This window comes from Corallococcus sp. CA049B, assembly GCF_003611685.1.
Taxonomy (GTDB): domain Bacteria; phylum Myxococcota; class Myxococcia; order Myxococcales; family Myxococcaceae; genus Corallococcus; species Corallococcus coralloides.
Window position 1 is genome coordinate 1 of record NZ_RAWC01000063.1, and the last position, 41,121, is coordinate 41,121.

The following is a 41,121-nucleotide window of genomic DNA, read 5'->3' on the forward strand; positions in this document are numbered from 1 at the left end:
GCGCATGGCGCTCGGGGGCAGGGCGTGGCGGGGCTTCTTCCCCGTGGGCGGGGAGCTCACGTCGGGCCGGCCGGACCGCAAGGAGGGGCTGTACTTCGGCACGGAGCTGCCGCCGGACGATCCCCGTGTGCGCGCCGGCACTCCGCTGCATGGACCGAACCTGTTCCCCCTGAAGCCGGAGGGGCTGGGCGGCGCGGTGCTGGCGTACATGGCGGCGCTGACGTCGCTGGGCCACGCGTTGATGTCCGGCATCGCGCTCAGCCTGGACCTGGAGGCGGACTTCTTCGCCACCCGGTACATGGCGGATCCGACGGTGCTGTTCCGCATCTTCAACTACCCGCCGGGCCCGGAGGTGGACGCGCAGGGCTTGCCGGTGTGGGGCGTGGGCGAGCACACCGACTACGGCGTGCTCACCATCCTCAAGCAGGACGACGCGGGCGGGCTCCAGGTGAAGACCCGCCAGGATGGGCAGACGCGCTGGGTGGACGCTCCTCCGGTGGAGGATGCGTTCGTGTGCAACATCGGCGACATGCTCGACCGGATGACGCGCGGCGTGTACCGCTCCACGCCGCACCGGGTGCTCAACCGCGCGGGCCGCGACCGGCTGTCGCTGCCGTTCTTCTTCGATCCGGACTGGACGGCGGAGGTGCGCGCCATCGACTCGCCCGCCCTGAAGGACGCGGGCTCGGACGACCATGCGGAGCGGTGGGACGGCCAGAGCGTGCACCGCTTCCAGGGCACCTATGCGGACTACCTGCTCGGCAAGGTGGGGAAGGTGTTCCCCGACCTGCGCGCGGAAGTGCTGTAGCGCCTCAGGCCCAGAGCGACTGCTCCAGCGAGTCGAGCAGCGCCGCCGCGACTTCGGGCGATGGCAGCCCCGCGTCTGCGATGAGCTCGGGGGCGAGCGGCACGGCCACCTCCGCGCGCAGCACCGCGATGGCCTGCCGCCGGGCCTCGTGGAGGGCGGCCCGCGCCCCGGTGGACAGGCCGGGCGTGGCCCACGCGTCGATGTCCCAGGACAGACCCGCGTGCCGGGTCTCGTCGTCGGCGATGCGCGCCATGGCCTCGCGGATCTCCGGGTCGCGCGCGTGCAATGCCTGATGGTGCGCCACCAGCGCGCCATAGGTTTCGCGCACGCAGCCCTCCACGGTGTTGTCGAGCAGCACTTCGCTCAACGGCCGCAGCGGCAGGGCGGTGACGCCGGGCGGTACTGGCGTGGCGCCGAAGCGGTGGGCCAGTTGCAGGGTGACTTCGGTGTGGCGGACCTCGTCCTCCGCGCTGGCGAGCGCCGCGTTCTGCAGCTCACTGCTTGCGCCATGCCGTGCCAGTTCCTCGCGCAGGCGCAGGAAGGCGTGGATGGCGGCGGCCTCCAGGTGGGCGGCGTTCGCGAACCAGGCGCCCCTGGCGTCTTCGCAGTCCCCGGCCTGGCCGCGCTGGAGTCCCACGGGCCTGCGGCCGACGACACAGTCGGGCGTGCCCTCCTTGAGGGGGAATTTGCCTTCCTCCGTCACGACACCGGACGGCGTGACCTTCAGGTCGTGCCGGGTCTCGTACACGTTCGTTTCACAGTCGTAGTCCTGGATGCTGACGACGCTGAAGGTCCCGTCGGGAAGGGCCCGCACCTTCCCGCGCTCATAGGCCGGATGGCCGCACAGGGCGTAGCCCGAGGCGTAGGCCAGGAGCGCGGCCTCCTGCGGAGTGTCAATGCGGCCCAGCAATGCCCTGACGGCGTCCGCGGTCGTGTACGCCGTCACCTCGTCGCCGCGGGTCGTGACGAAGAAGCCCTCGACGCACTCCATGCTGTAGCCACAGAGGCGAGGGAAGCCGCGAGTCACCTCCAGCGCTTCGATGCGCTCCAGGCACGCCTGGGGATCCGACGCCGTCGCGCAAGGCTCGCCCTCCGACGTCACGAGCTGGACGTCATGGGGGAGGGTCCGGTGGTTGACGACGCGGAGCTGGAGCGCATCCGGAGCCGGCTCGATGGCCAGCCCGGTGAGGGCAGGGAGATAATTCTCGCACGCGACGTCCGAGTGCTGGCTCAGGTCGATGGGCTCCGGCTTCGTGGGCACTGGCTTCGTGGGCTCTGGCTTCGTGGGCTCTGGCTTCGGCGGAGGCTCCACGGTGGGTTCCCCGTGGCATCCCGTGAGCAGCAGGGGCGTGGCCAGGGAGACCCGCAGGGCACGGGAGAAGAGAAACCGCAGCCGATCCACGTTCATGGTCCCCTCAAGGGCAAGACGCGGGCACCGGGCCCGCTCCCCTTGGACACGCGACCCCGGCGGATTGGGACATGGCCCGGCTCAGGCCCACAGTTCCTGCTCCAGCGAGTCCAACAGCGTCAGGGCCACTGCCGGTGAAGGCAGCCCGGCCTCCGTGGAGAGGCGCGCGTCCAGCGGCACGGCCATCTCCGCGCGCAGCACGGCCAGCGCCTGACGCCGGGCCTCCCGAAGGGCGGAGCGTTCCTCCTCGGACAGCCTGGGCGCGGCCCACGCGTCGATGTCCCAGGACAGGCCCGCGTGGCGCGTCTCGTCCTCCGCGATGCGCGCCATGGCCTCGCGGATCTCCGCATCCTCCGCGTGCAGCGCCTGATGGTGGGCCAGCAGCGCGCTGTAGGTCTCCCGCACGCACCCCTCCACGGCGTTGTCGAGCAGCACCTCGCGCAAGGACCTCAACGGCACGCTGGCCACGGAGGGCAGGGGAGGCTCGGCCCCGAAGCGACGCGCGAGCCGGGTGGTGACCTCCGCGTGCCGGACCTCGTCCTCAGCGCTGGCGAGCGCCGCGTCCTGCAACGCCTGACCCGCACCGTGCAGGGCCAGCTCCTCGCGCAGGCGCAGGAAGGCGTGGATGGACGCAGCCTCCAGGCGGGCGGCATTGGCGAACCAGGCGCCCCGGGCGTCCCCGTGGCCCTCGGCCCGTGCCTCCTGGAGTCCCACGGGCCTTCTGCCGGGATAGCAGCCGCTATCACCGTACTTGACGATGATGGGTTCGTACTCGACGACCTCCCCCGAGGACGAGACGCGCACCGGCTTCCGGGCCGACCATGTCCCTGGACCACAGTCGTGGCCATGCTGGACCAGGATGGTGAAGCCCTCGTCGGGGTTGACGCCGACCGCTGGAGGGAACTCGGTGGGAGAGCAGACGTTGTTGCCCGCCGCGAATGCCAGCAGGGCGGCCTCCTCCGCCCGGTCGATGGTGCCCAGCGCCTGCCTGAGGGAGTCCATCGTGTTGTAGACCCTCACCTCGTCGCCCCGGGTCGTCACGAGGTAATAGGCAATGCACTCGGACTTGGGAAACCCACGGCAATCCGCTGCAAAGCCTTTCATGCCTCCGTCCTGTGCCTGGAGCACCTCCCAACAGGCCTCCTTGTCGACGGCGGTCTCGCACACGTTTCCCGTGGAGAAGACAGGCTTGAATCCCGTGCTCCGAGACGTGTTGGAAGAGGTGCGCAAGCGTCCATTGAGTGGCCGGCGTTGCGCCATGTTGACGACGAACTCCCAGGTGTACGAGTACCTCCTCAATTCAACGAAGTCTGGCGCGGGCACGATCCAGGCCCGGTCGACGCTGGGGACCGGGTCGGGGAAGGAGTAGCCCTCTCTCAACGGAGCGTCCACGCACCCTCGGATCCGGCGGTAGTTCGTCGCCAGGAGGCCCGTGGGCACGTCCGGCTTCACGTGCCGTTCGCCGTGGCATCCGGCAATCACAAGCGGCGTGGCCAGCGATGCCTTCAATGCCCTGGCGAACAGCCGCCGCAATCGCTCCGCATTCAATGACGACCCCCGTGTCGGCAGCCCGGCCCCTGCGCTGTCCCCAAACCCTATCAAACCGGTCCGGGACCGTGCCCATGAAAAGCAGACGGGCGATGCACGCCGGGAAGCGCGCATCGCCCATAGGTGCTTCACATGAGGCGCCGAGGCCTTACGCGCCCGCGTACTTGCGGCGGAACTCGTGGATCTCCGCCAGCCGGAACGTGCCCGGCTCCGGGGCAATCGCCTCCGGCGCGTCGTAGGGCAGGTTCATCAGCCGCTCGTACTCCTCCACCGACACGCGCTCGCGCTTCGCCAGCACCGTGTCCAGGTCCGCGCGGGCCATGCGCTCCGCCGCCTTCTCACCCACGACCCCGGAGTAGAACTCCGCGCAGGAGCCGCTGCCGTAGGACAAGAGGCCAATGCGCTGCCCCGCCAGCGCCGCGCCCTCCGCGTGCAGCTGGCCCGCGAGCGCCAGGTACAGCGACGCCGTGTAGACGTTGCCCACGCGCGCGTTCAGCCCCAGCGACTTCGCCACCTGCGCGTCGTAGCTGGCCTGAGACTTCGCCGCCTCGTCGCGCGCCTCGGGCGTGGCCGGCCCGCTGCCCGAGTCCTCCAGGTCGCACAGCCGCACCTGCGCGTGCGCCTTGCGCGCCATCTTGCAGAAGGGTACGTGGTAGAGGATGCGAGAGAGTTGCTCGCTGGGCAGCTTCGAGTCCCACCGCACCAGCCCCTGCTCCATGGCGCGCTCGCGCCAGCCCCGGTACGCGCCCGCCATGGCGTCCAGGTAGCAGGTGATGGAGTAGTGCCCGTCCACCAGCGCCTCGCGCCGGCCCACCGGGCGCCAGAAGTCGTACACGTCCGCGGTGCTCACGCCGTTGAGCCCCACGTCCACCGCCAAGAGGTCCGGCGTCTCCGACACCAGCAGCGCCACCGCGCCGCCGCCCTGCGTGGGCTCGCCCGCCGTCTTCAGGCCGTAGCGCGCGATATCCGTGCACACCACCAGCGCGGAGCGGCCCGCCCCCGCGCCGGACGCAATCCACTCCACCGCCGCCATCAGGCCCGCCGTGCCGCCGTAGCACGCGTGCTGCGAGTCGAACGTGCGCATGCCGCGAGGCAGCTTCAGCAAGCCGTGCACGTGTGACGCGATGGGCTTGGAGTGGTCCACGCCCGTCTCCGTGCCCACCACCAGCATGCCCAGCTTGGACGTGTCCACGCCCTGCTGCTGGATGAGGCGCGCGGCCGCCGTGGCCGCCAGCGACACGGAGTCCTCGCCCGGGTCGTTGACCGCCATCTCCTTCGCGCCCAGGCCCGCGGTGAACTTCGCCGGGTCCACGCCGCGCGCCCGCGCCAGGTCCTCGATGTCCACGTACCGCCGGGGGACCGCCACCGCCAGCGCTTCGATTCCAACCCGCTTCTTCATGGGGAGCTCCTCAAAGTCAAAAGGTCACGAATCCAGACGGCCTCACGCCGCCGGGGGCACCAGCACCAGCCGGCCCGCCACTTCCCGGTTCTCCAGGCGGAAGTGCGCGCGGCCCGCATCCGCCAGCGGCACCTCTTCCGACACGAAGGGGCGGATGAGGCCCTTGGCCGTCAGCCGCAGCGACTCGTCCAGCTCCTCGCGCGTCGTCGCGTACGCGCCCAGGATCTCCAGCTCCTTCACGATGACCAGCCCCGGGTTGAGGTTCACCACCCCCGACTCCAGGTTGCCCACCACCACCACGCGCCCACCGGGCGCCATGGCCTTGAGCGTCTGATCGAAGGTGGCGCTGCCCACGATCTCCACCGCCACGTCCACACCCTGGCCCTGCGTGCGCTTGCGCGCCTCTGAACCGAAGTCCAGGCCGCGCGAGACAATCACCTCGTCCGCGCCGGCCTCCTTGAGGGCCGCGACCTTCGCCTCGCCGGACGTGATGGCGATGACGCGCGCCCCGTCCACCTTCGCCAGCTGCACGGCGGCCAGACCCACGCCGCCGCTGGCGCCCGTAATGAGCACCGTCTCACCGGCCTTCACCTTCGCCCGCGTGCGCAGCGTGTGCACGGCGGTGCCCAGCGTGCAGCACACCGTGGCGGCCACCGCCCAGGGCAGGTCGGACGGCACGCGGCCCAGGCCTCGCACCGGGGCCACCATGAACTGCGCGTAGCCGCCCTGGAGCTCCTCGCCGAAGAAGCGGTTGTCCGTCTTGCACAGGCTGTTGCGGCCGGAGAGGCACAGCGCGCACTCGCCGCAGGACATGCGCTGCAGCGTCGCCGCGCGGTCGCCCACCTTCCAGCCCACCGTGTCCGGGCCCACCTCCACCACCTCGCCCGCGGCCTCGTGCCCCAGGATGGCGGGCACGTGCGTGCGGGGCAGGTTGCCGCGGCGGTTGATGACATCGTGGTAGCAGACGCCGCACGCGTGGACCTTCAGCAGCACCTCGCCCTTGCCCGGCCGGGGCAACGGCACGGTCTCCAGACGCAGGTTCTCTGCACTCCCGAACTGGCGAAGAACGACGGCTTCCATGCGGTGCCTCTCTTCCGTGCTGCTGCTTGAAGGATGGGGAGATGTGTTTCAGCCGCCGACGAGCGCGTCGCGCAGGTTGCGGGGGTCCAGCGCGCGGATGGCCGACACCGTGCGCGCGTCCGGGAGGGAGGTGACGGGCAGGGCGTCCGGCACCGCGAACTCGAAGCCGGTCCGCTCGGAGATGCCGTCCACCGTGGCCCAGGGGTGACGCGCCAAGAGCCGCGCCCCTCGGGGCCCGCCCAGCTCATACGTGCCCAGGTCGGAGATGAGCCGCACCGGACGGCTGGGGTCGCGCGTCGTGGCCACCTGGACCTGGGGGACGAGGTTGCGCCGGGACTGCCGGGGCACCAGCAGCACCGGGTTCTTCACCCACTGGCGCAGCGTGGCCGCGCCCGCGACGCCGGGGAACTTGGTGCGCGGCTTGTCCAGGCTGCCGGACGCCGTCATGTTGGTGCGGCCCGCCGGATCCACCTCCGCCGCGCCAAAGAAGACGGTGTCCACCCGGCCCCGCCGGGCGTGGTCGAACAGGTCCGCGATGCTCACCTCCGCGGACCGGCCGTCCAGGTACCGCAGGTCTTCCGACGAGGGGAACAGCTCCGGCAGCGCCGGATCCAACGAACCGACACACGCCAGGTACGTCAGCCCCGGCGCATGCGTGGCCCGGGCCACCGCGATGGCCAGGATGACCAGCGGCGACGCCACGCCCGTGGCCACCACCGAGCCGTCTTCAATCTCCCGCGCCAGCAGCGACACCACCGTCTCCGCGGGCGTCGCGTCCACCGTCGTCGTCGTCATGCCGCGCTCCGCGTCGCGCGCAGCGACATGAGGAAGCCCTTCGCGTCGCCCGCATCCGCCGCGGCCAGGTAGGCCGCGAGCATCGCGTCGTCATGCGGGTACTGGCCCAGGCAGCCCGTGGGCAGCGCGCCGCCGGGGGCGAGCACCACGCGCTCCACCTGGAAGGCGGGGATGGTGACGCGCGACAGCCTGGGCACGCGCTCCTCCACCGTGGCGATGAGCCGCTTCGCCGCGCCCGCGACGAGCAGGTCCGTGGTGGGGTCTTCGATCAGCAGGTTGCCCTTGTCGTCCGCCGCCCGGGCGTGGATGAGCGCCACGTCCGGGTAGTACGCGGGCTCCACCGGCACGCGGCGGCCCGTGAACGGGTCCTCCACCGTGCGCGGCGCGTCCACCTCCGCCAGCTCCGACACGTCCGCGTCCGGCGCGGGGATGAACGGCAGCCCCATGGACGCCGCGCGCAGCCGCTGCACCACGCGGTAGCCGTCGTGCTCGCGCCACTCAATGTCGCCCGCCTCGATGGCCCGCTTGAGGCAGGGCAGGGGCCGCACGCGGTTCTCCAGCACCAGCGCGCCGAAGGGCAGCTCCACGCGCTTGAGACACCCGCCCGCCACCAGGAACTCCGCCGGCAGCGGGTTGGGCAGGGAGATGAGCTGCAGGCCTCGCTTCTGCTGCGCCACCAGCTCCAGCACCAGCGCCATGGGCGCGCGGCCCAGCATGAACCCGCCGGCCGCGAGCGACGCGCCGTCCGGGATGGAGGCCACCGCCTCCGACAGGGAACTCCAACGGGCGCGGTTCACTGGGGCTCTCCTCCAGGACCGGAGCTGGACCCGGAAGCGGCGCGCGGCACCATGCGCAGCGCGGGCGCGTCTTCCGCCGAAGGGGCCGGGGCGCCCGCGGCCGACGCGGCGGAGGGAAAGAGCAGCTCCACCATGCCGTCGGCGATCTGCTCCTCGGTGAGACGCCCGTCCGGCTTGAACCACTTGTAGACCCAGAGGATCATCCCCAGGAACGAGAAGGCCGCGACGGTGGGGTCCACCACGCCGCGCAGGCGGCCCAGGCGGTTGGCCTCCGCGAACGAGTCCTCCAGGAACTTCACGTACCGCTTCTTGCGCCGGTCGATGTACTCGCGCGCTTCACCGGTGAGCGTGGCGTGCTCGTGGAGGATGATGATGACCTCCTTGCTGCGGCCGCTCGTCACCAGGTGGATGTTCTGCCGCATGCACTGGCGCAGCCGCTCCACCGGATCCGCCACGTCCTGCACGGGCGCGAGGACCTGCTCCTCGAACACGTCCATCCCGTAGTTCATGATGGCGAAGAGCAGCTGCTCCTTGTTCTGGATGTGGTGGTAGAGCCCCGCCTTGGTCATCCGGCACGCGGCGGCGATCTCCTGCATCGACGTGCCCTCGTAGCCGCGCTCGCAGATGAGCCGCGCCGCCGTCTCCAGGATGGCCCTGTACCGCTCGCCCTCGTCCGGTTTGCGCCCCGTGGGTGTCATGCGTGCCTTCCCTCGCCGGCCTGCCTGCTCCTGCCGGGCTGAAACCACCTACCGACCGGTAGGTCACTTCACCTACCGACCGGTAGGTAGCACTCGGCGACGCGGTCCGTCAACGGGCAAGTACCGGAGGGCAGGTGGGACAAAAGCTTTTGGAAACAAGGACTTGGGACCACCCAGCGGGTTAGGTTGCGGGTCGTCCATGCGGTCCACGCTCCTGCCCATCCTCCTCTTGTGCGCCGCGCTGGCGAGCGTGGGGGTGGGGGTCTGGACGCTCGTGAAGCGCAGCCGGACGACCCTGGTGGAGCAGTTCGCGGGGGACCGGCAGAAGCAGCTGGACGAGGCGGTGGGCGGCGTCACGGACTCGCTGGAGGAGGTGGGCAAGAACCTGCGCTTCGCCGGCGAGCTGATGTCCCAGCCGGGGAGCCTGGCGGAGCACCGGCGGGAGCTGCGCGCGCTCCTGGAGGCGGTGGGCCAGTACAAGGCCATCGCGGCGTACGACGGCGACGGCGCGGAGCAACTCTTGCTGTTGGACCGCAAGCCGGACCCGCAGGTGTCGCGTGAGGGGCTGGTGGCGGAGATGGCCGGCACGGCGCGCCGCGCGCTCCTGCGTCCGCCGGGGGACCTCACCACGTCGCCCGTCCTGGACGCGGCCAACGGCGGCTGGCTGCGCATCCTGGCCACGGCGCTGCCCGCGACGGACGGCAAGCCCGAGGGCGCGGTGGCGGTGCTGGTGGACACGGAGACGTTCTTCGCGCCGCTGCGCATCGTCACCTCGGACCTGGAGGCGCGGATGCTGCTCGTGGGCACGCACGGCCAGCCCACGCCCGCGAGCGATCCGGTCCTGGCGGAGTGGTTCGGCCGCGCGAGCCAGAAGGACTCGGGGGTGCCGGGCTTCGCGTTCCTGGTGTCCCGGCTGAAGGCCGGTGCGCGCGGCATGCTGCCCCTGTCCGAACAGGAGGCGGAGCGGTTGGGGCTGGGGCGCTCGGAGGTGGTGGCTGTCTACACGCCCATCCGCATGCGCGGCGGCAGCCACTGGGCGGTGGCGACGCTGGTGTCCACCGCGGCGCTGCGTTCGCACGAGCAGTCGCTGGTGGTGCGGCTCTTGGGCGCGGGCGCGCTGGTGGCGTTCTTCCTGGTGGCCTTCGCGGTGTACGTGGTGCTGGCGCGGCGGCGCGCGGTGGCGCTGACGGAGAGCCGCCGGCACGCGGCCCAGCTCGCCGCGCTCCATGACCGGACGCGGAAGATATTGGACCACCTGCCCACGGGCGTCCTCGCGCTGACGGAGGACGGGCGGATCAGCGCCGTCAACCAGGCCCTGCGCTCGCGCGTGCCCGGCAACGTGACGGGTGCGCCGCTGGCGTCCGCGTTCCCCGGGGCACCGGCGCCGGTGATGGAGCGGCTGTCCGCGCTGGTGGCGTCCGCGCGGCAGGAGGACCGGCCGCTGAGCCTCCTGGGCGAACCGCTGGCGCTCTTTGGTGAAGAGGGCACGTACAACCTGCACGCGGTGCCGCTGACCGCGGAGGACCCGAAGGAGGAGACGCGCGCGCTGCTGGTGGTGGAGGACCTGAGCGACGTGCGCGCGCTGGAGACGCAGCTGCTGCGCGCGGAGAAGCTGGCCACGGTGGGCGTGCTGGCGGCGGGCATCGCGCATGAAATCGGCACGCCGCTGGGCGTGGTGCGCGGCCGGGCGGAGTACGTGCAGAGCAAGCTGGGGCCCTCGCACCCTCAAGGGCCGGGGCTGGGCGTCATCGTCGAGCAGATCGACCGGGTGAGCCGCACGCTGCGCCAGCTGCTGGACTTCTCCCGCCTGCAACCGGCGATGGTGCGGCCAGTGGTGCTGGGGCCGCTCGTCCGGAGCGTGCATGAGCTGTTGCAGGTGGAGGCGGAGCGGCGGCGGGTGAGCTTGAGCGTGGACGTGCCGGAGTCCGTGCCCGCGCTGGCGGCGGACGCGGATCAGCTCCAGCAGGTGCTGCTCAACCTCACGCTCAACGCGTGCGATGCGTGCAGCGAGGGCGGCAGGGTGGAGGTCACCGCCTCCGCGCTGGCGGGCCCGGAGGAGGGCACGTGGGGCCTGGTGGCGCTCACCGTGCGCGACGACGGGTGCGGGATTCCCAAGGAGCGCCTCAACCAGGTGTTTGATCCGTTCTTCACGACGAAGAAGCGCGGGCAGGGCACGGGGTTGGGGCTGACGATGGTGGCCCACGTCGTGCGCAACCACGGCGGACGGGTGGAGCTGGAGAGCACGCCGGGGCAGGGCACCCGCGTCACCGTGCTGTGGCCGGTGGCCCGCGCCGTCCCAGAGGAACGAAATGCCGAGCGACTTGCCGTCTGACGCGCGCATCCTCGTGGTGGACGACCACGTGGAGATGGGGCGCATGCTCCAGGAGCCGCTGGCCGACGCGGGCTGGACGGTGGACCTGGCCACGGGCGGGCAGGAGGCGCTGACGCTCATCCGCTCGCGCGTGTACGACGCGGTGCTGACCGACCTGCGCATGGAGAAGGTGGACGGGCTGGACGTGCTGGACGCCGCCCGCGCGGTGGACCCGGAGCTGCCCGTGCTCTTGATGACGGCCTTCGGCGGCGTGGAGAGCGCCGTGGAGGCGATGCGCCGGGGCGCGTACCACTACTTCACCAAGCCCTTCCGTTTGGACGAGGTGCGGCTGTACCTGGGCCGCGCGCTGGAGGACCGTCGGCTGCGCGCGGAGCACCGGGCGCTGAAGCAGGCGTCGCAGGAGAGAGCCGGCCTGGGCGCGCTGGTGGGCAGGAGCGCGCCCATGCGCGGGCTGTACGAGCTCATCGACCGGGTGGCGCACGCGGCGGCCCCGGTGCTGCTCCGGGGCGAGAGCGGCAGCGGCAAGGAGCTGGTGGCCCGCGCGCTCCACGTCGAGGGACCGCGCGCGTCCAACCCCTTCGTGGCCGTCAACTGCACCGCGCTGCCGGGGCCGCTCTTGGAGAGCGAGCTGTTCGGCCACGTGAAGGGCGCCTTCACCGGGGCCACGTCCGTGCGGCGCGGCCTGTTCGTGGAGGCGCACGGCGGCACGCTGTTCCTGGACGAGATTGGCGACATGCCCACGGAGCTCCAGGCGCGGCTGCTGCGCATCCTGGAGGACGGCGAGGTGCGCGCGGTGGGCTCGGATGCCAGCCGCACCGTGGATGTGCGCGTGGTGGCAGCCACGCACCAGGACCTGGAGGCGCGCGTGCGGGAGGGGCGCTTCCGCGCGGACCTCTTCTACCGGCTCAACGTCGTCACGCTGCGGGTGCCTTCGCTGAAGGAGCGCCGGGAGGACATCCCGCAGCTGGTGGAGCACTTCACCGCCCGCTCTCGCACACGCAATCCGCGCTCCCGCGTGGCGTCGCTGTCACCGGAGGTGGTGGCCGCGCTGGGCGCCATGCCCTGGCCGGGCAACGTGCGCGAGCTGGAGAACCTGGTGGAGCGGCTGGTGGTGCTCGTGCCCCAGGAGACGGTGACGCTGGAGGACCTGCGGCCCCACGCGCCGGTGCCGGAGCCGGCGGCGCCGCTCGCCCAGGCGCAAGAGGGCGTGTGGACCCTGCGCAAGCTGGAGGGGGAGTACATCCACTGGATGGTCCAGCACTGCGGGGGGAACAAGACCCGCGCCGCGGAGCTGCTGGGCATCGATGTGTCCACCATCCATCGCCGCGAGCGGGAGCGGTGAGCGGGCTTGCGCCTCGTGCAGGCTGGCATCCGGGCGGCCGCACGAACGTCTGCGGGAAAGCCTCCGCTGGGTTGCCGTGGGGGCAGCGGGAGCCCATGGAATGGGCATGCCCACGCCTCGCCCCGCCGGGACCGAAGTGTTGTGGAAGCTGCTCTTCCTCGCCTTCGCCGCCGTCGTGGGCAGCTTCTTCGCGACCAGCCTGATCGTCCAGCGATCGTCCGCGGTCATCAGCGATCTCTCCAAGGAGATCATCTACAACTCGGCGCCGAGCATCGAGCACCTCGCGCTCGTCCGCAGGGCCGTGCTGGAGGCCGAGCTGGTCCTCGCCCGGTTCATCAACGAGCCGACGCACCGGGGGGAGCTGGACCGGGAGCTGGAGACGGCCTTGTCGGAGGCGAGGGCGGGCATTGGCGAGTACCTGGGCCTGACGGCCCTCCCGGGCGAGCAGGCGGTGAGGCAGGACGTGCAGGAGTCGTGGTCGCGCTTCGAAGCCGCGGTCACGCAGGCCCGCGCGGACGCGGTAGCCATGCGGGAGGGGGCGGAGGGGGCCCTGTTCGAACAGGACGTCGAACCCCCGGGCCGGACCCTCCTCGAGAACATCACGCGCTCCATCGAATGGAACGCGGTCAGGGGACGGGAGCTGGCGGAGCGCATCCGTGAAGCGCGCCGCGAGGCCGTGTGGCTGAGCGCGAGCCTCCACGCGGTGTGCGGCATCCTGGCCGGGGTCGTGGCGTGGTTGCTCTATCGCGAGCTGCAAGGACGCCGCGCGCTCGCGGACGCGCACACGAAGTTCGTCGAGGCGCGAGCGGAGGAGCTGGAGCAGTTCGCGGGCCGCGTCGCGCACGACATCCGGAACCCGCTGTCCTCGGCCCGGATGGCCGCGGAGCTCGGCTTGCGCAAGGCCCCGGAGGAGTCCTCGCGCGCGCCCTTCAAACGCGTCATCCGGAGCCTCTCGCGGGCGGATGTCATCACCGGAGCGCTCCTGGATTTCGCCCGCTCCGGAGCCCGGCCGGATCCCGGAGCCCGGGCCGAACCCCGGGCGATCATCGCCGACCTGCTGGGCGGCTTCGCGGCGGAGACGGAGCAGGCCGGCATCGAGCTGCGTCACGAGCCCGTCCCGCCGGTCCTGGTGGCTTGCAGCACCGGCGTCTACCTGAGCCTGCTCGGCAACCTGATCCGCAACGCCATCAAGTACATGGGCGATGCGACGACCCGGCGGGTCACCCTCCGCGTGGAGGACGCCGAGGGCTTCATCCGCACCAGCGTCAGCGACACGGGGCCGGGCGTCACGCCGGAGCTCCTGCCCTCCCTGTTCGAGCCCTACTTCCGCGTCAAGGGGAGCAGCGCCATCGCCGAAGGGCTCGGGCTGGGGCTCGCGACCGTCAAGAAGCTGGTGGAGGGGCACGGGGGCCGGGTGGGTGTCACGTCCACGCGCGGGAAGGGAAGCACGTTCTGGTTCGAGCTGCCGCGGGCGGGCTCTTCCTCCTGGGACGCCCCCCCGCCGCCATACGACATTCCAGGCACGAGCCCCCTGAACTAGGCCGGCGTGGCAATGCGCCACGGGGGGCTGGCGGATTGCCACGGTCCTCGGGTGATCACTCGGCGGCCCCTGGGGACGGTGGTTCCGGCATGTAGCTTGCTGTGACGTGGGGCCGTGGCGTCCCTGCGCACAACCCGGGCCTTGCTGCTCGGTGCGGATGAGTCCCTGGCGTCGCTGCTGGCGGACGTGCTGGGCGACCTGGGCATCGCCCTGTTCCTGGACGCGGGGGACGCGGCCCGGCCGGACCTGGTGCTGGCGCACGTGGAGCGCGGGGAGGCCATCCTCCCGGTGCTGACGCACGCGCGGGACTGCGCCGCCACCGCGCCCGTCGTCGTCCTGCTGCCCTTCGCGGACGAGCGCCTGGTGTCCCGCGCCCTGTGTCAGGGGGCCCGGGCATGTTTCGCGCTGGGCCGCCCGCTCGATGAGCTTCGCGCCCTCCTGCGCTCGCACTTCCCTCTGTTGGAGACCCCCCATGGGTGAACCGATGGCCGTCGTCACCGTGCTGCGTCCCGTTGTCCCCCTGCGTGAGGCGGAGCGCCGCCCGCTGGCTCCGGTGCCGGACGCGGGGGAGACCTCCCTCTTCCAGGCCGGCCAGGTCCGCGTCACCGGCGATCGGCTCGTCGTGGGCGGCCAGAGCTGGGCGCTGCGCGACGTGCTCCAGGTGGAGACCGCGCGCCGCACCCCGAAGGTGTGGCCCTACCTGCTCGCGGTGGGCCTGGCCGCGGCGCTGGGGCTGCCGCTGTTGTCCTGGCTGTCCGTCAGCGTGTCGGCGCTGAAGGGGGCGTACGAGGCGGGCCTGGGCCTCACCGCGCTGGGCCTCTTCGCGTCCATGGCCGCGCTGCTCGTGGTGGAGGACACCCACTACCTGGTGCTGGGGCTGCCGGGCGGCTCGCGCCGCGTCTTCGGCAGCCACGACGCCCAGCTCATCGCGCGGCTTGCGGGGACGGTGCGGGCCGCGTGTCAGCGGCCGTGAGCTGCTCGCGCACCTGCGCGACGATCTCGAAGGAGCGCAGCCGCGCCGCGTGGTCGAAGATCTGCGCGGTCACCATCAGCTCGTCGGCCCCGGTCTGCTCCAGCAGGGACTGGAGGCCTTCGCGCACGCTGTCCGGCGAGCCCACCACGGTGCACGCCAGCATGTGTTCGATCTCCGCCAGCTCCATCTCGTTGAGCTGACCGTCCATGCTGTCCACCGGCGGCAGCAGCGGGCCCGGCCGGCCCCGGCGCAGGTTGATGAAGGCCTGGAGCAGCGACGTGAAGAGGCGCTGGCCTTCCGCGTCCGTGTCCGCGGCGAAGACGTTGACGCCAATCATCGCGTACGGCTTCTGGAGCACGTCCGACGGGCGGAACTGCGTGCGGTACAGGTGCAGCGCGCTCATCATCTGCGCGGGCGCGAAGTGCGACGCGAACGCGAAGGGCAGCCCCAGGGCCGCGGCCAGCTGCGCGCTGAAGGTGCTGGAGCCCAACAGCCACAGCGGCACGTGCAGGCCCGCGCCCGGCACCGCGCGCACGGCCTGCCCCGGCGTGGCCTCCTTGAAGTAGTTCTGCAGCTCCACCACGTCCTGCGGGAAGCTGTCCGCGCCGCCCAGCCCCCGGCGCAGGGCGGCGGAGGTGCGTTGATCCGTCCCCGGCGCGCGGCCCAGGCCCAGGTCGATGCGGCCGGGGTAGAGCGTCTCCAGGGTGCCAAACTGCTCCGCGATGATCAGCGGCGCGTGGTTGGGCAGCATGACGCCGCCCGCGCCCACGCGAATCGTCTTCGTCCCCCCCGCCACGTACCCGATGACCACCGACGTGGCCGCGCTGGCGATGCCCGTCATGTTGTGGTGCTCGGCCAGCCAGAAGCGCTTGTAGCCCAGGCTCTCCGCGTGGCGGGCCAGGTCCAGGCTGTTGTGGAGGGCGAGGCCGGCGTCGCCCCCGGAGATGACGGGGGACAGGTCGAGGACGGAGAAGGGGATCATCGGGGGGACCCTCGCGCCACGGGGGGCGGAAAAGCCCTTCGATAGCCAGGGCCCCCGGGGTTTTCACGGCATTGACGCGCCGCTCGGGCGCTCGGGCCCTCCGGCCTTCCAGGCGGAGGCCATCCCACCCATCAGCCTGGCTTGTCGCCAGGCGCGCCCGGGGGGGCCGATGCCTTCGAACCTGTCCGACTGTCGGACAGGTTTACGGGCGGTCGCGCCCGGGAGGCTGCTCTTCAGTCGCGCGGGGGGGGGCCTTGCGCTCCGCCTTGGCCCGAACCAGCGCGGCGTGCGCGCGGTCCAGGGTGCCGTGCGGATCCTCCTCGCCCTGCACCGTCACGGCGATGGACACGCACGCGGGCTGGCCGGGCACGTCGTGGAGTTGCTGACGCGCGGCCTCCGCGGCCACGGCGTCCGCTCCGGGCAGCGCGAGCAGGAGGGTGTCCCCCGTCCAGCGCACCACGAAGCCTGGGGGAGGACAGAGGCCCTCCGCGTGCCGGGCCAGCTCGCGCAGCGCCGCGTCGCCCGCGTCATGGCCGCGCGCGCGGTTGACGGCGCCCAGCTCCACCAGGTCCACCAGGAGCAGGCTGGTGGGCAGGCCCTCCCGGCGGCAACGGCCAATCTCCTTGGCCAGCCGCTCCTCGCCCACGCGCCGGGTGTCCAGCCCCGTGAGCGCGTCCTGGCGCAAGAGCTGCTCCCGCTTGCCCCTCAGGTCCGCGCCGATGCCCAGGTCCATCAGCGACAGGAGCTGCGCGACGCCCCCGGGCACCAGGAAGGGCCGCGCCACCCAGCGCACCACGCGCTGACGGGGCCGCTCCAGCGACAGCGTCAGGTGCAGCCCGCGCGAGCTCTCCGCCGCCAGGTCCAGCTGCCGCAGCGTGCCGCCGGGGTCCGCGGTCAGGCTCGCGATGTGCTGGCACAGCGAATCGAAGGCCATGCCCGACAGCCGATCCTCCGGCAGCCCCAGGAACTCCGCCAGCGCCGCGTTGGCGGCGAAGGGCTTGCGGCCCGGCGCCACCACCAGCACCGGCACTTCGAGGGCGCTCACCGCCTCGCGCACCAGCGCCAGCGCCGCCGCCTCCGTGAGCACCGGCTCTGGAGCGCCCTGGGGCCTCGGCGTGATGGGGCGCGGCAGGCCCCGCGCGGAGGTGTGCTCCAGGTTCTCCGCCACGCGGCCCGCCAGCTCCCGCAGCGCGGCCAGGTCCTCGGGGCCCAGCATCAGCGGGCGCGTGTCGATGACGCACAGCGAGCCCAGCACGTCCCCGGTGGAGGTGATGAGCGGCGCGCCCGCGTAGCTGCCGACGATGCCGTCGCGCACCAGCGGGTTGTCCCGGAACACCGGGTGGCGCGTGGCGTCCGGCACCACCAGGGCCTCGCGGCCCTGCACCACGTGGTGGCAGAAGGCCCAGTCGCGCGGCGTGCCCCGGTCCTTCGCGAGCGCCGCGGGCAGCCCCACGTGCGCCTTGAACCACTGCTTGTCCCCCAGCACCAACGTCAGCAGCGCGACGGGCACCCCGAAGGCCTGCGCCACCTCCGCCACCAGGTCCTGAAGCTCCTGCTCGGGCAGGCTCGGGTCCACCAGCTTCAGATCGTCGATGCGCGCGAGCCGCCGCTTCTCCTCGTCCGCGTTGAGCTCCAGCTGGCCGTGGCCGGCGAGCTGACCCGCGAGCGCGCGCCTCACACCGTCGCGCATCGCCTCCGGCCCCGCGCGCCGGCTGAGCAGCGCGTGGATGCCCAGCGCGTCCTTGAGCTGCCATGCGCGCACGCGCAGCTCGTCGAACGCCGTCACCACCATCACCGCCGTGTGGCGCGCATCCGAGCGGCCCCGCAGCCACGCCAGCAGCGCGAACCCGTCCACCCGGGGCAGGGCCAGATCCGTCACCAGCAGCGTGGGAGCACCCCGCAGACGCACCAGTTCCTGGGCCTCCGCGCCGTCGCGCGCCACCACGCCCTCCAGCCCCTCTTGTTGTGCGAGCGCGAGCAGGCCCGCGGCGCGGTGGCGATCCGGTTCAGCGATGAGGGCGTAGCGGGACATGTGGGTCCACCCATGCTGCCACGCGTGTCGCCGTTGCGTACCCTGGCCCTTTGTCCAGATGAGGGCCGCTCGTCCATGGGCCGACGGTGCGAGTCATGCTCGGGGGTTTCCACGAGCGTCGGCGCCCGCGTCAGGACCGGGGCTTACCCGGCAGCGAGCGTGAGGCCCCGGGGTCCGCCGTGCCCGGAGCCGCGCCGGCATTGACGGCTTCGGAAGGCGCGGAGGCCGTCTCGCGGGGGAACCGGCCGAACAGGCGCTTGAGGGCGCCGCTCTGCCGCTGGAGATCCCCGGTGCGCGCCACGGCCTCCGCCAGCGTCACCAGCGCTACACCCACGACGGCGGGCAGGAGCGGCACGACCCAGCCCGGGTCCGCCAGGAGCCAGCCCACGAACACCGTGTGCCCGACGATGAGCAGCGAGGCCTGGGCCACCACCGCGCCCAGGCTCCTCGCGCGGCCCCTGCGCCACAGGAGCAGGGCCAGCACCAGCGCCGTCTCCACCTGCCCCAGGATCGCCGCGGGCCAGGTGGCTCGCAGCACCCGGCCGGTGCGCAGGTTGTCCATCGCGAAGGCGTGGATCTCCACGCCCGGCACCGCGAGCTGGCCGGGCAGGGTGCTCTGGCCATGCAGCCCCGTGGCGGTGACGCCCACGAACACCGTCTTCTGCCGGAGCGTCAGGTCCAGCCCCACCGAGGACGGCCCCGCGGCCAGCACGTCCGCCAGGCTCACGCGCGGCAGCCAGTCCGGCGCGGGCAGCCGCATCAGGGGCGCGCCGTCGTCGGTGGCCGCCACACGCAGGAGCGCCTCCGAGCGCTCCGGCCACAGGCGCAGCGCCGTCGCCAGCGCGAGCGAGGGCCACGCCTTGCCCGCCACCCGCACCGCGTAGGGATAGCGCCGGATGACGCCGTCCTCGTCCGGCAGCACGTTCAACATCCCGCTGCCCCAGGCCGCCAGCCGCAGCGGGGCCAGGTTCGTGGACAGGCCCTTCGCGCCCAGCCTCAGCCGGTCCGCGTCCAGGGGCACCGGCGTCAGCGGATCTCCCGCCACGGGCACGCCGCCGGTGTCCTCGTCCAGCGCCATGCTGCCCAGGATGACGGTGCCCATCCCGGAGAAGGCCTCCGTTAGCCGCGCGTCGCCGTCCTGCGCGTACAGCCGCGCCTCCAGGTCGCGGGCCAGCGACGCGCCCGCGGGCGTGTCCACGAGCCCTGTCGCGCGCAGCTGCTCCAGCACGTCCTCGCCCAGGTCCAGCGCGTCGCGGGACTCCGGCGCGTCGAAGAGGACGTCCACCACCACCGCGTTGGGACGGTAGGCCGCCAGCGCCTGGAAGGCCTTCGCCCAGGTGGCGCGCGACAGCGGCCAGCGCTCGCCCAGCGCCGCGAGCGCGCGGTCGTCCACCTCCACCAGCACCAGGTCCGCGGTGGGGGGCAGCGGCGGCAGGAGCCGGCTCACCGCGAAGTCGTACAGGGCCCGCTCGCCCGGGCCCGGCGCCCCGCCCGTCACCGCCGTGCCCACCGCGAGCAGCAGGCCCACGCCCACGCCCAGCCACCGAGGCAGGGCGGGGGAGGACAGCCACGGGGACCTGGGACCGCGAGCAGGCAGCGTCATCTCATCCGGCGACGTCGAAGCTGAAGATCTTCGACGGGTAGCCTACGAAGCCATCGGCATCCACCGCCAGCACCCGCCAGAACCACTTGCCCGCGCCCGGCGCCACCGCCGCGTCCACCGTGGGGTTGGCCGACTCCTGGACCTTCACGCCGCCCGCGAAGTCCGCCGTCGCCCCCAGCTCCACCCGGTACACCTTCGCGCCCGGCACGGCCTTCCAGACGAGCGAGGGCGCCTTCGGGTACGTGCCGCCCCGGGGCCGCTCCAGCACCGGCGCCGCGAGGAGCGCACGGGGCGCCTCCGGCGCCTGGCCCGGCCGGGCCCGTGAACCGAAGCCCGCGTCCACGTCCACGGAGCCTGCTTCCGCGCCCAGGGCCACCTTGCCCTCCAGCGTCTCCACGCGGCTGGTGCCGTCCTCCTGCTGGGACACGCGGAAGCGCGTGCCTCGCACGCCCGCCACCGCGCCGCGCGTGCGCACCTCGAAGGTGGAGCCCGTGCCGCCCGGCGCCGCCTGCGTCTCCACCGTGCCCTTCACCAGGTCCAGCAGCACCTTGCGCTGGCGCTCGGCGGTGAGCTCCAGCGTGCCCAGGCGCACGGCGCTCCGGGGGGACACGAACAGGAGGCTGCCGTCCGCCAGCGACAGCTCCGCCCGGCCGGTGTCATCCGTCGCTACGAGCTCGCCCGCGTACAGCGCGTCCCCCGCGAGGCGCGGCGTGGGCTGTCCCTCGCCGGTGCTCGCCGTCACCTGTCCGCTGGCCGTGCGCAGCCGGGCCACCGCGACCTGCGTGGGGCGCTCCACGTACGCGAGCTGCAGGTGGCCCGGGGTGTTGGCGTCGGCCGGGGGCGCCACGAAGGACACTCGCGTGCGGGGGACGCCGGCGTTCACCAGCACCTCCGCCGCGGCCTTCGCCACCGCCAGGCCCTGGCCATTCAGCCGCTCCGCGTCCGGCAGCTTCGCGGCCACGGTGAGGCCGCGGATGGCGGGGCGCGCCTTCACGGCCTCCGCCACCTCGCGCAGGCAGGCCTCTGTGCGGGGGCCCTTCGCCTCCAGGGGCTGGCCCGTCGTGAGCCGCCCGTTGTTGAACGTCAGCCCGCCGCAGGCGCTGTCCGCCTCCGCCGCGAGCCCCGCGACAGGCGAGGCCGACAGCAGCAGCGACAGCAGCAGGGGGGCGCCCGCCTTCTTCACGGCGACACTCCTTCCGCCTGGCCGGCGGTCTTCAGGACGTTGAACTCCACGCGGCGATTGTTCTCCCGGCCCTTCGCCGTGTCATTGGTGTCCACGGGCTTCGTCTCACCCTGGCCCACCGCCTCCAGGCGCTCCGCCGCGATGCCGGCCTTCTGGAGCCAGCTGACCACGGTGTCCGCGCGCCGCTGCGACAGGTCCAGGTTCTTCGCGTCGTCGCCCTGGCTGTCGGTGTGGCCCTCCACGCGAACCCGCTCCAGCTCCGGGTGGGTGCGCAGGAGGGACGCCACCTGCGACAGCAGCGGGAACGACCTGTCCAGGATGACGTCCTTGCCGGTGGCGAAATACACCTTGTCCAGGATGACGATGCGCGTTCCCTCCAGCCGCACCTTCGACGCGCCCTTGTCCGGGCACCCATCCTCGTCCTTCACGCCGTTGATGACCTCCGCCTCCAGCGGGCACTGGTCCTCCGTGTCCGGGATGCCGTCCTTGTCGTTGTCCGGATCCGGGCAGCCGTCCTCGTCCTCGAAGCCGTCCTTGTCCTCGGCGGCCGTGGGGCAGCGGTCCTCCGCGTCCGGGATGCCGTCGCCGTCCGTGTCGATGGACGCGGACGGCAGGGCGAGCGCGGCCGGAGGCGGGGCGCCTTCCGAGGCCTGCTTCGACTCCGGCTTCGACTCCGGCACCGTGTCCGGGCAGCCGTCGTCGTCGCGGTAGCCGTTCATGGTCTCTGGCTCGGTGGGGCAGGTGTCGCTCACATCCGGGATGCCGTCGTTGTCGTCATCCGGATCCAGGCAGCCGTCGTCATCTTGGAAGCCGTCGAAGTCCTCGGGGCCCAGCGCGCAGGTGGGGGCCCGCGCGGCAACCACAGGAGCCGGGGTGCTGCCGCCCGGCGTGTAGGCCAGCCCCGCGAGCACGCGGAAGGCGGGCGTGCCGTAGCCGCGCGTGAGGCCCGGCCCGGCGCCCACGTGCGCGGCGAAGCCCTGGGCGAAGCGGTACTTCACCGCGCCCAGCAGCTCCAGGGGGAACTCCTCCTTGTCGGATTCCGACAGGCCCAGCGCGCCCGCGAGCGTGGCCTGCGCGGACAGCGCCTGGGTGATGGGCACCTCCGCGCCCACGCCGAACGCGAGCTCGCTGCCCACGCGCAGGTTGCGCAGGTCCTGCGCCTTGCGGAGGTTCACGCCCACGTTGGCGAGCAACCGCAGCGACGGCGTGGCCCACTCGCCGGCCACGCGAGGCTGGAAGGTGAGCCCCTCCGCGCCCAGGAAGTGGTCCCCGCCGCCGGTGGGCAGGGTGAAGGGCGCGACCACCGCCAGGTTCAGCGCGCCCTCGTTCAAGAGCGCCAGCTTGGGCACCACGCGCAGATCCCCCAGGCCCGCCGTGCCCACGCCGTCCGCGAACTGCTCCGACACGACGCCCGCGGGCTGCGACCCGGTGACCGTCAGCGGCAGCACCAGGCCCACCTCCAACCGGTCGAAGAGGGACACCGCGCCCATCAGGTCCAGCGACACCTGCCGCTCCACGATGCGGTAGACGAACGTCTCCTCGCGCGGGTCGTAGAAGTTGAGCGGATGGTGCGCGTAGTTGAGGGACGCGCCCACGTTCCACGTCAGGTGCGGCGCGACGCGGGCGCTGTTCAGCCCGAGCACGTCGTACGCGCCCGGCCCCGGCTTGTACTGCTGCACGTCGATGGCCTGCGACACCGACGCCTGGGCCTGTGCACGCGACGCGACGCCCAGCGACAGGCCCGCCGCCACCGTCACCGCCAGCCCCCGGCCCGCGCCGGACCGGCGGCGACGCCCGAGGAACGGCACGGACAGCAGCCCCAGCGCCAGCGGGAGCAGGCCCCCGGCACCGCCCGTCGAGCAGCCGCGGCCCAGCACCTGGAAGTCATCGTCGGGGTCGAGCGGGTCTGTGCCGCCCTTCACCTCGACGCCGTCGGACACGCCGCCGCCGTCGGTGTCCGCGTTGTTGGGGTCTGACTCGCTGGCGTCGCGGATGCCGTTGGCGTTGGTGTCCTCCTCGCCGTCCGACAGTCCGTCACCGTCCGTGTCGCTGGCCAGCGGGTCGGTGGGGTTCTGCCCGCGCACCTCGATGCCATCGCCCAGACCGTCGCCGTCCGTGTCGGCCTTGCGGCGGTCGGTCTCCGTGGCCTGGGTGATGCCGTCGTGGTTCACGTCCTCCTCGCCATCCGTCAGGCCGTCATTGTCGCTGTCGGTGTCGAGCGCGTCGATGAGGCCGTCGCCATCGGTGTCGACCAGACCGTCGATGCCGTCCGGCAGGCCGTCGCCGTCGCTGTCCGGGTTGAAGGGGTCCAGGCCCAGCTCCAGCTCGGTGGCGTTGTCCACGCCGTCGCCGTCCGCGTCCACGTCGTCGGCGGCGTCGAGCGGGTTCGTCTCACCCGGGTCCACCTTGCCGTTGTGGTTCTTGTCCTCGAAGCCATCCCAGACGCCGCCGTTGTCGGTGTCGGCCTTGAGCGGGTCGGTGGTGGTGGAGGGGTCCGCGTCCGCGACGAAGAGGGCCGGGTCGGTGCCGGAGCCCTGGGGCGCGGTGAGGCCCAGCTCCAGACCGTCGGAGAGGCCGTCGGAGTCGGAGTCCGCGAGGGTGGGGTCGGTCTCCGAGTCCTGGGTGATGCCGTCGTGGTTGGCGTCTTCGTTGCCGTCGAGCACGCCGTCATCGTCGGAGTCGTCATCCAGCGGGTCGGTGCGGCCGGAGTGGACCTCCACGCCGTCGGAGAGGCCGTCACCATCCGTGTCGGCGTTGCGCGGGTCGGTGCCGTGCTGGGCCTCTTCCGCGTCGGTGAGGCCGTCGTTGTCGGCGTCGTCGGTCGCGGACCAGGACCAGGTGGCAGGGGATTCATCCACGTTGCCCGCGGCGTCCGTGGCGCGCACGGCGAGCGTGTGGGGGCCGGACGTCACGGTGAAGACGGCCGGATCCGCGCAGGACGTGAACGGACCGTCATCCAGGCTGCACGCGTAGGTGACGCCCGTCTCGTCGGAGTCCAGGTCGAACGTGGCCGGATTCGGCGCGTCGTTGGCGGCCGGACCGGAGCGGATGAAGGTGTCCGGCGCGGTGGTGTCCACGGTCCACGTGAAGGTGGCGGGCGTGGGGTCCACGTTGCCGGCCGCGTCCACCGCGCGCACCTGCACGGTGTACGTGCCGTCCGCGAGGTCGGTGCGCGTCTGGGGGCTGGTGCAGGGCGCGAAGGTCCCCGCGTCGAAGCGGCACTCGAAGGTCACGGTGGACTCGTTCGAGGTGAACTCGAAGGAGGCGTCGCGGTTCGAGGTGACAGCGAGGACGGACGCGGTGAGGACCGTGTCCGGCGCCACGAGGTCCACGCTGAAGGTGACGCTCGTGGACGGGCTGACGTTGCCGGCCGCGTCCACCGCGACGACGCTGACGGTGTGCGCGCCGGTGTCCAGCACGGGGCCCGGGGTGAAGGTCCAGGTGCCCGTGTCGGAAGCCATGGCCGTGCCCACGAAGACGCCATCCACCGTCACGCGCACGGTGGCGCCGGCCTCCGCGGTGCCGGCGTAGGACACCGCGCCCGTGTTGAAGATGTCGCCGTTCGCGGGCGAGGTGAGGGCCGGGGCCTCCGGGAGGCTCAGGTCCACCGTCCACGTGTACTCGGCCGGCGTCGGGTCGGCGTTCCCCGCCGCGTCCACGGCGCGCACGGCGAGGGTGTGCTCACCCTCGGAGAGGGTGTCGAGCGTGAAGGGGCTGTCGCAGGAGTTGAACTCCCCGTCGTCCACGCTGCACTCGTAGCCGATGCCACCGCCCGTGGAGCTGAACTCGAACGTGGCGCTGGGGCTGTTCGACGGCTGGGCGGGGCCGGACTCGATGGTGGTGTCCGGCGCGTCGGTGTCGATGGTGAAGGTGAGCGACACGGGCGGGCTGGTGTTGCCCGCGGCGTCCGTGGCGGTGGCGCTCAGCGTGTGCGCGCCGTCCGCGAGCGTGGCCTGCACGGGGTAGCTCCATTCGCCCTGCGCGTTGACGAGCACGGGGCCCAGCGGCGCGCCGTTGTCGAGCACCAGGTACACGGTGCTGCCCGGCTCGGCGGTGCCGGTGATGACGGGCGAGGCGGAGGTGAGCACCTCGCCGCTCGTGGGCTGGAGGACGACGGGCGCGTCGGGAGGCGTGAGGTCCACGGTCCAGGTGTAGCTGGCGGGCGTGGGGTCCACGTTTCCGGCCGAGTCGATGGCGGCGACGGTGAACGTGTGCGAGCCCTCGTCCAGGCCGGTCGCGGTGTACGGGGAGGCACACGCCACGCTGGTCGCGTCCAGGGTGCAGACGAAGCCGGCGACGTCCGCGTCCGTGCCCTGGAAGGTGAACGTGGCGGACGGGCTGTTGCTCGCGAGCGGGGGCTGCGAGGTGATGACGGTGTCGGACGACTCCGAGTCCACGGTGAAGGTCAGTTGGGACGCGTCGCTGACATTGCCCGCCGCGTCCGTCGCGGTGGCGGTGACCGTGACAGGACCCTGGGGCAGGTCGGTGGCGGGCGTGAAGCTCCAGTGGCCGGAGCCATCCACGGTGAGCGGACCGTAGGAGGTCCCGCCGATGACCAGCGTCACCCGCGAGCCGAGGTCGGCGGTGCCGGTGATGGCGGGCCGCGCGGTGGTGACCGTCGTGTTCGGAGCCGGCGCGGTGAAGACCGGCGCGTCGGGCGCGGCGGTGTCCACGCTGAAGGTGGAGGTGGCGACGGGGCTGTTGTTGCCAGCGGCGTCCTGGGCAACGGCCGTGACGGTGTGGTCACCGTCCGCGAGCGCGGGGCCCGGCGTGATGCTCCATTCACCGGAGCCGTTGGTGGTAACGGTGCCCAGCGGGGTGCCGTCCACCGTCACCGTGACGCGGCTGCCGGGCTCGGCCGTGCCGCTGTAGGTGACGGGAGCGGCATCCAGCACCGCGCCGTTCGCGGGCGAGGCGATGACCGGCGCATCGGGCACGCTGGCGTCGACGGTGAAGGACACGGTGCGAGCAGGGCTGGTATTGCCCACCGCGTCGCGCGCCGTGACGGACACGGTGTGCGGACCGTCCGTGAGCGTGGAGGACGTGCAGGACCACGCGCCGCTGGAGTCAGCCGTCGTGGTGCACAGCACGGTGGTGCCTTCGCGCACGGTGACGGTGCTGTTGGCCTCGGCCGTGCCCGTGATGGCTGGGGTCGACGTGGCGACCTGCTGGCCGGGCGTAGGCGCCGTGACGACCGGAAGCGCCGGGGCGGTGGTGTCCACCGTGAAGGGCACGGACGTGCTCGCCGGGCTCGTGTTGCCCGCCGCGTCCCGAGCGGTCGCGGTGATGATGTGCGGGCCGTCGGAGAGCGTGGAGGACGTGCAGGACCAGGCGCCGGAGGCGTTGGCCGTGGCGGTGCAGAGGATCGTCGTGCCCTCGCGCACGGTGACGGTGCTGTTGGCCTCCGCCGTACCGGAGAGGTCCGGCGTCTGCGAGCCCACCGACTGGTTGGCCGTGGGCGAGGTGATGACCGGAGCCGCGGGCGCGACCGTGTCCACGGAGAAGGGGACGGCGGTGCTGGCCGGACCCGTGTTACCTGCCGCATCCCGAGCGGTCGCGGTGACGGTGTGCGCGCCTTCCGAGAGCGTGGAGGACGTGCAGGACCAGGCGCCAGACGCATTGGCCGTCGCGGTGCACAGGATGGTGGTGCCTTCACGAACGGTGACGGTGCTGTTCGCCTCCGCGGTGCCGCTGAGGATCGGCGTCTGCGTGGCCAGCGTCTGGTTGGCCGTGGGCGCCGTGACGACCGGAGCGACCGGAGCCACGGAGTCCACCGAGAAGGGCACGGCCGTGCTCGCAGGGCCGGTGTTGCCCGCCGCATCGCGCGCCGTGGCGGTGATGGTGTGCGTCCCTTCCGCGAGCGTGGGGGACGTGCAGGACCAGGCGCCGGAGGCGTTGGCCGTCGTGGCGCAGAGGATCGTCGTGCCCTCACGCACGGTCACGGTGCTGTTGGCCTCCGCCGTGCCGCTGAGCACCGGCGTCTTCGTCGTCACGGCCTGGTTGGCCGTGGGCGCCGTCACGACCGGAGCGGCCGGAGCCACGGTGTCCACGCTGAAGGAGGTCGTGCTGGCCGGACCGGTGTTGCCCGCCGCGTCGGTGGCGGTGGCGGTCGCCGTCTGGGCGCCCTGCGGCAGCGTCGTGGCCGACACGCAGGACCACGCCCCGGAGGCATTGGCCGTCGCGGTGCAGACGGTGACGCCGCCCACCACCACGGTGACGGTGCTCCCGGCCTCCGCGAAGCCGCTGAACGTGGGCGTCGTGCTGCCCACCGCCGCGCCACTCGCGGGCGAGACGATGACCGGCGCTGGCGGAGCCGTCACGTCCACCACGAACGTGCGTCCGGCGGACGCGGGGCCGGTGTTGCCCACCGCGTCCCGCGCCGTCGCCGTCACGGTGTGCGGGCCGGACCCCAGCGTCACGCCGGACGCGCAGCTCCAGGCGCCCGTCACGGCGTTGGCCGTCGTGGTGCAGAGGACCGTCGTGCCCTCGCGCACCGTGACGGTGCTGCCTGCCTCCGCGGTGCCCGTGAACGTCGGCGTCGCCGTGTTGAGCTGCGCGTTCTGCGCGGGCGTGGAGATGACCGGGGCCACCGGCGCCGTCGTGTCCACGGTGAACCCCACGGACGTCGTGGGGCTGAGGTTGCCGCTGGAGTCCGCCGCCTGCGCGGTCACCGTGCGCGCGCCATCCGGGAGCGGCACGGAGGGGGTGCAGCTCCAGTTGCCGGACGCGTTCACCGTCGCCGTGCACAGCACCGTGGTGCCCTCGCGAACGGTGACGGTGTTGCCCGCCTCCGCGGTGCCGCTGAAGGTGGGCGTGCCCGTCGCCAGCGTGGACCCCGCCGTGGGCGCCACCACCGTGGGCGCGGGAGGCGCTCCCACCGGCGTCGTCGTGGGGCCGCTCCCCACCGGCGGCGAGGACGGGAACGTCGTCTCCGGCGCTCCCTGCTGCCCGGTGCTGCGCACGAGGGCCTGATTGTCGATGCTCCCCGCGGCCCCCACGTTGATGGTCACCCGGAACATGACGGTCGTGCTCGCGCCGATGTTGATGACGCCGCCCTGGGTGGCGTTGGCGCCCGTGCCCAGGCGCACCGTGAGCCGGCGGTTCGCCGCGTCGTAGTCGCCCTGGTCGTCACCCGTCGCGTCCGTCTTCGCGCCCGCGTTGGCGCCTGTCGTCACCCGCAGCGTGCCCGGCACGTAGGTGACATTCGAGGGCAGGTTGTCCGTGAGCACCGTGAGGATGCCGGAGTCATCCCCCGTGTTCGTCGTCTGCACCGTGTACTCCAGCACGTCGCCGCCGCGCAGGCTGCCGTCCGGCCGCGGCGACACCGGCGCCACGCTCTTTACCGTCTGGATGAAGTCCGGCTTCTGCGTGGAGATGGACGTGATGAACGCGCCCAGCAGGTACTGATCCGCCGTGGAGGTGGCGGACACCGTGGCGGACGTCTGGCCCGCGGAGACGCGCGAGGTGATGTCCACCACGTCCAGGTCCAGGCCCTCGGTGGTGCCGGGCGTGCCGGCGAAGCGCGGCAGGTCCCCTTCGTTGCTCTGCGCCACGCCCAGCCGGCTGCGCGTGCCGTTGAAGAAGTTGTTCACCGGGTTCTGCGCGTCGGACAGGGCCACGCCGTTGAAGTTCAGCGCGTCGCCCGAGAACGAGTTCTCACCCTCGTAGGCGATGACGCCCAGCTTCGCCGTGTAGCCGGAGGCCGGCACCAGGAAGCCGGACAGGGTGGCCGTCGCGCTCACGCCGCTGCTCACCGCATCCAGCCCGTCAAAGAGGGTGAGGTTGCGCAGGGGCTCGCTGGCCAGCCGGTAGAAGACGACCATCGCCCAACCGGAGTAGGGGAGGGTGTCGTCGACGTTGCGGAAGTCCAGCGTGTCCGCGCCAGCGAGCAGGTACGCGCCCGTGCCGCGCTGCTGCACCAGCGCCGTCACGTCCGCCGTGGACTGATAGGTGTAGTTGCCGCTGGACGAGATGCTCCTGCTGGAGTCCGCGGTGACGGCCGTGGTGAACGCGCCCGCGCCCACCCGCGACAGCGTCACGGACGTGCCCGGCTGCGTGGGACCCGTGCGGCTCGGCACCGAGCGCACGGCGCCCCAGTACAGCCGCGCGTACGTCACCACCGCGCCCGCGGGCAGCACCAGCACCGCCTGGCTCTTGGTGTCCGCCGGATCCACCGACGTGTCCGCGAACGCCGTGAGGCCGTCGGTGGTCCAGTGCACGTCGGACGCCTGGTCGGTGATGTTGCTGCCGCACGCCCCCACCGTCCCGACCAACGGCGCCGGGGTGCCGGAGCGGCACTCCTGCGACAGCGTGTTGCCGAACAGGACGAAGTCGCCCCGTTGATCCACCTGGTAGCGCAGCGCCGGAGCGGCGGAGGCCACCTGGGGAAGCAGTGCCAGGAGCACCAGGCACGACACCATCCAGGCACGCGCGAAGGGAGAGGTGACCCGGCCGGAAGCGAGGGTGACGTCAGTAGGAGTGGGGTCCATGGAGCTCCGTCGGTCCGGTGGGGGTGTGCTGGAACCCGCTCCCGCCGTGTGTCCTGGCGCATGCGCGGGCAGGTTCAGGTGCTGGGGGAGCACCGAACCGGGAGGCCTCAGGCGCGGCGTCGCGTCATCGGCGATGGGCGGGGGGGGCGGCACGAAGCACTGGAAAAGCAAGGCCAGGGCCAGTCTCCCGCCGGACGAGCGCGGCTGAATTCTTTCGAGTGTTTGGAATAGGTGACGCGCTCGCACGGAGCGCGTTGTCCAACTTGCGGATCCATTTTCCGGAATCCGGATCCGCTCCCACGCGAGTCCCGGTGCGTCACCCCGGGCCTCGCGAACGGACGCGTCGCGCTCGCGCGGCGACGTCGCCACGAGGGCACCCGGACGTGGAGTGGATCCGCCAACCGCGCGGCTTCAGCGCGGAGCTTCCAGCAATTGCGACACGTGCACGGCCAGGTCCGGCAGCGGCTGGGGCTTGCTCAGCACCAGGTCCACGCCCAGCGCCTGCGCGCGCGTCCCCAGGTCCGGCGTCGCGAACGCCGTCAGCAGCACCATGCGCGTGGCGGGGGAGGACTTGCGCAGCCGCTCCGCGATGATGAGCCCTTCCTCGGACTGCGTTCCGCTCAGGCGCAGGTCGCTGATGACCAGGTCGTACCGGCCGCGCTTCACGCGCTCCAGGGCCTCGTCCAGGTCCGTGGCCGAGTCGACCTCGTACCCGGCGCTGGAGAAGAAGCGGCCCAGGACCCAGCACAGGACCGTTTCATCATCGACGATCAGCAGGTTCCGGGGCACACGGGGAAGCATGAGCAAGGGAGGGGCCAGGGCCCAGGGAATAAAACAAAGAAGTCGTTACAGCCACTTGGCCCGGCGGAAACCTGTCCGCCGCGCGCGTTTGTCCAGGTTGCGGATCCATTTTCCGGAATCCGGACTGAAACAGACAAGGACGGCAGCCCGGCTTTTCAGCGCATGGGGATGGGCTGGGGCTGGTCCTCGTTGGCCGCGGCGGGGATGAGCGCGGACAGGTGGAGGATGAGCACCGGCATCAGCTGCGGCTTGGGCAGCAGCTTGGTGATGCCGCTGCTCCACGCCGAGTGCCGGACCTCGTCCAGGGGCAGCGCCGTCATCAGCAGGATGGGGACGTGCGAGTCCAGCAGGCGCAGGTCGCGAGCGAACCGCAGACCTTCCTCCATGCCGGGCCGGCCGAAGGGATGGTCGATGAGGACCGCGTCGAACAGGTTCGTGTCCAGCAGGCTGCGAGCCTGGGCATCCGTGCGAGCGGTGAGGACGGTGAAGCCCGCGGCCGTCAGGTGACGCGCCGTCGCCCCACGAACCGGGGGCTTCGAATCGAGGAGGAGGATTTTACCGTGCATGCACAGCAACAGTGCAGCGGTTGTGCCACGCGGGGCGTCATGCGCCCTTCCAGTCATTGCAAGGGATTGGAAGGGAGGGGGCGGGCGCGGACGGAGCTGCTTTCCAATTCCTGGACCGGTCTCCGGATTCTGGAATCAATAGGACGAACGTCCCGCTGGGAGCCAAAGGATGCCTGAGCCCGTGAAGGATGAAGCGCTGCAGCTGCTGCTCGCGCGCGCGGACGACCGCCGGCCGGTGCTGGAGGAAGGGCTCCCCGCGGACTCCACCCGGGATGCGCCCAGGCCCGCGCCGCTCCCGCGCCGTGCCGAGGGCATGACGCTGGAGCGCCCCGACGCGAACCCGAATGACCTGGCCTCGCAGCGCTGGGGAGTCATCGCGCCGTCAGGCACGACGGGCGATGCCCTGCTTCGCGCCATCGAGCCGCTCCTCCAGCACCGCGAGCAGGAGCAGGGCGCTCCCGTGATGCGCTACCGCGTTCCTCCCGGCATGGACGCGAACGCGGCGGTGCGCTGGAAGGAGTCGGTGCACCGGGCCGAGGACGTCCCCGAGGAGGAACGTCCCAGGTACCTGCTGCTGCTCGGGGACCTGCCTGACGTGTCCATCGAGTTGCAGCACGGGCTCGCGCATGGCGCGTTCGTGGGGCGGCTTCACGTGGGGCTGCCCGGCGGTGAACCGGACCTCGCGGGCTACACGTCCTACGCGGAGAAGGTGGTCGCGGCCGAGAAGCGGGGCGCGCCTCCGGAGGCCCCCGACATGCTCCTGTACACGGCGCGGGACGGGACGACGGCGACGACTTCGGGACACCAGCTGCTGGTGGAGCCCTGCCGGCAGGTCATGGAGACGCGGTGGAAGCAGAAGCGGCCCGCGTTGAAGGTCCAGGAGGTTCCCTATGACTATGCGGACGCGGACGCGCTCCTGGAGGCCGCGGCCGGTGCGCGCTCGGCGGTGATGCTCACGGTGGCGCATGGGTTGGGGCGGCCCTCGAAGGGCTGGGCTTCTCCCCAGGAGCAGCGGGCCATGCAGGGCGCGCTGACGCTGGGTGGAGGCCCACCGCTCACGGGCGCACTGCTGCGCGACACGCCCTTCCTGCCCGGAGGCATGTGGTTCAGCGTGGCGTGCTTCGGCGCGGCGACGCCGCCGGACAGCGCGTTCCACGCATGGCTTGCGCAGATCGCCGCGGCTGGCGGGTACGCGGGCCGTCCTGACTCCGTGCTGCACAGCCTGCCCAGGGCAGGGGAGCGGCCCTTCATGGCGGCGCTGCCCCAGGCCCTGCTGGCGAACCCGCGCGGCCCGCTGGGCATCATCGGCCACAGCGACCTGGCGTGGACGCTCGGGTTCCTGGACTCGGAGGACATGACGCGCAGCCGTGCCTCGCGGGTCCTCTCCGCGCTCCAGGTCCTGTCCCATGGCAGCCGCGCGGGCGTCGCCCTGGACTCGCTGATGAGCGCGTACCGGGGCGTCAACGACGCGCTGCTGGCGGGCTACCGGGCGCGGCAGGACGCGCAGGTGTATGGCATTCCGGATCCGGTCGACCCGAAGCGACAGGGCTATCAATGGATGCTGCGCAATGACTTGCGCGGCTATGTGCTGCTCGGAGATCCCGCCGCGAGGCTTTCAGGGCAGCAGCCGTAGCGTCGGCGGCGGCGTCACGAGCGGATCCCGTCCCTGGACCCGCTCACATTCCGCATAGCCGCTGCGCGCCTGCTCCTCGGTTTCATCCAGGTAGCTGCGACGGACGTCCGGAGGAAGGCAGTCCTTGTTGACGGCCCGGAGCCGCCGCTGGAGCTCCGAAACCTCCAGGGGCCAGAGCTGTGCCTGGGCATCGGTGCACACCGTCAGGACCTGGTTCCCGGCCGGACTGAACTCGGCGGAGGCGACTTCCGACTCACAGCCCTGGAGCACCAGGGGCGTGCCCGTCCCGTCCGCCCTCCACACCCGCGCGGTCCTGTCCTCGGAGGCCGTCACCACCTGGCGGCCATCCGGGCTGAAGCCGGCGGAGGCGACGCGGTCCAGGTGTCCCTTGAGCACGACGGGCGTGCCCGTCCCGTCGGCCTTCCACACCCGCGCGGTCTTGTCCTGGGACGCGGTCACCACCCACTGGCCGTCGGGGCTGAAGCCGGCGGAGAAGACGGCGCCCCCATGTCCCTTGAGCACGACGGGCGTGCCCGTCCCGTCCGCCTTCCACACCCGCGCGGTCTTGTCCTGGGACGCGGTCACCACCCACTGGCCGTCGGGGCTGAACTCGGCGGAGGAGACGTCACCCCCATGTCCCAGGAGCACCACGGGCGTGCCCGTTCCATCCGCCCTCAGCACCTTCGGGGTTCGGCCCGACGCGGTCACGACCCACTGACCGTCGCGGCTGAACCGGGCGGAGTGCGCTTCGTCGTCACCCAGCACCCGCGGTGTCCCGCTCCCGTCCGCCCTCCACACCTGGGGCGCGCCGCCGAACCAGCGCGTGGTCAACACCGACTGACCATCCGGGCTGAACTCCGCTGAGCCGATGGGCCTGAGCGGATCCCCGCGCATCACCACCGGAAGGCCTGTCCCATCCGCCCGCCACACCCGCGCACTTCCGTCCTTGGAGACCGTCACCACCTGGTGTCCATCCGGGCTGAACGCGGCCGACGAAACGGAGCCCGCGTGCTCATCGAGCACCGCGAGGATTCCAGTCCCGTCAGCGGTCCAGACGCGCGCCGCGCCGTCGGTGCCCGCCGTGACGACCCGCTGCCCATCCGGACTGAACCGCGCGGACCAGACCCCTTCTCCTGGCCTCTGGAACACCACGGGGAGCTCCGGCTCGCCCGCCCTCCAGACCTTGAGGGTTCCATCCCTGGACGCGGTGAGGATCCGTTGCCCGTCCGGACTGAAGCGCGCGTCCTGGACCCAGCCCTGGTGCCCCTTGAGCACCCGGGGCGGGATCATTCCATCTGCCTTCCACACCCTTGCGGTCCCGTCAGAGGACGCGGTCACCACCCACCGGCCATCCGGGCTGAACCCGGCGGAGGAGACAGGGGCTTCATGTCCTCCGAGCACGACGGGCAGGCCCGTCCCATCCGCCTTCCAGACCCGCGCGGTCTTGTCCTCGGAGGCCGTCACCACCCACAGGCCATCCGGGCTGAACCTGGCGGAGTACACGTCCCCTTCGTGGCCCTTGAGCACCACGGGCGAGCCCTTCCCGTCCGCCTTCCACACCCGCGCTGTCTTGTCCTCGGAGGCCGTCACCACCCACAGGCCATCCGGGCTGAACTCGGCGGAGGAGACGGGCCGGGTGTGCCCCTTGAGGACCACGGGCGAGCCCTTCCCATCCGCCCGCCACACCCGCGCCGTCCCGTCGAACGACGTGGTCACCACGCGCCGCCCATCCGGGCTGAAGCGCGCTGACAGGACCGAGGCCTCGTGCCCGGCCAGCAGCACGGGCTTGCCGGTCCCATCCGCCCGCCGCACCTGCACGCTCATGTCCGCCGAAGCAGTCACCAGCCACTGGCCATCCGGACTGAACCTCGCGGAGTGAACGGTGTCCTCGTACCCCTGGAGCACCACGGGCGTGCCCGTCCCATCCGCCCGCCACACCCGGACGGTGGCGTCCCGGGAGGCGGTGACAACCCATCGCCCGTCCGGGCTGAACTCGATGGATCCGACTCGGCCCACATGGCCCGTCAACACCACGGGGGTGCCCGTCCCGTCCACGCGCCATACCCACGCGGTTCCCTCCTGGGAAGCCGCCGCCACCCGCTGGCCGTCCGGGCTGAAGGCCGCGACCTGCAGCGGAGACGCTCCCTGGAAGGTCACCTCCGGAATGGGCTCCTTCAGGAAGTCATGCGCCAGCTGCGTCCACCACCGCGCCTGCTCGGGAGCGGGCACTTCGAGCAGCAGCTTCGTGGCCATCGCGGTGTAGCCGCGGCCTTGCAGGTCACGAGCCCCCGTCATCAACGCCAGACCCCGCGCGTCTCGCGCCTGCTTGTCGGCCTCCTGCTTCGCGTTCTCCGCGTCCGTCTTCGCCCGCTTCGCATGGGCTTGTTCCGTCAAGGCCCAGATGAGCAGCAGGGTCATCAGCACCGCCACGCCCGCCGCCACCGACGCCAGGATGATCAGCCTGCGCCGCTCCGCCGCTTCACGCCGGCGCTGTCGTTGCGCGGACTCACGCTCGATGCGTTGCTGCTTGAGTTCGAAGACCTTGCGAGCGAGCCAGTCGTGGCCCAGCTCGAAGTACCGGCTGCCCTGGTGCTGCTCCGCGTGCAGCACCGCCGCCGCTTCCAGGTGCGTCAGCACCTCATCCGCGTGCTCGGGTGGCAGCTCTGCGCGGGCCTCCTGCTCCGTCAGCAGGGTCCGGCTGCCGTCGCTCGCGATGAGGTGCTGCTCCAGCAACCGGCGCGCCGCCCGCTTCTTGTCGGAGCCGAGCGCGTCCAGCGTCGCCTCCAGGTAGCGGTGCACCATCGGCTCCGCGGCGACAGGCTCCACGGCCTGGCCCCGCGCCCGCTCGTCCCACAGCGCCCGGCAGACGATCTGCGCGAACGCGGCCTGCACCTCGGCGTCATCGTCCTGCTCGCTCTGGCCCGCCATGCGCACCTGCCGCATCAGCGCACGCACCTCCTGCTCGGACCAGGGCTGCGAGGGCAGGCCCTTCTCGGTGGCCAGCCGGCACGACACCTTCACCATCTCGCCCACGGTGAGCGGCCCCAGCCGGAAGCCCTGCTCCAAGAGCTCGCGCCGGCCCCGCACGCGGTCGCGGAAGCGCCCCAGGTAGTCCTCGCGCATCGCCAGCACCAGCTGAAGCCCGCGCACCGGCTTGCGCGCCAGCGCGTCCAGTCCCTTCAGCAGCGCGCCCGTCGCCTCCACGTCGCGCCCCGGAAGGAAGAGCTGCTCCAACTGGTCCAGGTAGATGAGCACCGGCCGGTCCGAGCGCTGCGACGCGAGCTCCAGCGCCGTGTCCAGCGCCTCCGCGGTCCCCGCCTGCTCCGGCGGCGGCCCCAGCTCCAGCTCCGCGTGCATCGTGCGCACGAGCCGCGCCAGCGGAGCCTCCCCCGCGAGCCACCCGTCGATGCGCACCGTGCGGAACTCGTGCGCCTCCTCCAGGAGCGGAATCACGCCGGCCTGCATCACCGACGACTTCCCCGCGCCCGAGGGGCCGAAGAGCGTGAGGCACGGGTGCGCGAGGATGCGGTTCACCAGCCGCTGCGTCACGGTCTCGCGGCCGAAGAAGCGATCGCTGTCAGACGCGCGGTAGGGCTGCGGCCCGAGGAAGGGATTCTTCGGGGCGCTCATCGCGAACCTCCCGGCGTCCCCGTGCCCAGGGACTCCGCCACCGCGCCCGCTTCCGCCTGCACCACCTGGATGCCCGCGCCCGCGGGAAGGCCCCTGCCAGACTTCCACGACTCCGCCTCATGCACCCCGGGCTCCAGCAGCACCAGGCTCTTGCGCGGGAGCGGCCGGCGTCCGAACAGCCGCGACAGCAGCATGCGGTGGTGCCATGCCAGCAAGGACAATCCCACGAGCAGCGCGGGCCGGCTGTCCAGCGCCCCCAGGATGGCGTCCGCCAGATCCGGCGGCAGGATGGACTCCAGGTCCCGCACACCGTGCAGGTAGTCGTCCTCCGTGAGCAGGGGTGTTTCGAAGACGCGGTCGGGCAGGTAGCCCCGGTACAGCCTCACCAGCGCCACGTCGCGCAAGGGGTCGAAGTCCAGGGGCAGCGCGTCGAGCGGCTCCCAGCCCTGTCCCGGCAGGCGCCGTCGGATCAGCGCGGAGCCCTCGTCGGGGGACGAGGGCTGGATGACATACAGCGGCAGCTCCGGCCGGTGCAGCGCGAGCGCGTGCTCCAACACGGGCATGCGCAAGAGCGTGATGTGGACGCCGGGCTTCAGCCGCCGCGCCAGCGCCTCCACCAGCGGCAGCGTGGGCGTCGCATCCCGGAACACCTCCTGGAAGTGCGAGTCCAGCGTCTTGGGCCCGAAGCGCAGCGTGAACCGCTGCGCCAGCGCGCTCATCGGCAGCGCGTCCGGCACGGCCCACGGCGTGCCCCGCATCCGGCCGTGCAGAAGCTCCCGCAGGCCCTCGTCCGTGATGCCCCCGTGGTCGCCCAGCACCAGGGAGAAGGGCCGTGCGACCAGGTCCACCAGCCCGCGCAGGGACGGGTCCTCTGTGCGCGCCGGTTCGGCCTGCACGGGGGCGCGGGGCGCGGTGTTCGTCCGGGCGGGCCGGAAGGAGAAGAGGGTGGTGTCACTGCCCCGCAGGTACAGCACGGGGGAGAAGGCCTCGGCGCTCTCGCCGAACTCCGTCAGCACCGTGCTGCGCGCGTCGTGGAGGCAGCGGGCCACGTCGCCCCGGTGCCGCGTGTCTCCCACCAGCGAGCGGTAGAAGGCCCGCGAGCACGCGCGCGCCACGTCTGTCTTCACCGGCCACAGGTGCGCCACCACCGCGTCCGCGCCGCCCTGCGCGAGCAGCTCCGCCGCGCTCGTCAGCGCCCCCGGTTGAGCGCCCTGACAGGCTTCGAGCACCACCAATCGCAGATCACCCCGGAAGGCTCCCGCCAGCTCCTTCGCCAGCAGCTCCACGGAGAGCCCCGCGGACGCGCCGTCCGCGTCCGTGAGTTGCAGGACCGGAGCCCCCTTCGCGTCCACGCCGCCGTGACCGATGAAGTGCAGGATGTGCGGCGCGGGTTCCGAGCGGAGCCGGTCGATGACGTAGTCGCGCCGCGAGCGGGCCCCTGCGAGCGGCTCCATCCACTCCAGCGCTCCGGAGTCGATGGCCGGCTGGAGCATGGCGCGCAGGCGGGCCGGGGCCTCTTCGTCCAGCGGCGAGACGACGAGCAGCCGCACGGCCCCGGTGACCTCGCGAGGAAGCCAGGGCTTCGTGGACTGCACCCCGCGCACGATGCACAGCTCCGGCGAGATGCCGAGGAAGTCGAGCGGCCCGGACGGCCCACAGAGCGCCTCCCAGGGAAGCGCCTGGAGCTCGCGGTCCCGAGGCAGGAGCCGCAGCAGCAGTGGCTTCTGGCTCGCGGTGTTGCGCGACACACCGCGCAGCTCGAGCAGCACCTCCTGGAGCCCCTCGCGGAAGAGCGCGGAGTGCAGCGCCCGCGCCTGCTCGGGAGACTCCAGGGGCACCCCGCGCACGGCCGCGTCCCGCACCCACTCACCGAAGCGGCGGAGGGACTCGCGCGAGTGCGCGGGCCCCAACCTGTGCGGCGCGGGCTGCTGGCCGCCGCTGCCTCGCGCCGTGGCGCTGACCTCATCGCCCGCCAGCGCGAGGTCGACCTCCAGCCAGTATCCGGGCGCCGCCGTTCCGCTCGTGCTCATGCACGTGGGAGCCTACCCCGTCCACACGGCACCCGAAGCAGGCGGCCGTCTCAATAGAAGGTACGGCCGAGCATGGAGGCCTCGACGACAGCCGTCTCGCCATACACGGAGATGTACCAGGTGCCCTGGCTCGGGTAGTAGAGCGAGCAATACTCCAGGTTGCTGTCCGTGGCGCCGGAGCGGCAGGTGTAGTTCGTCAGCGTGGGCGCTCCGCCGTAGCGCACGTAGAGGGTGCCATTGCCGGTGCCCTTCTGGAGCGACACGGTGAACGCGGGGATGCCCGACGGCAGGGTCAGGGAGTAGTGCTTCCAGCCGCCCTGGGCTGCGTTCACGTGCTGCAGCGTCGCCCGCGGCGCGGTGTTCAGCCGCGGGGTCATGTAGTCGATGAACCCCTTGAGGTAGTCAGCCCGCTCGAAGATGTTCGGCGCCGAGCAGCCCAGGTTGTAGCTGGCGACCCCCACCAGCTTCTTCCCAGAGGGACCGTCCACCACCAGCGGGCCCCCCACGTCCCCCGTGCAGAAGGCGTTGCCCTGCGCCGAACCATCCGCCCCCAGCTGGTCGGTGGTGAGGGGTTGTCCCAGCGCCAGGGAGGCATCCGCGTTGGACATCAGCGGCACGCTCATCTTCTGCAATGCGTCTGGGATTGCGCTGCCCGGGGTCGTCTGCCCCCAGCCCGAGAGCGTGGCGATGACCCCCGGGGCGGTGTAGCCGGCGGAGACATCCGCCGCAGTCGCCACCGGCAGGGCCGCCACCGTGGTGCCATTGAGCGTCAGCGGGGTCATCAATCGCAGGAGGGCCGCGTCCTTGCCCTGCGTCACATCCCACGAGCCAATGAGGGGAATGATGTCCAGCAGCGTGCTCACCTGTCCCGCGCTGCTCATCGACGACAGGCTGTTGCCGCCCGCCACGACCCGCAGGGTGCTGGGATGCGGGGGCGTCACGGTGCCGGTCCCCAGCACGCACTGGCGTGAGGTGAGGACCCAGTGGGTGTTGATGATGGTGCCGCCACACAGGTGGTTCCCGGCCGTGTCCTGGAGGGACACCATCCAGGGGAACTCACCGGCGGCGGCGGGCGTGGCCCCCAGGAGAGGCCGCGCAGTCCGCGCCACTGGCGGCGGATCACTGACCCCTTCAGGGCCACAGCCAGCACCCAGGGACAGGAGGCCCAGCGCGACGGTGGCGCGCAGGGAGGGGGACCACGGGAAGGACGAGCGAGAAAAGGACATGTCGCCACTCTATGACTTGTTTTCACCGCTTGAACTGGGAGCGTGGCTGTCATGGATGCGAAGGCGTATCGCTGGCTCATCAATGAGTTGGACAAGTGGCGGGTCCCTGTCGACCTGTTGGAACTCCACAAGCGCGGACCCGCGGTGTTCGACGCGCTGGTGGAGATTGTCGAACAGGGCCAGCTCTCCATCCGGCAGCGAAAGAACGCGCTCTGGGCGCTGAGCGACCTGTGCATGAGACGGGGAGCCTTTCTGGAGCGGAACACCCTCCTGGAGCGGCTCGCGAAGACCCTCATCGTTGGTAACGAGCAGGAGCTGCGTGAGGTCGCGGCCCGGGTGCTGGTGCACCAGTTCTCCCTGCAGGAGTACCACGTGGACCTGCGGCCGCTGTTGAGCGCCGAGGAGTTGAAGTCGCTGCTGGAGCGCGCCGAGGCGCTGGGGTTGAGCGACGAGGCCCGCGACCACGTCTGGCAGTTCTTCAATCGTGCCACCGCGCGGCGGCGCTTTTACATCCGCCACGCATCGGTGGCTGACGGGGTGATCCTCGAAGACATCCGCCGGGCGGCCTTCGAGCCCGTGTTCGCGTCGTTCCGCGCGCTCCTGGGCGAAGAGATCTACGAGCTCGCGCAGGCGAAGCAGGACGCAGTCCAGGCCGACATGCTTCGAGGACTCATCGCTCCGGACTCGGGCTGGGACGTGTTCGTGGCTGAGGTCAACCTGCGCGTGGTCGGCTTCGTCGCGGTGAGGGTCGACCCGGAGACGTTCATTGGCGAGATAGGCCTGAACGCGGTCCATCCCGATCATGCCGGACACGGGGTCGGGACGTCGCTCTACGAATACGCGCTCGGCCACATGAAGCGCGCGGGCGCCAGGGTCGCCACCGTGGCGACCGGTGGCGACGCGAGTCACGCCGCGGCGCGGCGCGCCTTCGAGAAGGCCGGCTTCCATGCCGCCATCCCCAGCGTGTGGCTCTGCCGCCTGCTGTAGCGGTGATTCGCGGGGCTGGTCGCCGGATATATCAGCCTGATATATCCGGATGGAGGAGGCAGTCATGGCGAGGGAGAGCACCTGTCGGTTCGCCATCCTGGGGATGCTGTGCCGGGAGCCGATGAGTGGGTACGACCTGCGAAGCGCCATCGAGCGGTCGGTGGGGCACTTCTGGCAGGAGAGCTACGGCAACCTGTACCCGACGTTGGAGCGGATGGCGGAGGAGCGGCTGGTGGAGTTGGAGCCGGCGGAGCGCACGCAGGGCGGACGGGTCCGCAAGGTGTACCGGGTGACGGCGGCGGGACGGACGGCGCTCGCGGAATGGCTGAGGCGGCCGGTGCTCCCGCACGTCGAGCGCAACGAGCTGTTGCTCAAGCTCTTCTTCGGGGCCCAGGTGGGGCCCGCGGACTCCCTGGCACAGGTGGAGCGCAGCCGCGCCGAGGCGGAGGGACTGCTGACCGTGCTGCGCCTCATCGACGGGGACGTCCGCCACTCCCGGAAGGACGATCCGGAGTTCGCCTACCAGCACCTGTCGATTCGCGCGGGGCTGCTCGGGCTGGAGGCGCACCTGCGTTGGTGTGACGAGGCGCGCGAAGCACTTGAGCGGCTGAAGCCGGCGAAGAAGAGGGGAGCGCGATGAGCGGTCATCCGGACGAAGGAGCGGGGCGCCTGCCCACGCTCATGCCGTGGCTCGCCCTGGGTGTCGGGGCCGGGATGGTGCTGTTGCTGAACACGGAGTGGGCAGTGCTGCCCGGCTGGCTGATGGGCGCCCTGTTCCTCTTCTTCTCCCGGCGGCAGCGTCCCGTGGTGGGCTTCGTGGGGCTGCTGGTGGCCAACACCGTCGCCGCTGGCGTGGCGAACCTGGGGGTGTTCCCGGGCTCCGCCGCGAGCGCCTTCGGCATGGCCCTGGGAGGCGCGGTGGTCGTCGCGGGGCTGTACCTGGCGGACCGGCTCGTCGTGGGGCCGCGCAGCTCCTTCGCGGGGACGCTCTTCCTGCCGGCGGCGACGACGGGGCTGGAGCTCTTCAGCAGCCTGGGCAACCCGTTCGGCACGTGGGGCGTGCTGGCCTACACCCAGGCAAAGGTGCCGGTGCTGGTGCAGTGGGTGTCGGTGACGGGGTTGTGGGGTCTGACGTTCGTCCTGGTGTGGTTCGCCACGGTGGCCAACTGGGCGTTCGAGCACCGGGACACGGGGCGCCGCGTCCTGCCCGGAGTGGCGGTGTACGCGGCGGTCCTGGTG

At 72.1% G+C, this 41,121-nt stretch carries 27 protein-coding genes and 1 pseudogene; 11 read left to right on the plus strand and 17 right to left on the minus strand.

Features of this window, described 5'->3' with window-relative positions; genetic code table 11:
* On the plus strand, positions 1-808 hold an 808-nt coding region (locus D7W82_RS16465), incomplete at its 5' end, for an isopenicillin N synthase family oxygenase (protein WP_147439355.1).
* Between the two features lie 4 nt (positions 809-812).
* Here D7W82_RS16465 and D7W82_RS16470 read toward each other — a convergent pair.
* Complete coding sequence (locus D7W82_RS16470) at positions 813-2,216, minus strand: ferritin-like domain-containing protein (RefSeq protein WP_120619267.1); 1,404 nt, start codon at positions 2,214-2,216, stop codon at positions 813-815.
* 81 nt (positions 2,217-2,297) lie between these two features.
* On the minus strand, positions 2,298-3,320 hold the full coding sequence (locus tag D7W82_RS16475) for a ferritin-like domain-containing protein (protein WP_233587656.1): 1,023 nt from the start codon (positions 3,318-3,320) through the stop codon (positions 2,298-2,300).
* 85 nt (positions 3,321-3,405) lie between these two features.
* Between D7W82_RS16475 and D7W82_RS41555 the strand changes: the two genes are divergently transcribed.
* Positions 3,406-3,585, plus strand: a complete 180-nt coding sequence (locus D7W82_RS41555) for a hypothetical protein (RefSeq protein ID WP_233587658.1) — start codon at positions 3,406-3,408, stop codon at positions 3,583-3,585.
* Positions 3,586-3,912: 327 nt separating this feature from the next.
* On the opposite strand, the gene D7W82_RS16480 is transcribed toward D7W82_RS41555, so the two are convergent.
* From D7W82_RS16480 to D7W82_RS16500, 5 genes are read right to left on the minus strand one after another with little or no spacing between them, the layout of a single operon-like run.
* Positions 3,913-5,163 carry a hydroxymethylglutaryl-CoA synthase family protein gene (locus D7W82_RS16480; protein ID WP_120619269.1) on the minus strand — a complete coding sequence of 417 codons (1,251 nt, stop codon included), beginning with the start codon at positions 5,161-5,163 and terminating at the stop codon, positions 3,913-3,915.
* Between the two features lie 42 nt (positions 5,164-5,205).
* A complete protein-coding gene (locus D7W82_RS16485) occupies positions 5,206-6,243 on the minus strand; it encodes a zinc-binding dehydrogenase (protein WP_120619270.1) in 1,038 nt (345 codons plus the stop codon).
* A 48-nt stretch (positions 6,244-6,291) separates the two neighbouring features.
* On the minus strand, positions 6,292-7,038 hold the full coding sequence (locus D7W82_RS16490; protein ID WP_120562776.1) for a CoA-transferase subunit beta: 747 nt from the start codon (positions 7,036-7,038) through the stop codon (positions 6,292-6,294).
* Positions 7,035-7,835 carry a CoA transferase subunit A gene (locus tag D7W82_RS16495; RefSeq protein WP_120619271.1) on the minus strand — a complete coding sequence of 267 codons (801 nt, stop codon included), beginning with the start codon at positions 7,833-7,835 and terminating at the stop codon, positions 7,035-7,037. Before D7W82_RS16495 ends, D7W82_RS16490 begins: the two co-directional genes overlap by 4 nt.
* Positions 7,832-8,533 carry a TetR/AcrR family transcriptional regulator gene (locus D7W82_RS16500; protein ID WP_120619272.1) on the minus strand — a complete coding sequence of 234 codons (702 nt, stop codon included), beginning with the start codon at positions 8,531-8,533 and terminating at the stop codon, positions 7,832-7,834. Before D7W82_RS16500 ends, D7W82_RS16495 begins: the two co-directional genes overlap by 4 nt.
* A gap of 199 nt (positions 8,534-8,732) precedes the next feature.
* On the opposite strand from D7W82_RS16500, the gene D7W82_RS16505 reads away from it, so the two are divergent.
* The 5 genes from D7W82_RS16505 (at position 8,733) to D7W82_RS16525 (ending at position 14,720) form a co-directional block, all read left to right on the plus strand.
* Positions 8,733-10,865 carry an ATP-binding protein gene (locus D7W82_RS16505; protein ID WP_120619273.1) on the plus strand — a complete coding sequence of 711 codons (2,133 nt, stop codon included), beginning with the start codon at positions 8,733-8,735 and terminating at the stop codon, positions 10,863-10,865.
* Positions 10,843-12,207 carry a sigma-54-dependent transcriptional regulator gene (locus D7W82_RS16510; RefSeq protein WP_370451012.1) on the plus strand — a complete coding sequence of 455 codons (1,365 nt, stop codon included), beginning with the start codon at positions 10,843-10,845 and terminating at the stop codon, positions 12,205-12,207. Before D7W82_RS16505 ends, D7W82_RS16510 begins: the two co-directional genes overlap by 23 nt.
* Before the next feature lie 106 nt (positions 12,208-12,313).
* Positions 12,314-13,747 (plus strand): HAMP domain-containing sensor histidine kinase, encoded by a 1,434-nt coding sequence (locus D7W82_RS16515; RefSeq protein WP_147439356.1) that lies wholly within the window; start codon positions 12,314-12,316, stop codon positions 13,745-13,747.
* A gap of 114 nt (positions 13,748-13,861) precedes the next feature.
* A complete protein-coding gene (locus D7W82_RS16520; protein WP_120619275.1) occupies positions 13,862-14,227 on the plus strand; it encodes a DNA-binding response regulator in 366 nt (121 codons plus the stop codon).
* Positions 14,220-14,720, plus strand: coding sequence for a DUF6232 family protein (locus D7W82_RS16525; RefSeq protein ID WP_147439357.1), 501 nt, complete (start codon positions 14,220-14,222; stop codon positions 14,718-14,720). The genes D7W82_RS16520 and D7W82_RS16525 overlap by 8 nt, the downstream gene beginning before the upstream one ends.
* Here D7W82_RS16525 and D7W82_RS16530 read toward each other — a convergent pair.
* From D7W82_RS16530 to D7W82_RS16560, 7 genes are all read right to left on the minus strand, one after another.
* Positions 14,671-15,702 (minus strand): LLM class flavin-dependent oxidoreductase, encoded by a 1,032-nt coding sequence (locus D7W82_RS16530; RefSeq protein ID WP_120619277.1) that lies wholly within the window; start codon positions 15,700-15,702, stop codon positions 14,671-14,673. The genes D7W82_RS16525 and D7W82_RS16530 overlap by 50 nt on opposite strands.
* 202 nt (positions 15,703-15,904) lie before the next feature.
* Positions 15,905-17,734 carry a diguanylate cyclase domain-containing protein gene (locus tag D7W82_RS16535; RefSeq protein WP_120619278.1) on the minus strand — a complete coding sequence of 610 codons (1,830 nt, stop codon included), beginning with the start codon at positions 17,732-17,734 and terminating at the stop codon, positions 15,905-15,907.
* Between the two features lie 130 nt (positions 17,735-17,864).
* Positions 17,865-19,337: a CHASE2 domain-containing protein gene (locus D7W82_RS16540; RefSeq protein WP_120619279.1), complete on the minus strand. Its 1,473-nt coding sequence runs from the start codon at positions 19,335-19,337 to the stop codon at positions 17,865-17,867.
* Between the two features lies 1 nt (position 19,338).
* The gene (locus D7W82_RS16545) at positions 19,339-20,520 is read right to left on the minus strand and encodes a FecR domain-containing protein (protein ID WP_233587659.1); all 1,182 of its coding nucleotides are present in this window, start codon (positions 20,518-20,520) and stop codon (positions 19,339-19,341) included.
* The gene (locus D7W82_RS42355) at positions 20,517-28,925 is read right to left on the minus strand and encodes an Ig-like domain-containing protein (RefSeq protein WP_158617679.1); all 8,409 of its coding nucleotides are present in this window, start codon (positions 28,923-28,925) and stop codon (positions 20,517-20,519) included. Before D7W82_RS42355 ends, D7W82_RS16545 begins: the two co-directional genes overlap by 4 nt.
* Positions 28,926-29,420: 495 nt before the next feature.
* Positions 29,421-29,810, minus strand: a complete 390-nt coding sequence (locus D7W82_RS16555) for a response regulator (protein ID WP_120619289.1) — start codon at positions 29,808-29,810, stop codon at positions 29,421-29,423.
* Between the two features lie 155 nt (positions 29,811-29,965).
* Positions 29,966-30,376, minus strand: coding sequence for a response regulator transcription factor (locus D7W82_RS16560; protein ID WP_158617680.1), 411 nt, complete (start codon positions 30,374-30,376; stop codon positions 29,966-29,968).
* Between the two features lie 169 nt (positions 30,377-30,545).
* On the opposite strand from D7W82_RS16560, the gene D7W82_RS16565 reads away from it, so the two are divergent.
* On the plus strand, positions 30,546-32,009 hold the full coding sequence (locus D7W82_RS16565) for a hypothetical protein (RefSeq protein ID WP_120619282.1): 1,464 nt from the start codon (positions 30,546-30,548) through the stop codon (positions 32,007-32,009).
* On the opposite strand, the gene D7W82_RS16570 is transcribed toward D7W82_RS16565, so the two are convergent.
* The 3 genes from D7W82_RS16570 to D7W82_RS16580 are packed head-to-tail and all read right to left on the minus strand — an operon-like array spanning position 31,992 to position 38,895.
* The gene (locus D7W82_RS16570) at positions 31,992-35,639 is read right to left on the minus strand and encodes a hypothetical protein (RefSeq protein WP_120619283.1); all 3,648 of its coding nucleotides are present in this window, start codon (positions 35,637-35,639) and stop codon (positions 31,992-31,994) included. The two genes, D7W82_RS16565 and D7W82_RS16570, sit on opposite strands and share 18 nt — an antisense overlap.
* Positions 35,636-37,669: a CHAT domain-containing protein gene (locus D7W82_RS16575; protein ID WP_120619284.1), complete on the minus strand. Its 2,034-nt coding sequence runs from the start codon at positions 37,667-37,669 to the stop codon at positions 35,636-35,638. Before D7W82_RS16575 ends, D7W82_RS16570 begins: the two co-directional genes overlap by 4 nt.
* A 50-nt stretch (positions 37,670-37,719) precedes the next feature.
* Positions 37,720-38,895, minus strand: a complete 1,176-nt coding sequence (locus D7W82_RS16580) for a trypsin-like serine protease (protein WP_120619285.1) — start codon at positions 38,893-38,895, stop codon at positions 37,720-37,722.
* Between the two features lie 51 nt (positions 38,896-38,946).
* Between D7W82_RS16580 and D7W82_RS40970 the strand changes: the two genes are divergently transcribed.
* The 3 genes and pseudogenes from D7W82_RS40970 to D7W82_RS16595 form a co-directional block, all read left to right on the plus strand.
* Positions 38,947-39,882 (plus strand): GNAT family N-acetyltransferase, encoded by a 936-nt coding sequence (locus D7W82_RS40970; RefSeq protein WP_233587661.1) that lies wholly within the window; start codon positions 38,947-38,949, stop codon positions 39,880-39,882.
* 64 nt (positions 39,883-39,946) lie between these two features.
* Positions 39,947-40,522: a PadR family transcriptional regulator gene (locus D7W82_RS16590; RefSeq protein ID WP_120619286.1), complete on the plus strand. Its 576-nt coding sequence runs from the start codon at positions 39,947-39,949 to the stop codon at positions 40,520-40,522.
* Positions 40,519-41,121, plus strand: a pseudogene (locus D7W82_RS16595) (apolipoprotein acyltransferase); the annotation flags it as partial. The gene D7W82_RS16590 and the pseudogene D7W82_RS16595, both read left to right, overlap by 4 nt.

Bases quoted from the DNA above. Each gene is read 5' to 3' on its own strand.
- D7W82_RS16470 (WP_120619267.1), bottom strand. From the start codon at position 2,216: ATGAACGTGGATCGGCTGCGGTTTCTCTTCTCCCGTGCCCTGCGGGTC.
- D7W82_RS16475 (WP_233587656.1), bottom strand. From the start codon at position 3,320: ATGAAAGGCTTTGCAGCGGATTGCCGTGGGTTTCCCAAGTCCGAGTGC.
- D7W82_RS16480 (WP_120619269.1), bottom strand. From the start codon at position 5,163: ATGAAGAAGCGGGTTGGAATCGAAGCGCTGGCGGTGGCGGTCCCCCGG.
- D7W82_RS16485 (WP_120619270.1), bottom strand. From the start codon at position 6,243: ATGGAAGCCGTCGTTCTTCGCCAGTTCGGGAGTGCAGAGAACCTGCGT.
- D7W82_RS16490 (WP_120562776.1), bottom strand. From the start codon at position 7,038: ATGACGACGACGACGGTGGACGCGACGCCCGCGGAGACGGTGGTGTCG.
- D7W82_RS16500 (WP_120619272.1), bottom strand. From the start codon at position 8,533: ATGACACCCACGGGGCGCAAACCGGACGAGGGCGAGCGGTACAGGGCC.
- D7W82_RS16505 (WP_120619273.1), top strand. From the start codon at position 8,733: ATGCGGTCCACGCTCCTGCCCATCCTCCTCTTGTGCGCCGCGCTGGCG.
- D7W82_RS16510 (WP_370451012.1), top strand. From the start codon at position 10,843: ATGCCGAGCGACTTGCCGTCTGACGCGCGCATCCTCGTGGTGGACGAC.
- D7W82_RS16515 (WP_147439356.1), top strand. From the start codon at position 12,314: ATGCCCACGCCTCGCCCCGCCGGGACCGAAGTGTTGTGGAAGCTGCTC.
- D7W82_RS16525 (WP_147439357.1), top strand. From the start codon at position 14,220: ATGGGTGAACCGATGGCCGTCGTCACCGTGCTGCGTCCCGTTGTCCCC.
- D7W82_RS16530 (WP_120619277.1), bottom strand. From the start codon at position 15,702: ATGATCCCCTTCTCCGTCCTCGACCTGTCCCCCGTCATCTCCGGGGGC.
- D7W82_RS16535 (WP_120619278.1), bottom strand. From the start codon at position 17,734: ATGTCCCGCTACGCCCTCATCGCTGAACCGGATCGCCACCGCGCCGCG.
- D7W82_RS16540 (WP_120619279.1), bottom strand. From the start codon at position 19,337: ATGACGCTGCCTGCTCGCGGTCCCAGGTCCCCGTGGCTGTCCTCCCCC.
- D7W82_RS16555 (WP_120619289.1), bottom strand. From the start codon at position 29,810: ATGCTTCCCCGTGTGCCCCGGAACCTGCTGATCGTCGATGATGAAACG.
- D7W82_RS16560 (WP_158617680.1), bottom strand. From the start codon at position 30,376: ATGCACGGTAAAATCCTCCTCCTCGATTCGAAGCCCCCGGTTCGTGGG.
- D7W82_RS16565 (WP_120619282.1), top strand. From the start codon at position 30,546: ATGCCTGAGCCCGTGAAGGATGAAGCGCTGCAGCTGCTGCTCGCGCGC.
- D7W82_RS16570 (WP_120619283.1), bottom strand. From the start codon at position 35,639: ATGAGCGCCCCGAAGAATCCCTTCCTCGGGCCGCAGCCCTACCGCGCG.
- D7W82_RS16575 (WP_120619284.1), bottom strand. From the start codon at position 37,669: ATGAGCACGAGCGGAACGGCGGCGCCCGGATACTGGCTGGAGGTCGAC.
- D7W82_RS16580 (WP_120619285.1), bottom strand. From the start codon at position 38,895: ATGTCCTTTTCTCGCTCGTCCTTCCCGTGGTCCCCCTCCCTGCGCGCC.
- D7W82_RS40970 (WP_233587661.1), top strand. From the start codon at position 38,947: ATGGATGCGAAGGCGTATCGCTGGCTCATCAATGAGTTGGACAAGTGG.
- D7W82_RS16590 (WP_120619286.1), top strand. From the start codon at position 39,947: ATGGCGAGGGAGAGCACCTGTCGGTTCGCCATCCTGGGGATGCTGTGC.